The sequence below is a fragment of the Frateuria sp. YIM B11624 genome (genome assembly GCF_049727805.1).
Lineage (GTDB): Bacteria > Pseudomonadota > Gammaproteobacteria > Xanthomonadales > Rhodanobacteraceae > Frateuria_A.
In genome coordinates this window covers 53448-108108 of sequence record NZ_JBCNYA010000007.1, presented here as the reverse complement: position 1 = coordinate 108108, position 54661 = coordinate 53448, and the positions used below count along the sequence as shown (strand labels likewise).

The following is a 54661-nucleotide window of genomic DNA, read 5'->3' as shown; positions in this document are numbered from 1 at the left end:
CGGCGGCCTGTGCTCGGCGCGAACGGGCATGGGAACGGTATTGAAGGACCCCCGGTTCGCCCGGGGGGAGGCCGCTGGCCGAGGCCGAAGAGCCCGTGCAAAGCGCTGTCGGCGCCCGGTCCCGGCGCATCCACGCACCTGCCAGGCAGGCGCCTGCCTGCCCGATGGCGTTCAGGCTCGCGAGCAAGTACCATCCGGAGCTTCGGCATTCGCCGATCCTCGCCCGTGCCTTCCTCCGGGGCCCTGAGCCCTGCGGCGCGGAACCGACGGGAACCTTACAAGCGCTGCGCGGAAACGCTCGGAGAACCCAGGTAATGATGCGTGTTCTTGAATTCATTGTGGCCCTGATCATCGTCGCCGTGCTCGGCGTCGTGGTAGGCGTGATCATGCCCGGGAGCGGCCATGTGGAACGGTCGCTGGTCTTTGGCAAGGACATGCGCCAGGTCTACGACACCCTCGACAATTTCCGCCGCTTCGAGGACTTCTCGTCGCTGCGCCAAGAGGATCCGAGGATCCAGTTCAAGCTCTCGGGCAAGGACTATGGTCCGGGCGCGGAGATCAGCTGGACCAGCGACAACGACAGCATCGGCGAGGGCAAGCTGACCATCGCCAGCGCGGAGCCCGAGTTCTACAAGGTCGACAATACCGTCAACGACGCCAAGATCGTCTGGAACCTGGACAACGGCTGGCGCGGGCAGGACAAGCATTTCACCCTCGACCTGGAGCGCCAGGGCAGCCGCCACCAGCTGACCAAGGTTACCTGGTCGTATGACGTGGCCTACGGCTTCAACCTGGTCAACCGCTACTCCAACCTGTACATCCACGGCGATCCGGACTCCTTCATCCAGTCCAGCCTGGGCAGCCTGCAGAACGTGCTGGCCGCGGTGCCGAACATCGACTACGGCAACCTGGTCCCGTACATCCAGCAGACCAAGCCGACGCCGATGCTGCTGGTCTCGACCCAGATCCAGCGCAACGGCGGCCTGGCCGCCCTCGACGACGCCACCGCCACCGCGGTCAAGCAGATCCAGGACGCCGCCAAGAAGCTGGGCGTGAACGTGGTCGGCCCGCGCGTCATCTTCACCACCAACTACGGCGACCAGACCTACACCTTCGACGTGGCGATGCCGATCGACGCCACCAGCCTGACCGTCGCCGGCCAGAGCCAGGAGTTGACCCCGCCGCAGCCGCCCAAGCTGGGCGAGGAAGAACCGGCCGAGGCCTCCAGTGCGCCGGCCAGCGCCAGCAGCACCGGCGACGCCGCCAAGCCGGCCGGTCCGCAGCCGGGCGACCATGACCGCTGGGGCCGCCTGGTCGTCGACGCCAACGTGCGCGCCACGCTCGCCTTCGGCGAACCCTCGCTGGTGGGCGTGTGGAACGGCACCGCCGCCGGCGTGCCGCAGACGCGCGAGATGCTCAAGGCCTACGCGCAGACCCACGGCTACAAGTTCGACGAGGTGACCAACCGCCTGTACGACATCGAAGTGCAGCCGGAAGCCAAGGACAAGACCGGCGCCGTGACCACCTACGCCAAGTACGAGGTCTACCTGCCGCTGCTGGGCGACGACGTCCCGCAGCAGACCCCGGAACAGGCCGCGGGTATCCCGCAGCCGAGCCTGGAGCCCGCCCCGGCCAGCAGCGCTTCGGCGCCCGCCGCCGCCGGCTCCGCCGCAGCTCCGGCCGAGGCCGCCAGCGCCGGCCAGTAAGCGCGACGCGGTTTGTTTGTCGAGATCCTGCCCGCCTCGCGCGGGCAGGATTTTTTTTTGGGCGTGGTTCCGGGCTGGGCCCTGCCGCAGCTTCGCACCGGTGCGATACAGTGACGGGCCAGCCACTTCGCCACGCCGCATGATCGAAGCCGAACGACTCACCCGCTGCTATGGCCGCCTCATCGCGGTGGATGCGCTGTCCATCCGCGCCGAGCCGGGCCAGGTGCTGGGCCTGCTCGGTCCCAACGGCGCCGGCAAGTCCACCGCGATGCGCATGATCGCGGGCTTCCTCGCACCGACCTCGGGCACCGCGCGCGTCTGCGGCCACGACGTGCAACGCGAGCCGCTCAAGGCCAAGCGCGCGCTGGGCTATCTGCCGGAGGGTGCGCCCAGCTACGGCGAGATGACCGTGCGCGAGTTCCTCACCTTCATCCTGCGCGTGCGTCGGCTGCCGGCGGAGACGGGCTTCCGCCGCTTCGACGAGGTGGTCTCGCACCTGCAACTGGAAGATGTGCTGGAGCAATGCATCGACACGCTGTCCAAGGGCCTGCGCCGGCGCGTGGGCCTGGCGCAGGCGATCCTGCACGATCCGCCGGTGCTGATGCTGGACGAGCCCACCGACGGCCTGGACCCGAACCAGAAGCATGCGGTGCGCCGGCTGATCGACTCGATGGCGCGCGAACGCACGATCCTGATCTCCACCCATCTGCTGGAGGAGGTCCACGCGCTGTGCAACCGCGTGGTGATCATCGCCCGCGGCAAGCTGCTGGCCGATGCCACGCCGGCCGAGCTGGAGGCACGCTCGCGCTACCACGGCGCGGTGTCCTTCAGCGCACCCGGCAGCGGCGTCTCGCAGGAGATGCTCGGCCGCCTGCCGCAGGTGGCGGCGATCGAGGTCGATCCGCTGGACGGGCGCATCACCGTCTTCCCCAAGCCCGGCGCACGCGTGCTGGAGCCGGTCGAGGACCTGCTGCGCCAGCAGGGGCTGGAGGTGTCGGAGATCCAGCTCGAGCGCGGGCGGCTGGACGAGGTGTTCCGCCAGATCACGACGGGGGAAGACGCCTGATGCATCCGATCGCCGCGATCATGCGCCGCGAGCTGCGCAGCTATTTCGTCACCCCGGTCGCGTATGTGTTCCTGGTGATCTTCCTGGTGCTGGCCGGACTGCTCACTTTCTACGCGGGCGACTTCTACGAGCGCGGGCTGGCCGACCTGCAGCCGTTCTTCGTGATGCATCCGTGGCTGTACCTGATCCTGGCGCCGGCGCTGTCGATGCGCATGTGGGCCGAGGAGTCCAAAGCCGGCACGCTGGAGCTGCTGCTCACCCTGCCGGTCACGCTGGTGCAGGCGATGCTCGGCAAGTTCCTCGCCGCCTGGCTGTTCCTGGGGTTGGCGCTGGCGCTGACCTTCCCGATTTGGATCACCGTGAACTATCTCGGCGACCCCGATAACGGCGTGATCTTCGCCGGCTACCTCGGCAGCTGGCTGATGGCCGGCGCATTCCTGGCGATTGGTGCCTGCCTGTCGACGCTGACCCGCAGCCAGGTCGTGGCCTTCATCCTCACCGCGCTGGTGTGCGTGCTGCTGATCCTGGTCGGCCAGCCGCAGGTGCTGGATTTCGTCCAGGGCGCGCTGCCGCGCAAGCTGGTCAACGGCGTGGCGCACCTGTCCATCCTGCGCCACTTCGAGGCGATCGCCCGCGGCGTGCTCGACGTGCGCGACCTGATGTATTTCCTGTTCACCATCTTCGCCTGGCTCACCGCCGGCGTGCTGGTGCTCGACCTGAAGCGGGCCCGCTGACATGCGCCGTCCGCACATCGGCCGCCGCACCGCGCTGGTCGCCGCGCTGGTCGCGCTGACCCTTGCCTTCATCGGCATCACGCTGGCCAGCAGCCGCTGGTTGCAGACCGCGCGCATCGACCTGACCGCCGACCACCTGTACACGCTCACGCCCGGCACGCAGCACATCATCGACGACCTGCACCGGCCGCTGAAACTCACGCTGTATTTCTCCGAGCACGCCACGCGCGACCTGCCGCAGTTGCGCAGCTACGAACAGCGCGTACGCGAGATGCTGCAGGAAATGGTCGCCCGCTCGCGCGGCCGCATCCGCCTGGCGGTGATCGATCCGGTGCCGTATTCGGACGACGAGGCCAGTGCCGAAGGCGGCGGACTGACGCCGATCAACGGCGGCAGCAACGGCGAACGGGTGTTCTTCGGCCTGGTCGGCAACACGCTGCCGGGCGAAGGCAAGGGCGAGGAACGCAGCCTGTCGATTCCGTTCTTCGACCCGGCGCGCGAGACGTTCCTCGAGTACGACATCGCCAAGCTGCTCTACGAGCTCGACCAGCCGAGCAAGCCGCACATCGGCCTGATCAGCTCGCTGCCGCTGGCCGGCAACCCGGCCATCGGCCAGCCGCCGTGGGCGGTGGTGCAGCAGCTGGAGCAACTGTTCGAGGTCAGGACGCTCGATGCCGACACGCTCACCCGCGTGGGCGACGACATCCAGGTGCTGTTGCTGGTCCATCCCAAGCGCCTGCCCGAGGCGGCGGTCTACGCGCTCGACCAGTACGTGCTGCGCGGCGGCCACCTGGTGGTGTTCGTCGACCCGGATGCGGAGCTGGACACCACGCCCTACGTGGACAGCAACGGCGTCACCGACGACCACAACTCGGACCTGCCGCGGCTGTTCGCCGCCTGGGGCGTGGCGTTCGATGCGAAATCGGTGGTGCTCGACCGCTCGCGCGCGCTGCAGATCGAACTGGCCGGCAGCAACCTCAACCATCCGGCCATGCTCGGCCTCGGCTCGCAGGAGCTCAACCACAACGACGTGGTGACCGCCAGCCTGCAGCGCATCAACGTCTCCACCGCCGGCAGCTTCGACCTCACGCCGACCGCGCAGACGCGCCTGCTGCCGCTGATCCAGAGCAGCGCCGAGGCCGAGAAGGTGCCGGCGCAGCGCGTGCTGGAGGCGGCCAGCGATCCGACCACGCTGCTGCAGGGCTACCAGCCGGACAACCAGCACTACGTGATCGCCGCACGGCTGCGCGGCACCTTCGAAAGCGCCTTCCCGCAGCGCGCCGGCACGCCCGGTCACCTGGCGCAGTCGAAACCCGATTCCGAGGTGGTGCTGGTGGCCGACACCGACCTGCTCAGCGACCGCCTGTGGGTGGAAACGCAAAGCTTCCTCGGCCAGCCGATGCTCTCGGTGTTCGCCAACAACGGCGACTTCGTGACCAACCTGGCGGACAACCTCAGTGGTTCGTCCGCGCTGCTGTCGATCCGCGGGCGCTCGGCCTCGCAGCGGCCGTTCACGCGCGTGCGGGCGTTGCAGGCGGCGGCGGACCAGAAGTTCCTGCTCAAGAAGCAGGAACTGGAGCGCGAGCTGGCCGAGACGCGGCAGCGGCTGGACGAGCTGCAGCCGGGCAAGGGCGGGCGTTCCAGCACCGCAGGTGCACAGCAGAAGAGCGAGATCGAGCAGTTCCAGCAACGGCGGCTGGCGATCAACAAGGAGCTGCGCGATGTGCAGCATCAGCTCAATGCCGAGATCGATGCGCTGGGGTTGCGGTTGAAGGTGATCAACATCGTGCTGGTGCCGGCGCTGGTGACCCTGATCGGCCTGCTTTACGGCTGGCGCCGGGTTCGTCAGAGCCGTTCGCGCCGCTGACCGTTACTCCCTCTCCTCTCCGGGGAGAGGGCTGGGGGTGAGGGGCCGGGGCTCGCCTCGGTGTTCGTCGAGCAAGAGCTTTCGGCCGCCTTCGGCGCCCGAGTCACTTTCTCTTGCTTGCCCAAGAGAAAGTAACCAAAGAGAAGGGCACCCCGATGGCGCGCCCTGCGGGCATCCTGCCCTCCGGGTGCGCGGGCGGGTGGCGGGGTTTTTCGACGGGGCTCGAAGCCCCGACGAAAAACTGGCCGGCGTCCTGCCGGCCACCCTTCGGGCTTTTCCGCCACCGCCCGCCGCGCCATAGGGGCCCGGAAGAGCAGCGCGCTTCCTGCGCGCACTTTTCAGAAGAGCGACCGCCAAGAGCAAAGGCCAAAAGCAAAGGCCAAAAGCAAAGGCCAAAAGCAAAGGCCAAAAGCAAAGGCCAAAAGCAAAGGCCGAGAGCAAAGGCGGTGTGTGTGGTCACACGACGAGCGGGCTCCCTCTCCCCTCCGGGGAGAGGGCTGGGGTGAGGGGGCGGGGCTCGCCTCGAACTTGCGACCGGCGCCTGCGTGAGCATCAAGGCGGCAATCTGCCGCAAGCGCCCCAGCACCGCGTCGCGGGGGCTATCCTTGCAGGCTGGTGATCGTGCGGGCCGGTGATGGCGCTGTTGCTCAAATGGATCGTGCCGTGGGAGTTCTCGTGGGTGTTTCTCGCGAGCTTCCTGCTGGCCGCAGTGCTGTACTGGCGGGGGGCGCGCGCGCTTGGCGTGAGCCTCGGCCGGCGCGTGTCGTTCTGGAGCGGCATGGCGATCATCTACCTGTCGCTGCACACCTACCTGGATTACTACGCGGAGCACGAGTTCTTCATGCACCGCATCCAGCAGGTGCTGCTGCACCATCTGGCGCCGCTGCTGGTGGTGGCTTCCTATCCGGCGGGCGTGCTGCGCGCGGGCCTGCCGCTCAGTTGGCGTGTGCGCTGGCTGCGGCCCGCGCGGAAATCGGCCGTCTGGCGGGCGCTGAGCGCGGTGCTGTTCAACCCGGCGCTGGCGACGTTCCTGTTCATCGGCTTCATCCTGGTCTGGCTGATCCCGTCGATGCAGACGCTGGCGATGCTCGACTGGCGCATCTACCGCTTCATGAACTGGACCATGCTCGGCAGCGGCTTCATCTACTGGGCGCTGGTGCTCGACCATCGGCCACGCCCGCCGGGACGGATGACCCCGGGGCTACGCGTGCTCTCGCCGGCGATCACGATGTCGCCGCAGATCCTGGCTGGCGCGATCGTCACGTTCTCGAAAACCGACCTTTACCCGATCTTCGAAATCTGCGGCCGCGCGTTCACCTTCAACGTGCTGACCGGGCAGATGGTCGGCGGCGTGATCACCTGGGTGCCGGCGGCCATGATCGAATCGGTCGGCGCATTGCTGGCGCTGCGCCAGTGGCTGGCGCTGTCGCGGCGCGGGCGGATCCGACGCGAGCATCGCGGGCACCAACGCGCGGTCGTGCGCGACGCGTAGGGTGGGCTTCAGCCCACCGCCTTTCGCCATACTTCCCGATGGTGGGCTGAAGCCCTCCCTACGGGATGCGCGCGGTTACAGCGCGTTCGCGGGCTTGGCAAGGAAACCGGTGGCCAGCGTGCTGCCGTCGGCGAAATGCAGGGTCAGCTGCACGGTCTGGCCGGGCTGCACCGGCTTGCCTGCATCCATCAGCATGAAGTGGTAGCCGCCCGGCGCCAGTGCGACCTGGCCATGCGCGGGCACGGTCAGGCTGTCGACCATGCGCATGCGGCCCATGCCGGTGTCGGTCGAGCTCTGGTGCAGCATCACGCTGCCGTAGGCGGTGCTGCTCGCGCCGTCGAGCACGGCCGGTTGGTCGCCCCCGTTGCGCAGGACGACGTAGCCGCCGGCCGGCAGGTTGGCCGGCATGACGCGGATCCACGCCTCGCTCGCATGCACGTGGTCGGCCTGGGTGGCGTGCGCGGCGCCGGCACAAAGCAGGCCGGCGAGCAGCAGGGACAGTGGGCGGAGCGTCATTTTCCGGTTTCCAGCAGCAGGTAGAGGTCGTGCACGAGGTCGTCCTGCGAGGCGGCGGGCGTGGCCAGCAGGCGCGCGTGGCCCTGGCGGTCGAACAGGTAGATCGCCGAGCTGTGGCTGACCTCGTACTGGCCGTTCGCCTGGGACGGCTCGCGGGTGAACGCCGAGCGGTAGCGCTTGCTGAGTTTTTCCAGCTCGCGTGGCGTGCCGGTCAGACCCACCGCGCGCTTGTCGAAGGCATTGACGTAGGCGTGCATGATCGCCGGCGTATCGCGCGCGGGATCGACGCTCACGAACAGGATGCGCGCATCGTCCGCCTTCGCGCCGATGCGCTGCAGCACCGCATGCAGGTGCGCCAGCGTGAGCGGGCACACGTCCGGGCAGTGCGTGTAGCCGAAGTACAGCAGCACCACCTTGCCGCGGTAGTCCTCGCCCGTCACCGGTTTGCCGAGATCGTCGGTGAGCTGGAAGGCGAGGTCGGGCATGTGGCCGCTGATGTCGGTCAGGCGCCAGGGCAGGGCATCCTCGCGATGGCAGGCGGCCAGCAGCAGGACGGCGCCGAGCAGCAGGAGCAGGCGGGCCAGGCGCGAGGGCTTCATGCAAGAATCCGGGCGATGCATCGCACCAGCATACGCCACGCGGTGGTGCGGGCGCGGCCGACGAGGAGCCTATGCGACAACCTGTCCCTGCCATGACCCGCGCGATGCCCTGGCTGGTCGCCGCTGCCGGCGCCAGCGCGGTGCTGCTCGGCGCGTTCGGCGCGCACGCGTTGCGCGGCGTGCTCGATGCCGGAGGGCGGGAGCTCTGGCATACCGCCTCGCAGTACCACTTCTGGCATGCGCTGGCGCTGGCGGTCGCCTGCCTCGCGCCGACGGGGCGGGCCCGGCGCTGTGCGTTGGCCGCGTTCACCATCGGCATCGTGCTCTTCAGCGGCAGCCTCTATGCGCTGGCGCTGGGCGCGCCGCGCGGGTGCGGGGCGATCACGCCGCTGGGCGGTCTCGCGTTCATCGTGGGCTGGATCGCGCTGGGGCTGGCCTTTCATCACACGGACAAGGCCCCGTCATAGCGGCGTCATGCCCCGGCGCGATGCTGCGTGCATGCGCCGATACCCGCTCCTGCCACGATCCCTGCGCCAGCTCGACGGGCGAGCCGGCTTTGCCGTGACCTTCCTGGCCGCGGCGATGCTGGCCGGGTTCATGGCGCCATCACCGCCGCCCCAACCGCAGAAGCAACTCGTGCGCTGGACCGGCGACGGCCACGACTGGCTGCTGGTGGCCGACCGGCGGTACGACCGCATCCAGGCCTACGATGCGCGCGACGGCCGTCCGCTGGGCACGCTGGACCGCGCTTCCGGACTGGGCGACGTCGACAAGCTGGTGCTCGAGGGCCGCTGGCTGGTGGTGCTGGGCGACGACGGCACGCGGGTGGTACGGCTGCCGGGACTGCGACCGCAATCGATGGCTTCGCGTTGAGCGCCCCGCTCCCGCGCAGGGACATCGCCCACCGGACCGGCTAGCGCCTGTCCGGGTCCGGCTCGTCGTCCACCACCGGCTTGGCCGTGCCGGGCTTCAATCGCCCCGACTTGCGCAGCGCCTCGCGCAGCACGTATTCGATCTGCGCGTTGACGCTGCGCAACTCGTCGTCGGACCAGCGCTGCATGGCTTCGAGCACGCTCGCGCTGATCCGCAACGGGTAGGCTTTTTTCTCCGCGGGCATCGGCTCAGTCGCGCCTGCGGCGCGCGGCGACGGCAACGGCGATGATCAGGATCACCAAGATGACCGGAATGGCGTAGCTCATGGTGTGTCTCCTCAGCCGTACAGCGTGCCGGTGTTGACCACCGGCTGGGTGCCGCGCTCGCCGCACAGCACCACCAGCAGGTTGCTGACCATCGCGGCCCTGCGCTCCTCGTCCAGCTCGACCACGCCGCGGCGGCTCAACTGGTCCAGTGCCATCTCGACCATGCTCACCGCGCCTTCGACGATCTTCGTGCGCGCCGCGATGATGGCGCCGGCCTGCTGGCGCTGCAGCATCGCCTGGGCGATTTCCTGCGCGTAGGCGAGGTGGCTGATGCGCGCCTCGATCACCTGCACGCCGGCCTGTTCCAGCCGCGCCTGGATCTCGTCGCGCAGGTGGTTGTTGATGACCTCGCCATGGCTGCGCAGCGAGGGCTGGCCGTCGTCGTGCGCGTCGTACGGGTAGCTTTGCGCCATCTGGCGCAGCGCCGACTCGCTCTGGATGTGCACGAAGTTCTCGTAGTCCTCCACGCGGAACACCGCCTCGGCCGTGTCGACCACCTGCCAGACCACCACTGCGGCGATCTCGATCGGGTTGCCGTCGTTGTCGTTGACCTTCAGCCGGCCGCTCTCGAAGTTGCGCACGCGCAGCGAGACGCGGCGCTTGCTGTAGAACGGGTTGGTCCAGCGCAGGCCTTCCTCGCGCACGCTGCCGGCGTAACGGCCGAACAACTGCATCACCTGCGCCTCGTTCGGGGCGACCTGGAAGAAGCCCTTGAGCAGGAAACCGGTGAACAGCAACAGCAGGATGCCCGGGATCACGTGCGGCGCCGGCTGCGCCGGATCGGCGCTGACCAGCAGGAACACGCCGATGGCGGCCAGCAGCAGACAAACCCCGATGAAGGGGATGCCGGCGATCGAAAAACCCTTGCGCTCGTTCATGACGCTACCTCCCTGAGAGTGTGGGAAGTAGATATCAAAAACATATCAAATGCAAGTGCCGTCAGCCGCCGCGTCCGCCAAGGTTGCCGCCGCCTGCGTTGCCCGGCGGCGCCGCCGACGGCGGGCCACCGGCCGGGGTGCTCAGGTCCAGGTCCGCCACCGCCTGGCGGATGTGCAGGTTGCCGAACCATTGTGTGGTGGCGGCGAAATGCCAGGGGTCGCCGTCGCCGCTGGCCAGCGCCAGGTGCGTGCTGTCGAAATGCTTCAGGGCCGCGTCGAAACTCTGCCAGCGGCCGTCGACCCAGGCCTGTACCCACTCGTGCGGAATGAACAGGCGCGAGCCGCCGGCGAAGCGGTCGGCATACACCATGCCGCTGACCACCCGCGCCGGAATGCCTTGCGCGCGCGCCATTGCCGCCAGCAGCACGGCGTATTCGGTGCAGTCGCCCTCGCGGCTGTCGACTACTTCCAGTGCGGACGCGTAGCCAACGTCCAGCCCGTGTGCGGTGATGTAGCCGCTGACGAACAGGCGCAGGCGACGCATGCGCTGCAGGTCGTCGCGTGCGCCATGCACGGCCTGCATGGCCAGGCGGCGGATCGCCGGGGCATCGGACTGCAGCCAGGCGTTGGGCTCGCTGTCGGAAGGCTGCGGCGGCGCCTGCCGGCCCGCGTGGGGGCCACCCACGTCGACCATCCAGTCGTCCCCGCCGAGCGCGGTGACCTGCTGCTCGTCGGTGGTGATGAAGGGTTGCCCGACGCCGCCGCTGACATGGATGCGGTAGCGCATCGGCTGGCTGCGCACGTAGGCCGGCAGCAGCCGCGGTGAATCGATGGTGGCGGCGCGCAACATGTCCACCGACTGGTTGGGCGCCATCGCGCAGGCCTGGTCGCAGGCGAGCATCTCCAGCGGCTGGCCGAGCAGGTTCATCAGGCCCTTGCGCGCGATGCCCCGGTCGTCGACCCACAGGTCGAGGGTCTGCCGGCCATGCGCCAGCGCGAGTGTCTGGCGTTGGTGGCTCAGGCGCATCGCGCCGTCAGGCAGGGCCACGGTCTCGTCGCCGAGCACGTCCACCTGCACGTCGATCACCTGCTGGCTCGACGGATCGAATTCCTGCAGGCGATAGCGAGTGCCGGCCGCGTGCCCGGCGGCCACCGTGACCAGGCGCTGGCCCTCGGCGAGCAGGGCGCCGCCGGGCCAGTCCATCAGCGAGGTGCGCGTCTGGCCGCCCACCGTGGTGGTGACCAGGTAACGGCCGGCATCGTCGGGGCGGGCTTCCACCGTGCTGTCCATCGACGACATCCGCGTGCGTGCGGCGAAGCCCAGCGGCTCGCCACCAGGACCCTCCAGGCTGCGACTCATGTTGCCCAGGTGCATAGGCTTGCCTGCGCGGCTGAGGTCCAGCGCCAGCGTCTGCGTGGTGGTGAGGACGCCGTCCTTGCGCTCGCGCTCGATCGCGATATGGCCGACCTTGCGGCCGCCGAGCAGCACGGTCATCCAGTCGGTGTGTACCGGTGCGCCCGCATGTGCGGCACTACAGATGCCCAGCCAAATCGCGGGCAGCAAGCTGAGCAGGGCACGGCGCATGGTCAACCCCGGGGACGGATGACGGGCCCAGTGGAACGGTTGGCGGCGCCGGCGTCAATCCGCAGTGCAGCGTAGCCCTACAATGCGCGGATTCTTCCAGGGAACCCGTCCATGAAGCCTTTCGGCACGCCGCTTTCCGACCACGCTGTGCGCGTCCTCCTACTCGGCTCGGGGGAGCTGGGCAAGGAAGTGGCGATCGAGCTGCAGCGCTTCGGCGTGGAAGTGATCGCGGTCGACCGCTATGCCGATGCGCCCGCGATGCAGGTGGCCCATCGCAGCCACGTGATCGACATGCTCGACGGCGCGGCGCTGCGTGCGCTGATCGCGCGCGAGAAGCCGGATCTGGTGGTGCCGGAGATCGAGGCGATCCACACGCCCACCCTGGTCGAGCTGGAGAAAGAGGGCCTGCGCGTGATCCCGACCGCGCGCGCGGCGTGGCTCACCATGGACCGTGAAGGCATCCGCCGCCTGGCCGCCGAGGAGCTGGGCCTGCCCACTTCGCCCTACCGCTTCTGCGACACGCAGGCGGAGTACCGCGCGGCGGCACAGGCGATCGGCTATCCGTTCGTCATCAAGCCGGTGATGAGCTCCTCGGGCAAGGGACAGAGCACGGTGCGCGATGCCTCGGAGCTGGACGAGGCCTGGGACTACGCGCAGTCCGGCGGGCGCGCGGGGCAGGGGCGGGTGATCGTCGAGGGCTTCATCGACTTCGATTACGAGATCACCCTGCTCACCGTGCGCCACCGCGACGGCACCAGCTTCTGCCTGCCGATCGGCCATCGGCAGGAGCATGGCGACTACCGCGAGTCGTGGCAGCCGCAGCCGATGAGCGAAGCGGCACTGGCCGAGGCGCAGCGCCAGGCCGCGGCGATCACCCAGGGGCTGGGCGGTTGGGGCGTGTTCGGCGTGGAGTTCTTCGTCCGTGGCGATGCGGTGATCTTTTCCGAGGTCAGCCCGCGGCCCCACGACACCGGACTGGTGACGCTCGTCTCGCAGGAGTTGTCGGAATTCGCGCTGCATGCGCGCGCGATCCTGGGCCTGCCGATCCCGCTGATCCGCCAGTGGGGCCCGTCGGCGTCGTGCGCGGTGCTGGTGGAGGGCGAAGGGCGCCATCCGCGCTACCACGGCGTGGCCGAGGCGCTGGCCGAACCGGATACGCAGTTGCGCATCTTCGGCAAGCCGGAGGTGAAAGGGCGCCGGCGCATGGCGGTGACGCTGGCCAGGGACGTCGACATCGAAGCGGCTCGCGCGAAGGCGGTACGTGCGGCAGCGCATTTGAAGGTCGAACTTTAGGTATTTATACGCTTGCCCGATGCAGCTCCCTCTCCCCTGCGGGGAGAGGGCTGGGGTGAGGGGACAAGGCTTGCGGGACACTCCGGGCATGCCCGCCGCAAAGTCATCCGCTCCATCTGAATTTCTGCGAGCCCGGCCCTTCACCCCAACCTTCTCCCCGCAGGGGAGAGGGAGTCAGTCCGCGTATTGAGTTAGGCTCTTCGACGGATTCAACAGGAGAGCAGGCGATGGCACCGGAAGGCTTCGCGCACTGGCTGATCGTGCTGATCGAGACACTGGCGGCGCTGTTCATGCTGGTACTCGCATTGGCGGTGGTGGTCGTGCTCGCCGTGTGGGTGGCGGACCGCAACCAGACCGGCAACGCGGTCTTGCGCAACTTTCCGGTCATCGGTCACTTCCGCTACGGCTTCCTGCGCCTGGGCGAGTTCTTCCGCCAGTACCTGTTCGCCAGCGACCGCGAGGAGCTTCCGTTCAACCGCGCCCAGCGCGTGTGGGTCTACCGCGCCGCGAAGAACGCCGACACCACCATCGGCTTCGGCACCACGCGCGACCTCTCCGCCGAAGGCGTGCCGTTCTTTGTCAACGCGCCGTTCCCGCGGCTGGAAGGCCACCACGTTCCGCCCAAGCCGGTGCGGATCGGCCCGTACGCGCGCGAGCCCTACGATCACGCCGCCTTCTTCAACATCTCGGCGATGAGCTACGGCGCGCTGTCGGCACCGGCCGTGCGCGCGCTTTCGCACGGCGCGGCCAAGGCCGGCATCTGGCTGGATACCGGCGAGGGCGGGCTGGCGCCCTACCACCTGGAAGGCGGCTGCGACATCGTGTTCGAGATCGGCACGGCCAAGTACGGCGTGCGCACGGCCGACGGCCAACTGGACGACGACCGGCTGCGCGCGATCTGCGCGCACCCGCAGGTGAAGATGGTCAGCATCAAGCTCGGCCAGGGCGCCAAGCCCGGCATGGGCGGACTGCTGCCGGGGGTGAAGGTGACGCCGGAGATCGCCGCGATCCGCGGCATTCCGGTCGGCGTGGATTCGCAAAGTCCCAACCGCCACCTGGACATCGCCAACGTGCCGCAACTGCTCGATGCCATCGCGCACGTGCGCGAGGTCAGCGGCAAGCCGACCGGCTTCAAGGCCGTGCTGGGCGGCCCGGGCCTGATCGAGGAGCTGTGCGACGAGGTATGGAAGCGCGGCATCGAGAGCGCGCCGGACTTCATCATCGTCGACGGCTCCGAAGGCGGCACCGGCGCGGCGCCGCAGACGCTGATGGAAGGCATGGGCCTGCCGCTGCACGAGGCCTTGCCGATGCTGGTCGACACGCTGATCGCCAAGGGACTGCGCGAGCGCATCAAGGTGATCTGCTCGGGCAAGCGCATCACCGCCTACGACGTGGCCTGGGCGCTGTCGATGGGTGCCGACTTCGTCAACTCCGCGCGAGGTTTCATGCTGGCGCTGGGCTGCATCCAGTCGCTGCAGTGCAACCGCAACACCTGCCCGACCGGCATCACCACGCAGAATCCCAAGCTGCAGCGCGGCCTGGTGGTCACCGACAAGACCGAGAAGGTCGCCAGCTACGCGCGCAACCTGATGTACGAGGTCGGCATCATCGCGCACAGTTGCGGCGTGGACGATCCGCGCCAGCTCGATCGCACGCACTGCCGGGTGGTGGGCGACGACGGGCTGTCGGTGCCGTTGATCAAGCTGTTTCCCTATCCCGAAGCCGGTTCGGCGCGGCCTCGGGTTTCATCGGCGTAGGGTGGGTTTCAGCCCACCGCCCCTTGCCGCAGCCGTGGAGATGGTGGGCTGAAGCCCACCCTACGTGGCCCTTACGGCTCCAGCGGCACCCAGCCGTCGCGCGTGCGGACCTGCAGCGGGCGGAAGCGCCGCTTGTAGTCCATCTTGGCGTGGCCCTCGATCCAGAAGCCCAGGTACAGCCACGGCAAGCCGCGGCGGCGCGCCAGCTGCACCTGCTGCAGGATCGCGTAGGTGCCCAGGCTGCGCGCGCTCTCGTCCGGGTCGAAGAAGGTATAGACCGCCGACAGCCCGTTGATGCACACGTCGGTCACCGCCACCGCCAGCAGCCGCGCGCCCTGGCGGAATTCCAGGAACAGCGTGGGACTCCACGGCGCGGTGAGGAAGCGGCGGAAATCGCTGGCGTCGGCCTCGTCCATGCCGCCGCCGGAATGGCGGGTGCGCAGGTAACGCTCGTACAGGCCGTGGCGCTCGGCGTTGTAGCCGGCCATGCATTCGACCACGTCCAGGTCGGCGTTGCGCTTGAGGCAGCGCCGCTGGGCGCGATCGGGCGTGAAATGCTCCACGTCGATGCGGCAGGGCGTGCAGGCGCGACACTGCGGGCAGTTGGGGTAGTACAGGTGGCCGCCGGCGCGACGGAAGCCGCGTTCCAGTGCCGGACCATAGAGCTGGTCCAGCCGCGGCGCGGCCGGATCGATCACCAGGTTCTGCGCCGTGCGCTCGGCGTAATAGCCGCAGGCGTGCGGCAGGGTCTGGAAAAGGCGGACGCGTTCGGAGCGCATGGGTCCGATTCTATGACCCAGCGCGCGGCCGGTTGCAAATATTCCGAGAAAGCCCTGATGCGGCCCTGCACAACGCGCGCTCACCGGGGCCGCGCCACGTCGCAGCCTGGCCGCCGGGATGGCGCCCGAAGCTGGGCTCGAACCAACGACCCCTGATCGACAGTCAGTTGCTCGATCGGCGCCCACGGAAGGCGGCGCTAGATCTTGCCCATGTAGCGCAGCATCAGGATCAGGAACGCGGCCGCCAGCGCCAGCAGCACGATGCGCCGCACGCGCGTGGCGACGCTGGCGCGGCGCATCTCCGGCGTGGGATTGCGCGCGAGCGCCAGTTCCTCGCCGTGGCGGACCAACGGCTCGATGCCGATCCCGCGCATCAGCGCACGCGCCTGGGTGTAGTCGTCGGCGCGGTTGACCCACACCTGCGGCCAGCTCTCGCGGTTCTCGTTGCGCTGCGAATAGCTGAAGCGCTGGTAGCTGGGGCGGTTCCAGTTCGAGCGGCCGGTGATCGTCGTCTCGATGCCGTGTTCGGCCAGCAGCGCGACGACGCGGTCGATGTTTTCCTGGCGGGGCGAGGTGTAGAGCGGACGCATGGGGCGAGTCTAATGCCTCACTCGCCGCGCAGGCGGATCAGGCCTTCCTGCGCGGTCGAGGCGACCAGTCGGCCGTCGCGGCTGTAGATCTGCCCGCGTGCGAGGCCGCGGCCGCCCTGCGCGGTCGGGCTGTCGAACGAGTACAGCAGCCACTCGTCCACGCGGAACGGGCGGTGGAACCACAGCGCATGGTCGAGGCTGGCCATCTGCACGTTGTGGGTGAGATAGGAAATGCCGTGCGGCAGCGTGGCGGTGCCGATCAGGTGGAAATCCGAGGCGTAGGCGAGCAGGGCGCGGTGCAGCACCGGCGAATCGCCGATCGGCGCGGTCAGGCGGAACCAGATGTGCTGGATCGGCGGGCGCTTGGCCGGGTGCAGTTCGTCGCGCGGCCAGACCTGGCGGAACTCGAACGGCCCGTCGATGCCCAGCCAGCGCTGCAGTTTCACCGGCAGCTTGGCGAGCTCGTCCGCCGGCAGGTGACGCATCGGCTCGAGGTCTTCGGGCGAGGGCACCTCGGGCATGGCGCTCTGGTGCTCGAAGCCCTTTTCCGGTTCCTGGAAGGAGATCGCGCCATTGAGGATCGGCTGGCCGTGCTGGATCGCGACCACGCGGCGGGCGGAGAAGCTGCCGCCGTCGCGCGCGCGTTCGACCGAGTAGACGATCGGCGCGTCGATGTCGCCGGCGCGCAGGAAGTAGGCGTGCAGCGAGTGGGCCTCGCGCCGGGGATCGACCGTCTGTTGGGCGGCCGAAAGCGCCTGGCCGAGGACCTGGCCGCCGAACACGAAGCGGGTGCCGATGTCGCGGCTCTGGCCGCGGAACAGGTTGTCCTCCAGGCGTTCGAGCTGGAGCAGGTCGACCAGTTCCTTGACGTGTTCTTCCCGCATGGGGTGTCCGTGGTGCGTGGAGGGGGGTGGATTATAGCTGTGCTCCCTCTCCCCTCCGGGGAGAGGGTTGGGGTGAGGGGGCGGGGCTCGCCTCGTAGTTCGTCGAGCAAGAGCTTTCGGTCGCCTTCGGTGCCCGAGTTACTTCTCTTTGCTTGCCCAAAGAGAAGTAACCAAAAGAAAGGGCACCCCGATGGCGCGCCCTGCGGGCATCCTGCCCTCCGGGTGTGCGGGCGGGCGACGGGGTTTTTCGACGGGGCTCGAAGCCCCGACGAAAAACTGGCCGGCGTCCTGCCGGCCACCCTTCGGGCTGATCCGCCACCCACCCGCCGCGCCATAGGGGCCCCGGAAAAGCAGCGCGCTTCCTGCGCGCACTTTTTCAGAAGAGCCAAGGCCAAGAGCCAAGGCCAAGAGCGAAAGGCCAAGAGCGAAAGGCCAAGAGCGAAAGGCCAAGAGCGAAAGGCCAAGAGCGAAAGGCAGGCGCTGGCGGGAGATGTGAATGTGCCGCACACCGGCTCCCTCCCCCCTCCGGGGAGAGGGTTGGGGTGAGGGGCCGGGGCTCGCGGGACCGCCCGGTCAGGCCCTGATGCGCTCCAACCCGCACACCGGAACGATCGCGTCCCACGGAAACAGCGGGCCGGGATCGAGCTTGCGCGGCACCATCACGGCTGGATCGTCGCTGGCCGGCACGCGCGCAATATCCAGATCCTCATGGCCGGCGATGGCGCGCAGGTGGGGGAATTCCCGCCGAAGCTGCGCAAGCAGTTCACGCAATGCCGCGATCTGCACGTCCGGATAGCGCTCGCTCATCGTCTGGTTGCCTGACGCGAACCAGTCCGGATAGCGCCCGCGGTTGACCAGCTCGATGCCGATCGAATCCGCATTGCGTCCCCGCACGTGGTGGGCGATACGCGTGCCTGGCACGTAGCGCTGGATCGCGCCATCGCGGTCGATGTAGTAGTGCCCGCTGTTGCCGGCGCCGCTCTCGTACAGCACCTTCTCGCCGTACTCGCGCGCGGTGGCCAGGTCCGGCAGCTCTGTGCAGTGGATCACCACCAGCGTCACCGCCCCGACCGGCCGTTCGGGCAGGCGGTCGGCGTAGGGCAGCGGCAGGTCGGTGATCGCGGGCATGAAGGGAAGTCTCGCACGGCACCGGCTATCATGCGCGGTCCCATGGCGGTCCGGAGTCCGGGCGATGCGCGGCACGATCCTTCTTTCGCACGGCTCCGATTCCGGTCCGCAGGCCATCAAGGTCAGCGCGCTGGCGGCGCTCGCCGAGGCGCGCGGCTGGCGCACGCAGCGGCCCGACTATCGCGAGGACGACGCGCACGGCCATGCCGGCGCGGTGGCACCACGGCTGGCGCGCCTGAACGCCGCCATCGCCGCCTGCGAGACGCCGCCGCTGCTGGTCGGCTCCAGCATGGGCGCGTTCGTCTCGGGGCTGGCCTCGCTGGAACACCCGGTCGCCGGCCTGTTCCTGCTCGCCGCGCCCGAAGCCATCCCCGGTTTCGACACCGCGCTGGACGTGCGCCAGGACGTGCCAACGATGCTGATCCACGGCTGGCGCGACGAGCTCTGTCCGCTGGACGACATCTACACTTTCGCCAGTCGCCGCCAGTTGCCGCTGCTCATCCTCGACGACGAGCACCGGCTGGCCGCCAGCCTGCCGGCGATCGAACGCCAGTTCGCTGCCTTCCTCGACGCACTGGCATGAGCGCCTTCTTCGCCACCTGTCCGAAGGGCCTGGAATACCTGCTGCGCGACGAGCTGCTCGCGCTTGGCGCCAGCGAGGCGCACGAGGCGCTGGCCGGCGTGCGCTTCGAGGGCACGCTGGAAACCGCCTACCGCGCCTGCCTGTGGTCGCGCCTGGCCAGCCGCATCCTGCTGCCACTGGCCGAGTTCGACGCGGCGGACGACGAGGCGCTGTACGCCGGCGTGCAGTCGATCGACTGGTCGGCGCACCTGGCGCCGCACGGCACGCTGGCGGTCGATGCGCACTCCGCGCAGAGCAAGCTGACGCACAGCCAGTTCATCGCGCAGCGCGCGAAGGACGCGGTGGTCGACCAGTTCCGCCAGCGCGAGGGCGCCCGCCCCGGCGTGGATATCGAGGAACCGGACGTCCGCCTGAACCTGCGCCTGAAGCGCGACCACGCCACGCTTTCGCTCGACCTCGCGGGCACGCCGCTGCACCGGCGCGGCTGGCGCGAGCAGCAGGGCGAGGCGCCGCTGAAGGAAAACCTCGCGGCGGCGATGCTGCTGCGCGCACGCTGGCCGGCGATCCACGCCGAAGGCGGCGCGCTGCTGGACCCGATGTGCGGCTCCGGCACGTTGCTGATCGAAGGCGCGCTGATGGCCGCGGACGTCGCCCCGGGCCTGCGCCGCGAATACTTCGGCTTCCTCGGCTGGAAGCAGCACGACATCGCGTTGTGGCGTGGCCTGCTCGACGACGCCCGCCAGCGTGCCGAGACCGGCCTGCGCAACCTGCGCGCGGCGTTCTTCGGCTCCGACGCCGACCCGCGCATGGTGCAGACGGCCAAGCGCAATGCGCAGGCCGCCGGTGTGGCCGGTTTCCTCACGCTGGAAAAGCACGACATGGCGCACGCCGCGCCGCCGCCCGGGGAGTCGACCGGCCTGGTCATCACCAACCCGCCCTACGGCGAGCGGCTGGGCGATCGCGCACAGATGCCGCAGCTCTATCGCGCGCTGGGCGAGGTCCTGAAATCGCGCTTCACCGGCTGGCGCGCCGCCGTGCTGGCAGGCGATGCGGAACTCGGCCATGCGCTGGGCCTGCACGCGGACAAGCGCTACGCGCTCTACAACGGCGCGCTGGAAACCGTGCTGCTGACCTTCGAGCTTTCACCGCAGGACACCACGCCGCGCGAGCGCAAGCCGCTCTCGCCCGGCGCGCAGATGCTGAAGAACCGGCTGGAAAAGACCGTGCGCCACCAGCGCAAGCGGCTGGCGCGCGAAGGCATCTTCTGCTGGCGTGCCTACGACCAGGACCTGCCCGAGTACGCCGCGGCGATCGACGTCTACGGACGCGAGGGCGACGAGCCCTGGCTGCACGTGCAGGAGTACCGCGCGCCGGCCGACGTGCCGGTCGAGGTGGCCCGCACGCGCCTGCGCGAGATCGTGCGCGTGGCCGGCGAGGTGCTCGGCGTGCCGCGCGAGCGCATCGCGCTGAAGACCCGCGAACGCGGCAAGGGCGGCGCCAAGTACGGCCGCTTCGACCAGCGCGGCGAATTCCACGAGGTGGAGGAGGGTGGCCTGACCTTCCTGGTCAACCTCACCGACTACCTCGACACCGGCCTGTTCCTCGATCACCGGCTGGTGCGCGCCAGGCTGCGCGAGCTGGCGCGGGGCAAGCGCTTCCTCAACCTGTTCGCCTACACCGCCACCGCCAGCGTGTACGCGGCCGCGGGCGGCGCGCGCGACACCACCAGCGTGGACCTGTCCGGCACCTATCTCGAATGGGCGTCGCGCAACCTGGCGCGCAACGGCTTCACCGGCGAGGCGCACCGCCTGGTGCAGGCCGACGCCACCACGTTCCTGCACCAGGACCGCGGCCACTACGGGCTGATCTACGTCGATCCGCCGACCTTCTCCAATTCCAAGCGCGCCGAGGACTTCGACGTGCAGCGCGACCATGCGGCGCTGCTGCTCGCCTGCGCCGACCGCCTGGCCGGCGATGGCGTGATCGTGTTCTCCAACAACTTCCGCCGTTTCAAGCTCGACACGGCGGCGCTGGAAGAGCGCTTCACGATCGAGGACTGGAGCGCGCCAAGTATCCCGTTCGACTTCGCCCGTCGCGCCGACATCCACGGCTGCTGGCTGTTGCGCCTGCGCGCGCAGGCGTCGCCGTGGGAAGACAGCGTCCGGCACCTGCGCGGTCGCCGCTAGCCCTCAGGCGTGCGGAACGCGGGGCGCGGTGATCCGCAGCACCGGCTTGCCTTGCCATGCCTTCAACGGAAAGTAGGCGCGGTGCGTGGCCGGATCGACCGCCACCACGTGCGCGTTCGGGCCAAGCATCCCGCGGCCCAGCGGCTGCAGGCGGCGCCCCTTCACTTCGAACACGGCCACCTCGCCCGATTCGCTGGCCACGTACAACCAGCCGGGCCCGGGATCGAAGGCGAGCACGTCAGGCTCTTCGCCGACGTCGAAGAATGCGGTGACGCGGCGGCTGCGCAGGTCCAGCACCAGCAAGGTCGCGTTGTCTTCGCACCCGATGAAGGCCAGCCGCGCGGGCGCATCGATATAGAGGCCGTGGTTACCCCTGGCGCCCGGCAGGACGATGCGCGCAACGACCTTGTCGGTCGCCGGGTCGATCTCGGCCAGCACGCCGCGCGTCTGCACGTTGGCGAAGACGTGCCCGGACACCGGGTCGTATTGCGTGTTGCCCACCTCGCCACCGAGCGCAATGGTGGCGATGCGCCGGTTGCTGCGCACGTCGATCACCGTGTCGCTGCCGCCTTGCTCGTTGGAAACATAGAGCTTGTGCGCCTTCGGCGCGTAGGCCATGCCGTCAGGGTAGTCGCCGGTCGGCATCCGGGCGACGATCTTCAGGCTCGCGGCGTCGATCGCCACCACTTCGTCCGTGCCGGTGGCCGAAGCGTAGATGCGGTCCAGCTCCGGGATCGCCAGCACGCCGTGCACCCGGCTCACGCCGGGAATGTCGGCGACCACGCGCCGGTGAAGCGTATCGAACACGGTGACCACGCCGTCGCCGAGATGGGCCAGGAACAGGTGGTGGCGGACCGGCTCCAGGCTGGCGTAGTCCCAGCGCGTGGCGCGGCCGGTCAGCGCCGCGTCGGCCACGGTGGCGAGCGGCAGCGGCGGATGCGCCTGGCCGCAGGCGGCGGAAGCGGCGCCGAGCAGCACGATGGCGAGCCCGACCACGGCAGGCGGACACCGAAACGTTGCGGGCAGCATGGCCTCACCCTCCGGGCTTCACGCCAGCGTAGGATGCGCGGCTTATAACACTGCCGCCGTGCATCCGCCGCAGGCAGGCGGCGTCCGGTAGCAGGCTTGGAACGCGATGGCTTGCCTGGCGTCTCCGATCGCAACTCCACCGAGCCGGACCTGTGCCGAATGAACGAGCGGGCCCCCACGGAAGCCGAAACGCCGACGCCGGTGTCGCTGCGCGAAGCCTTCCGCGTGTGGGCCAGGATCGGCCTGCTCAGCTTCGGCGGGCCGGCCGGCCAGATCGCGCTGATGCATCGCGAGCTGGTCGACACGCGGCGGTGGATCAGTGACGCACGCTTCCTGCACGCGCTCAACTACTGCATGTTGCTGCCGGGACCCGAAGCGACGCAGTTGGCGATCTACATCGCCTGGATGCTGCACCGGACCGTCGGCGGCCTGCTCGCCGGCGTGCTGTTCGTGCTGCCGGGTTTCGTCACCATCCTGGCGCTGAGCATCGTCTACGCGTTGTACGGCGAGGTCCCGCTGGTCTTCGCGATCTTCATCGGGTTGAAGGCGGCCGTGTTGGCGGTGGTGGTCGAGGCGGTCGTCCGCATCGGTCGCAAGGCGCTGAAGAACCGCATGATGGTGGCGGTCGCCGGGTTGGCCTTCGTCGCGATCTACTTCTTCCGCGTGCCGTTCCCGCTGATCGTGCTCGGCGCGGGATTGTGGGGCCTGTGCGGTCGCTGGTGGTCGCCGCGCAGCTTCCCGGAACCGGCGTCCTCCGCGGCCGATGCCTCGTCCGATTTCCTCATCGATCGCCTGCTGGGCCAGGGACGGCTGACGCATACGCGGCCTTCGGGCGCGCGCGCATGGCGCGTGATGCTGGTGTGGCTGGCGATCTGGTGGATCCCCGTGCTGGGCGTGATCGCCGCGTTCGGCCGGCACAGCGTGCTGGCGCGCGAGGGACTGTTCTTCAGCCAGACCGCGGTGGTCACCTTCGGTGGCGCCTATGCGGTGCTGGCCTACATCGCGCAGCGGGCCGTGGTCGGCTTCCACTGGATCACCCCGGGACAGATGCTCGATGGCCTGGCGCTGGCCGAGACCACGCCCGGGCCGCTGATCATGGTGGTCCAGTTCGTCGCCTTCCTTGGCGCCTACTACCACCAGAGCGGCCTGTCGCCGCTGGCGGCCGGCGTGGCCGGATCGGTGCTGACGACCTGGGTGACCTTCGCACCGTGCTTCCTGTGGATCTTCCTGGGCGCGCCGTACATCGAGGCCCTGCGCAGCAATCGCGCACTGCATGCGGCGCTCTCGGCGATCACCGCCGCCGTGGTGGGCGTGGTGCTGAACCTGTCGGTGTGGTTCACCCTGCACACCGTGTTTGCCCGCATCGACGAGCGCCACTACGGCTGGTTGCGGCTGGAAAGCCCCGCCTGGGGCACGTTGCAGTGGGCTCCGGCGTTGATCGCAGCGGGTGCGATGCTGGCCATGCTGCGCTTCAAGGTGGGCATGGGGTGGATCCTGCTGGGAAGCGGGCTCGTCGCGCTGGTCTGGCGCTGGCTTGCCGGGGCGCTCTAGCCGGGCGTGGCATTCCGCCGGAGGGCCACGCAAACTGTCGGCCCAATGGATGACCAGGAAACGCATGCCTGATCCGAGCCTGCACCTGCGCCTGGGGCGTCCGCAGGACGCGCACGCCATCAGCGTGCTCGCGCGGCGCGTGGTGCGCCGCTGGATCCTGCCCGACCAATCGCAGGAAGCCGGCCGGGCGCTGCTGGAGCGGCTGGGCACGCGGGTCCTGCGCGAACGCATGCTGGCCGGCCAGCGTTTCCACCTGGCCTGGTTGGGCGACGTGCTCGTCGGCATCGCGGCGATGCGCGATGACTGCCATCTGGTGCATTTCTTCGTCGCCACGCGCTACCAGGGCCGCGGCATCGCCAGCCGGCTGTGGCAGCGGGCGATGCGCGACGCGGTGCGCCGCGCCGGCACGCGCCGCTTCACCCTCAACGCCACGCGCTGCGCGCTGCCGGTGTACCGGCACTTCGGTTTCGTCGCGACCGACGCGGAGCGGCCTTCGCCCAATGGCATCCTGAGCACGCCGATGGTGCTGGAGGCGCCGGCGGGCATAATCGACCGACCCTAGCGACCACCACAGGACCGTCATGCCCGGCCAGCAGAACGAAGTCACCTTCCGCTTCCTCGCCCAGCCCACCGATGTCAACTTCGGAGGCAAGGTGCACGGCGGCATGGCGATGAAATGGATCGACCAGGCCGGCTACGCCTGCGCGGTGGGCTGGAGCGGCGCGTACTGCGTGACAGTGTCGGTCAGCGGCATCCAGTTCATCGCGCCGATCCTGATCGGCGACCTGGTGAGCGTACGCGCGCGGCTGATCCACACCGGCACCAGCAGCATGCACCTGGCGGTGGACGTGCTGGCGCAGGACCTGCGCACGGGCGAACAGCGCCTGGCTACCAGCTGCGTGATGGTCTTCGTCGCGCTGGACAGCCCCGACGGCAACCCCACGCCGGTGCCTCGCTGGGAGCCGCGCGACGACGAGGACCGCCGGCTGCAGGACTACGCGCGGCGGCTGATGGAACTGTCCAAGACGATGGAGCAGCAGGTCGCGGTGCTCAGGCCGGCGGCGGCGCCCCTTGCCTGACGCGTGCCTGATGGCTACGCCGTAGGCGCCCGCCACAGCCGCCGCTCCAGCCATTGCGGACAGGTCAGCGGACTCAGCAGGCGCTCCGCCGGGACGCTGGCCAGCAGGCGCACCAGCAGCCACGCGGCCAGCAGCAGCACCAGCGCGTTCGCCAGCGGCGGTTGGCCCGACTCCAGCCAGGCGAACACGCCCGCCGCCACCGCGAACTTCACGATGAACCCGTGCACCAGGTAGGCCTGCAGGCTGCGCGCGCCTGCCGCGGTGGCGGCGAAGGCCCGACGCGGCACCAGCGCGAGGAAGGCCGCGCTGCCGACGATGCCGGCGCCAAGGCGCAGCAGCCGCCACAACATGCCGGCGGCATCGTCCACGCCCAGGGCGGAGTAGCCGTTGCTGCCGTAGAGCCAGCGCGGATCGGGCACGGCGGTCGCCGCCCAGCCCATCGCGAGCAGCACCGCCACGGCCAGCGCGCAGGCCAGCGGCCCGCGCAGGCGCTCACGCCACGCCGGCGAATACAGGTGGCCGATCAGGAAGAACGGGAAGAACGAGGCGATGCGCGAGAGCGACATGCGGTAGCCCACGTCGTCCGCCGAGCCGGCGACCAGCGCGAACAGGCAGGCCAGCACCAGCGGATGGCGCAATCGCATGAACAGCGGCAGCAGCAGGCGCCAGGCCGCCAGGCTCGGCAGGTACCAGAGCAGCCAGTACGGCGTGGTGATGCCCACCGGCCCGGGATCGGGCCAGCCGGGCATGCGTGCCGCCAGCGCATACAGCGCCTGGAACAGCAGGTAGGGCAGCAGCAACTGGAACGCGATCCGCTTGAGCAGCTTCAGGTCCACCTCGACCCGCGCCACGGCACCGGACAGGACGGCGAAGGCCGGCATGTGGAACAGGTACAGGAAGCGGTACAGCGCATCGATCGATGCGACGCCGCGCAACGGTTCCAGGCAGTGGCCGAACACCACCAGCGTGATCAGCGCCAGGCGCGCGTTGTCCTTCCAGGAGTCGCGTGCGGAGGGGGCGGGCGGAGCGCGCGTGGGGACGGCATCGACAGTCGTGAGGCGGGGAAATCCGTACATCCGTTGCAGGCTAGCAACGGCTTGGTGCACGGGACGTCCCCGCCGGCCACCCTGTTCACCGTGCGTTGCATTGCCGCTTCACGCCGCGCCTGCGGCCGGGCAGGACGGTGCGACCCGTTCGATCCATCCGGCGAACGCGCCCATGAAGCGCTGCAGCGATGCGCGCGCGGTGTCGTCCACAAGCGCGCCCTGCGCATCGAAGTGATCCGCCGCGCGGGCCATGAACAGCGCGGGCGAGGGCATTACCAGCGCGCCGCAGGTGTGCAGCACCTGGCGCAGCGAGGCCTGCGCCAGCCGCGTGCCCCAGGGGCCGCTGCTCGCGCCGAGCACCGCCACCGGGCGCTCGGCCAGCACTTCGCCCTGCGGGCTTTCGCGCGAGAGCCAGTCCAGCGCGTTCTTCAAGACGCCGGGCAGTGCGTGGTTGTACTCCGGCGTGGCGATCACCAGCCCGTCGGCCGCGGCGATGGCGATGCGCAGCGCGCGCACGCCGGGCGGACCCTCGGGTTCGGCCTGTTCGAGATCCTCGTCGAACAGCGGCACCGTTGCCAGCGCGTCGTAGACCTCGGCTTCGACGCCTGCCGGTGCAAGCGATGCGGCGGCCTGCAGCAGGCTGCGGTTCCAGGAGGCGCGGCGCAGGCTGCCGGCGAGGCAGAGGACGCGCAAGGGGCGATGGGCCATGGAAGTTCTCCGGTAGGTCAAAGGTCGATGAGCAACAGCACGGCACTGGCCAGCAGCAGCGCGCCCATGGCGGCATCGATACGCCGGCGCGAGCGCGGCCGCGCCATGTGTTCGGCCAGCAGCCGTCCGGCGAGGCTCCACAGCAGCAGGCAGCCCGACGGGATGGCGATGAACAGCAGGGCGAGCGGCAGGTAGCCGGACAGGCTGGTGGCCGGCCAGGCGGCCACCAGCGTGAGCACCATCACCCACCCCTTGGGATTGAGGAACTGGAAACCGAACAGCCCCAGCGCACCGGCCGGCAAGGCGGCACCGGCGCGCTTCGGCGACGCGCGGCGCGTGCCGGCGCCGAGCAGGCACAGCCCCAGCCAGGCCATGTAGACCGCACCAGCGGCACCCAGTCCGGTGCGCAGCGTGGCGTGCGTGGCCAGCATCGCGCCGGCACCGGCCGCGGCGACCGCGAACAGGGCCAGTCCGCCGAGCACGATGCCGCCGATGGCGGCGGCCGCACCGCGCACGCCGCCGCGTCCGGATTCGCGCAACACGACGAGGTTGTTCGGCCCGGGCGTGATCGCCGCGGCGAACAGCAGGCCGGCAGAAGCAAGCAGGTCGTGCATGGCGTTCCGTAGCGTCGCTGCCACCCCGGCAGCGGAGCCAGCATGGCGCCGGGCGGTGGACGGCGGTGCGTGGCTTATGGTCTAGAATTCCGACCATGGACCTGCCCCTGAACGCCCTGCGCGCCTTTGCCCTGGTCTACCAGCACCGCGGCGTGCGCGCCGCCGCGCGCGAGCTGGGCATGGCCCATTCCTCGGTGAGCCGGCACCTGGGTGAGCTGGCGCGCTGGCTGGGCGTGCCCTTGATGCATGCCGGTGCGGGCCGGGCGGGACTGGCCTTCACGCCGCAGGGCGAGGCGTTGGGAAAGGCCGTCAGCGCGGGACTGGGCGAGATCGAGCGGGCGGTGGCGACCCTCCGCGAGGCGCGGCCGGCGCACGCGGTGGCGCTCTCGACCACGCCCTCCTTCGCGATCCGCTGGCTGCTGCCGCGCCTGCCGGCGTTCGAGAAGGCGCACCCGAAGATCGAACTCTCGGTGCTGGTCGACCAGAAGCTGGAAGGCTTCGCCGACGGCCGCGTGGACCTGGCCGTGCGCATGGGGCGCGGCCCGTGGCCGGAACTGCACTGCGAGCCATTGATGGACGACGCGCTGTATCCGGTGATGAGTCCGGCCTACTGGCAGGATCACGGCCGTCCCTCGCGGCCGGCCCAGTTGGCCGGGCTGCGTCTGCTGCACGACCGCGATCCGCAGGCGGCATGGGAGTCGTGGCGCCGCGCGCACGGACCGACCGGTCTTTCGCTGCAGGGTGGCGCGCGCTATGCAGCCTCCGACCTGGTGCTGCGTGCCGCGCAACTGGGGCAGGGCGTGGCGCTGGCGCGCCATCGGCTGGTCGCCGACGAACTGGCGGCAGGCATCCTGGTGCGTCCGTTCGGTGCGCTGGAGGTACCACTCGCATCGGCCTACTGGATCGTGCGTGCCGACGGCACGCGTCCGCGTCCGGCCCTTGCCGCGGTGATCGACTGGCTGCGCTGGCAGGCGGCCGCCCGCTAGCCGGCGGTCACGGGACAGCCGAACGCCGGCGCTGCCACAGCAGCACCGGCAGGCCCATCGCCACCAGCACGCCGGCCCACATCAGCGACTCGATGCCGGTGCCGGCCAGCGCCCACAGCGCATACGCCAGCGCACCGGCGGCGACCAACCGGCGCCACGGGCGCGCGGCCGGCTCGACGCGCCACCAGGCCAGCACGCTCACCACGTAGGGAAGCAGCGTGGTGGCAGTCGAAAGCAGGATCGAGAAGGTGAACAGCGCCACCAGCGTGCGGCTGTAGTTGGCCATGATCAATGCGCTGGCCAGGCTGCTGCCGACCAACAGGCCGAAGGCCGGCGTGCCGCGCGCGTCGAGGCGGGCGAAGTGCGCGGGAAACAGGCCATCCTGCGCCGCCGCCAGCGGCGTCTGCGCCTGCAGCAGCACCCAGCCGTTGAGCGCGCCGAAGCAGGAAACGGTGGCGACCGCGGCGAGCGCGATGCCGGCCATCGGTCCCCATACGTGCGCCGCGGCATCGACCATCGGTGCGGCCGAGCGGCCGAGCTGGTCCGCCGGCAGCAGCCCGATCACCACCGTGCAGGCGAGCATCGTGGCCAGGCCCGCGACCAGCATGCCGATCACGGTGGCGCGCGGCACCGTGCGCTCCGGGTCGCGCACCACGCCGGTCGGCACGGTGGCCGCCTCGAAGCCGAGCATGGCCCACAGCGTGAGCGCCGCGACCGAACTGGCCACGCCCAGCAGCGGCACGCCGCTGGGGTTGAACGGGCGGTAGCCGCCGGCCTGCACCCAGCCCAGCCCGATGAGGCCGAACAGCACCAGCGGCACCAGCTTGAGCAGGGTGGTCAGCATCTGCATGCGCGCGGCCTCGCGCACGCCGGCCAGGTTCACCGCGGTGCAAATCCACAACGCGCCCAATGCGCAGGCGGCCGAGCGCAGCGGCGTGGCGGCGGCCGCGGGCCAGAGCGCGCCGAGGCTGCCGGCGAACGCCACCGCGATCGCGGCGTTCGCGCTCCAGGTGCAGACCCAGTAGCTCCAGGCGACCACGAAACCCACCCTGTCGCCGAACGCTCGCCGGGCGTAGCCGTAGGCGCCGCCGTGGTTGCGGATCGCGCGCGCCAGCCAGGCGTAGACCAGCGCCAGCAGCAGCGCGCCGGCCAGGGTCGGCGCCCAGCCCAGCAGGCTCGCCGCGCCGTAGGGCGCGAGGGCGGCCGGCAGCAGGAACACGCCCGAGCCGATCATGTTGCCGACCACCAGGGCGACCAGCGCCAGTTGGCCGAGTGGCCTGGAATGGTTGCTCATGCCTGTTCCCCTTCAGGCGATGCCGATCCGCTGCTTCTCCCGCAGGCAAGGGAGCGAGCGCGAGGCGCAGCGCTCACGCGTGCTCGCGATAGGCGCGGCGCAGCAGTTCGTGGAAATGGTGGACGGCGTTCTCGCGCAGCGGATTGAGCCGGCCGCTCTCGTAGGAGCCCGAGGCGAGCCCGCGCTGCACGTCCTCGCAGATGGTCACGTCCTCGTCCTGCACCTCGTCGCTGAAGGCGATGTCGCGCTCGCGGCGGGCGCGCGCTTCGTCGCTGGCGCCGGGTCCTCCTTCATGAGGCGCGTAATAGAAGTCGAACTCGACGCGGCAGCGGTCCACGCCCAGCGGCAGCACGCGGTTGGTCTGCAACCGGCCGGGCAGGATGTTGAGCATCGTGTTCGGATAGAGGAAGTAGTACAGCGCCTCGCCGCTGCCGTAGAGCTCGTCCGCGCTCTCCAGCGGGCTGAACTGGTAGGAATACCAGCGCGCCGTCTCGGTAACGTAGCTGCGGTAGTCCAGCACGCTGTTGAGGCCCGGGTGGATGTGCGGCACGTGGTAGCCCTCCAGGTAGTTGTCCACGTACACCTTCCAGTTGCAGGCCACCTCCCAGCTCGCGCGATGGTGGAACTCGAAGCCGGCCAGCGAGCGGCCTTCGCGCAGGCGTGCGTCGATGCCCTCGACGAACTCGCCGAACGGCGGCGCCTCGCCGGTGGCGACGAACACCAGGCCCTGCCATACCTGCACGCGCACTTCCGGCAGGCGGATCGTCGACGGATCGAAATCCGGCGTGCGGCCCATTTCCGGCGCACCGCGCAACACGCCGTCCAGGCCGTAGGTCCAGCCGTGGTAGCGGCAGCGCAGCGCGGTCGCGCCCTTGCCGTCGCAACTGGCGACTGGGCCGGCGCGGTGGCGGCAGACGTTGTGGAAGGCGCGGATCGTGGTGGCGTCGCTGCGCACGACCAGCAGCGGCAGGCCGGCGATGGTGGTGACCAGGTGGTCGCCCACGCCGGCCAGCTGCGACTGGTGGCAGACCAGTTGCCAGCTCCGCGCGAACACCGCCTTGGCATCCAGCGCCGGCATGCGCGGGTCGGTGTAGCAGCGCGCCGACAGCGCCATCGCATGATCGAGCGGCTGGGCGGCGAGGAGGTCGGGCGTGAGCAGCTCGGTCATGGCGGTACCGGTGGCGGTCGGGACGCGGGGCGCGTCCCAACCTACACCATCAACGCGCGCCGTAGAGCGCCTTGACGTCCTTCAGCAACGCGGCCTGGCTGTCCGGGCGGGCGTAGAACATGTGGCCGCCGGGGTAGCTCTTCACCTGCACGCGGGTCGGATCGCCCATCGCCGGCATCTGGTCGACGATCAGCACCGAGGCCATGAACGGACAGGACAGGTCGTCCCAGCCATGCGCGATCAGCACGCGCAGGCCCGGGTCGTTGGCGACCGATTCGCGCAGTTGCGAGACCGAACCCTCGACCGCGTCGTCGTCCTCGTGCCAGAGCTTGTTCACCTCGTAGCTCAGCGCGTTGTAGCGACCGGAGTATTTCCAGCCGACGGTGCGGGTGACGAAGTCGACCATCGCGGTGGTGGTCGGCGCGATGATGCCGTTCAAGATCGGATCGCCGGTGCGCTGGCGCGGCGCGTAGGGGAACGGGTCCCAGGCGGTGACGTTGGAGTCGTAGCGGCTGCCCAGCTTGCCCTCGGCGCGGTAGACCTCGCGCAGGTAGGCCTGGGTTTCCAGGCGGCCGCCGGAACGGCGCACGAACAGCGGATCGAGCCCGGTCAGTTCGGTCACCTTCCGGATCACCCGCTCGGTCGCCTGCGGATCGGATCGGCCGCGCATCAGGTCGGTGGCGTACTCGCCGCGGGTGTACTCGACCACCTGCGCCATCGCCTCGGGCGTGAGCCTGTGCTCGCGCTCCAGGTGCGCCGCGGCGATCGAGGGCAGGGTCAGCATCCACGGCAGCGGCGAGACGTTCTCGTCGTTGGAGGCGGCCGGGTCGAGGTAGGGCGAGACCAGCACCACGCCCTTCATCGCCACGCCGAGCTGGGTCTGCAGGTAGTCGGTGATGCGCGGGCCGCGGAAGCCGCCGTAGCTTTCCCCGACCAGGTACTTGGGCGACTGCAGGCGGCCGTTCCTGACCAGCCAGTCGTAGACGATCCGCGAGAGGTATTTGATGTCGCTGTCGGTGCTGTAGAACAGCTCGGTGGCCTTCTTGTCGTCCACCAGTGCGCGGCTGAAGCCGGTGCCGACCGGGTCGATGAACACCAGGTCGGTGAAGGGCAGCCAGCTGCCGGGGTTGTCGTGCAGGGTGGCCGGGTCGGATGGGTTATTGCCCTCGACGCCGAAGTTCACCCGCTTGGGACCGATCGCGCCGAGGTTGAGGTAGACCGAGGACGCGCCCGGGCCGCCGTTGAGCGCGAAGGTCACCGGTCGGTCGCCGCCACCCATGGTGTAGGCGGTGTAAACCACTTCGGCGACGGTGTTGCCCTTCTCGTCGCGCACCGGCAGCGAGCCGACGGTGACGGTGTACTTGAGCGTACGGCCGTCGATCTGCGCGCTCTGCTGCACGTGTGCGTCGGCGGGGAAGGGCGGCAGGTGGAAGTCGCCGTGGCTGGCTTCGGCGGCAGGCTTGTCGGCGGCGAAGGCGGGAGCGGCGGCCAGACCGGCCAGCAGCGAAGCCGCCAGCAGGCTGGCTTGCAGGATCTTGCGCACGATGGTTCCCCAGGGACGAAAGTCCCAGCCTAGCGGCTGGCCAGCGGCCGGGACTGTGCCCAAAGGCATGGGCCAGAGGCGCCGCCTTCAGGCAGGCAGCGCGACCAGCTGGTCCTGCACCTGGTTGATCGCATCGCGGATGCGCTTGCTGAATATCGAGTCATCGTGGTGGATCAGCACCAGCCGCTCGGTGGCGCGGGTCATCGCCACGTAGAGCAGGCGCGCCTCCTCGACCTCGTCCTTGCCTTCCTTGGGCAGCGAGCCGAGCCCCGGGATGATCACGAACGGGAACTCCAGGCCCTTGCTCGAGTGCATGGTGACCAGCTTGACCGTGTCGCCCACGGCGAACAGCGCACCCTTGCCGCGGCCCTCGGCCAGCCGCGCCGGGATGCCCTGGCGCTCCAGCGCCTCGGCCAGCTTCTCGCCTTCCCACTGGTTGCGGAAGATCACCGCCATGTCGGACCACGGCCGGCCGTGCGCGTGCTCGTCGCTCAACTGGGCGATCAGCACGGTGAGCTGGGCAGGTGCGGTGTCGACGCGGATCAGCTCCGGCACCGCGCCTCGGCGGCCGGCGCTCTCGGGGGCGACCAGCGGCACGCCGTCGCCGTCATCCGCGCGCTCGATCAGCAGTTCGTTGGCGAAGCCGCGTGCCACCGCCAGGATCTCCAGCGTGTTGCGGTAGTTGAGCTTGAGGATGGTCGTGCGGCCCTGCGCCTGGATCCCCAGGCTCTTCCAGCTCACCTTGCGCCGGTCGGCCTTGCCGTAGATGTTCTGTGCATCGTCGTAGAGCACCAGCAGGGAGTTGGTCGCCGGGTCGACCATCTGCACGATCAGCTTGTACCAGTCCGGCTCGAAGTCGTGGCCCTCGTCGACCAGCACCGCGCCGTATTGGAAGCGCGGGATCTGGCCCCGGTCGACGCCGTCGATCACCCGCTCGACCATCTGCTCGAAGAAGCCGTCGGATCCCTTCGGCGGCAGTGCCACGTGGTAGGCGGTGAGCATCTTGTGGCACCACTTGTGGAAGTTGTAGACCTGCACCTTGTCGGCCAGGCCGCGTTCGCCGATGAGTTGTTCCAGCCGCGCGGCCAGCGTCTTGTTGTAGCAGAGCACCAGGATCGGCCGGTTCATCGCGCGCGCCAGCTGCATGGCGCGGAAGCCCAGGATCATCGTCTTACCGGAACCGGCCACGCCGTGGATGATCCGGTGCTCGTCGCCGAGCGAGCGCGCCAGTTGTTCCTGCTGGGCGTCCATCACCTTGACCAGTTCGGGGATCTGCAGCGGGCGCACCGCCGCGTCGGTCGGGCCGAACAGGCCGAACTGGCCGCTGCCCGGCTCCACCCGCAGCTCGGGGAACAGGTGCCAGCGCACGCGGTCGATCTGCGGCAGCGTCAGCGCGACCGGGAAGGCGTGCGGGAACATCGCCCACAGCCGCTCCTGGAAATCCTCCGACTCGACCGACTCGTAGAATTCGTCGCGGCAGATCGCCAGGTGCGGCGGGATCACCGCATCCAGCCCACCGTCTTCGAACTGCTTGCGGCTGATGTTGGCCAGCACCACGCCCCAGGCCCACGGCATGATGATCTTGCCGGCATGCCGATGCCCGGCCGGGAAGCGCAGCGCCGGGTCGCGCTCCAGCACCACGCCGATTTCCAGCGCATAGGCGCGCGCCTGCAGCAGCGGGTGGTTCTCCTTCACCAGGCCACGCTCGGTGACCAAGGTGAACTGGGTGCTGTCGGCGTGCTGGATGGTCTCGGCCTTCCAGTCCTTCACCTCCAGCACCAGCAGGCCGCGGCGCGGGTGGAACACCACGAAGTCCGGGTGGCGCTGCTTCAGCCCGACCGGCACGTCGTACCAGAGCAGGTAGTCGTCCTCGAGCTTCTGCTCCAGCCGCTCGGAGAAGCGCTTCTCGCCCGCGGTCATGCGCGGCAGGCAGCTGTTGCGGGTCGGGATGAGGGTGGCCATGCGGCATCCGTCGGGTTTTTGCGTGGAAAGTAACGGACTTGCGTGCGGTGTCAACGCTAAAGTCGGCCCATCCAGCGCCGATATCACGGGCGACGACCAGGCAAGAGCCGCCATCGCGGCCGAGGCCTTCACACACGGCAGGAGCCGGTCGTCGACGGTCGGGCGCGGGGAGAGCCCAGCATGCCCATGCATATCGAAACGCTTTCGCTGATCAGCGCCATCCAGTCGCTGGCCCTGGCCGTGCTGCTGTGGGCGGGCACCCACGGCCGTCCCGGCGCGGCGCGCACCAGCCTGAAGCTGCGCGCCGGCGCGCTGGCGGTGGAAGCGGCCGGGTGGGGCATGCTGGCGGCGCAGGCGTGGCTGCATCCGGCGCAACTGTTGCTCGGCGGCAACGCGTTGAACCTGCTGGCGCAGGGCATGGCGGTGGTCGCCCTGCGCATGCTGCTGGGCGAACCGCTGCGCTGGCGCGTCGCGCTGGCCATCGGCGTGGCCGGCTGGCTGGGCGTGGGCTGGTTCGGCGTGGTCGATCCGGACTACCGGCTGCGCGTGCTGTGGGGTTCGGCCGCGATCATGGCGGACATTGGCCTGCGCATGCAGGCGCTGCTTCACGGCGGGCTGCGGCGCAGCTCGCGGGCGCGCGTGGCGCTGCTGGCGATGTGCTCGCTCTCCGCGCTGCTGCTGCTGTGGCGCAACGGCCAGTTGTGGTTCGACCTGAATCCGCCGGCGGACATCATCCAGCCCGACACCGTCAACTACCTGTACGTGTTGCTCTCGGGCATGCAGCCCATGTTCCTGAGCATCGGTTTTCTTCTGCTCTACAGCGAGACGCTGCAACGCGAACTGCACCTGCTGGCGCGGGTCGATTCGCTGACCGGCGTGAAGAACCGCCTGGCGCTGACCGAGACGGCCACGCAACTGCTGTCCCAGGCCGGCCGCGTGGGACGGCCGCTGGGCGTGCTGATGATCGATGCCGACCACTTCAAGAGCGTCAACGACCGCTTCGGCCATGGCGGCGGAGACAAGGTGCTGCTGGCGCTGGTCGGCAGCATCCGCGGCACGCTGCGCGCGAGCAACGTGATCGGCCGCATCGGCGGCGAGGAATTCGTGGTGCTGGCGCCCGACACCGGCCTGGAACAGGCGCTGGTGCTGGCCGAGCGCATCCGCGAGACGGTCGAGACCACGCCGTTGCTGGTCGACGGGCATCTGCTGCAGCTGACCGTGTCGATCGGCGCGGTGGTGGCCGCGCCCGGCGAGCACGACGTCAAGGGCCTGCTGCAGCGGGCCGATGCGGCGCTCTACGCCGCCAAGCGCGCGGGACGCAATCGCGTGATGGCGGCGGACCCGGAGCTGGTCCGGCGCGCGCTTTCCGTTTCGTAGGTCCGTAGGGTGGGCTTCGGCCCACCGCTCCGGTACGGCGATGGTGGGCTGAAGCCCACCCTGCGGGCGCCTGCGCGCTCAGCCTTCGAGCGCGGCGTCCAGCGAGATCTCCGCCCGCAGCACCTTGGACACCGGACAGCCCTGCTTGGTCTCCTGCGCGATGCGGCTGAAAGTGTCGGCATCGGCGCCGGGCACGCGCGCGCGGCAGGTCAGCGCGATGGTGGTGATGGCGAAACCTTCGCCCTGCTTGTCCAGCGTCACCTGCGTGCGGGTGTCGATCTTCTCCGCCGTCAGCCCGGCATTGCCCAGGCCCAGCGAGAGCGCCATCGAGAAGCAGCCGGCCAGCGCGGCGCCGATCAGTTCCTCCGGGTTGGTGCCGGGGCCGTCCTCGAAGCGCGACTTGAAACCGAACGGCGCTTCGCGCAGCACGCCGGTCTCGGTGGAGATCGTGCCGCGGCCGTCCTTCAGGCCGCCGGACCAGGTGGCGGAGGCGGATTTCTTCATGGCGGGTCTCCCGTGCGTCGAGTGGACGGGGCAGTGTGGCAAGCGCGCCATGCAGGCGGTGCGAACGCCGTCCCGCGGCCGCTTCACGCGCGTTTTGCCCGCGCGGACCGTATCCTCACGGCTTTCCCCCGACGGCCCCAGGCATGAGCTTCGACATCCGCCACAACGCCGCCGCCCGCCGTTTCGAGACCGTGGTGGACGGCCAGCACTGCGAACTGGACTACCGCCTCGACGGCCAGGTGATGACCATCACCCACACCGGCGTACCGGTGCCGGTGGAAGGGCGCGGGATCGCTTCGGCGATGACCCAGGCGGCGATGGAAACCGCGCGCGCCGAAGGCTGGCGCGTGGTTCCCGCCTGCTCCTACGCGGCGGCCTGGCTGCGCCGGCACCCGGAGTTCGCCGACCTGCGCGCCTGATCCACACCGGCCCGCCGTTGTGCCCGCTGACAGGTGTGGGCACACTGCAGCGGGCAAGCCGATCGCAGGAGGCCCGATGAGCGACTCCCATACCCACGGCAAGCGGCGGCGCCACCATCACGGCCCGTGGCACGCGCTGCGCGCGCGTCCGTCGCTGGCGATCGGCGGCGGACTGCTGGTGGTGACGGCGGTCGCCGCATGGGCGCTGGGCATGCATCCGGCGCCGTCCTTCCTGCTCGGTTTCGATCTCGGCGCGCTGGTCTTCGTCGGCATCCAGTTGCGCGAGTTCAGCCAGGCCACGCCGGTCAGCATGCGCGAGAAGGCGCGCCGCCAGGACGCCGGCCGCTGGGGCATCCTGTGGAGCGGCGTGGCGTTTTCCACGGTGGTGCTGGTGGCGCTGGGCACCGAGCTGCAGGCGGGCAAGACCGGCGGCCTGCTGGCGATCGTGGTGGCCGCGGCCAGCATCATGCTGAGCTGGGCCTTCCTCAACACGCTGTTCGCGCTGCATTACGCGCACGGCTACTACGGCAACTACGGCAAACCGCACGAAGGCCTGGACTTCCCCGGCGACGAGGAGCCCGACTACTGGGACTTCGCCTACTTCGCGGTGGTGGTCGGCATGACCTTCCAGGTGTCCGACGTGCAGGTGACCAGCCGCTACCTGCGGCGGATGGTGCTGATCCACGGCGTGATCGCGTTCTTCTTCAACGTGTTCATCATCGCGGTGAGCGTGAATGTCGTGGCGGGGCAGAGCTCGTAGCCGGCGTCAGTCCCTGAAGTTGTCGAACTGCAGCGGCAGCTCGGTCGGCGACTTGCGCAGCACGGCCATCGCCAGTTGCAGGTCGTCGCGCTTCTTGCCCGTCACGCGCAGCTTGTCGCCGTTGATCTGCGCCTCGACCTTGAGCTTGGCCGCCTTCAGCTCGGCGATGAGCTTCTTGGCGATCGGCTGTTCGATGCCCTGCTTGACGGTGATCTTCTGCCGCGCGCCGGCGAGGTTCACTTCCGGCTCGGCCACGTCCAGCGCGCGGATGTCTATCTTCCGGCTGGTCAGCCGCCCACGCAGGATGTCCAGCATCTGCTGCAGCTGGAAATCGCTCGGCGCGCGCTGGGTGATCATGTAGCCGTCCAGCTCGAAGGCGGCGTCGGTGCCCTTGAAGTCGAAGCGGTTGGCCAGCTCGCGGTTGGCCTGGTCGACCGCGTTGGTCAGTTCGTGCTTGTCCACTTCGGAGACGACGTCGAAGGAGGGCATGGCGGGTACCTGCAGGATGGGAGAGCGGAAAGTGTAAGCGCTCGGCGATAATGCGCGATCCACTCCGTCCGCGATGCGATGAAAACCGACGTACTCGTCATCGGCGCCGGCGCCGCCGGCCTCATGTGCGCGATCGCCGCCGGCCGGCGCGGTCGGCGCGTGCTGGTGCTCGACCACGCCAACAAGCCGGGCAAGAAGATCCTGATGTCCGGCGGCGGACGCTGCAATTTCACCAACCTCGGCGTGACGCCGGCCAACTACCTGTCGGCCAACCCGCATTTCGCCAAGTCCGCGCTGGCGCGCTACACGCCGGCGGATTTCATCGCGCTGGTGGAGAAGCACCGCATCGCCTTCCACGAGAAGGAGCTCGGCCAGCTGTTCTGCGATGACTCCTCCAAGCAGGTCGTGCGCATGCTGCTGGACGAATGCGCGGCGGCCGGCGTGCGCGTGGAGACGAGCTGCGCCGTGACGCGCGTGCGCCATGGCGAAGCCGGCTTCAGCGTGGCCACCGCGCGCGGCGAGGTACATGCGCAGGCGCTGGTGATCGCCACGGGAGGCCTGTCGATCCCGAGCATGGGCGCCACCGGCTTCGGCTACGAGCTGGCCCGGCAGTTCGGCCACGAGGTGCAGCCCACGCGCGCCGGCCTGGTGCCGCTGACCTTGAGCGGCAAGCATCAGGAGCGCTACGCGGACCTTGCCGGCGTGGCGTTGCCGGCCGAGGCGCGCAGCGGGCGGCAATCGTTCCGCGCGGGCCTGCTGTTCACCCACCGCGGCGTCAGCGGGCCGTCGATCCTGCAGATCTCCTCCTACTGGCAGCCGGGCGAGGAGCTGCGGCTGGACCTGCTGCCCGATCGCGATGCGGCCGACTGGCTGCCGGCCCAGCGCGTGGCGCGGCCGGCCGCGGAACTGAAGACCGTGCTGGCCGACCTGTTGCCGAAGCGGCTGGCGCAGCGCCTGTGCGAGCTCGACTTCGGCAACCGCCCGATGCGCCAGTACCGCGAGGCGGAACTGGCCGCGATCGGCGCGCGCCTCCACGACTGGCCGCTGGTCGCCAGCGGCACCGAGGGCTACCGCACGGCCGAAGTGACGCTCGGCGGCGTCGACACCGACGGGCTCTCTTCCAGCACGATGCAGTCCAAGCTCGTACCGGGGCTGTATTTCATCGGCGAGGTGGTCGACGTGACCGGCTGGCTGGGCGGTTACAACTTCCAGTGGGCATGGGCGTCCGGACACGCGGCCGGCGAAGTGGTGTGAGAAAGGCGAGGGAACGGTCTTTTGCGCGCCTTCAACAACGCGGATGTTCCATTACCCGGTCGCTTCAAAGGAGAACCTTCATGAACGTCGGATTCCTCGGCCTGGGCGCCATGGGCAGCGCCATGGCCAGCAACCTGCTCGCCGCGGGCCACGCGCTGACCGTGTGGAACCGCTCCGAAGGCCCCACCGAACCGCTCGCCTCGCTCGGCGCCAGGGTCGCGCGCACGCCCGGGCGGGCGGTGCAGGGCCAGGTGGTGCACAGCATGCTGGCCAATGACCAGGCCGTGCGCGAGGTGTTCCTGGAAGGCGGCGTGCTGGACGAGATGGACCGCGGCACCGTGCACGTCAACCACGCGACCATCTCGGTGGCGCTCGCGCGCGAGCTGGCCCAGGCGCATGCGCAGCGGGGACTGGGCTACGTTGCCGCGCCGGTGTTCGGACGGCCGGACATGGCCGCGGCGGCCAAGCTCAACATCGTCGTGGCCGGGCATCCTGCCGTGGTCGAGTCCGTGCGCCCGCTGCTGGAGGTGCTCGGCAGCCGGCTGTGGCCGGTGGGCGAGGCGCCCGAGCGCGCCAACGTGGTCAAGCTGGCCGGCAACTTCATGCTGGCGTCGGCGATCGAGAGCATGGCCGAGGCCACTGCGCTCACCCGCGCGCACGGCGTGTCCGCCGCCGACTTCCTGGAGATCATGACCAGCACGCTGTTCGCCGCGCCGGCCTACCAGGGCTACGGCCGCCTGATCGCCGAGGAGCGTTACGCGCCGCCCGGCTTCGCGCTGCCGCTGGGCCTGAAGGACGTCAACCTCGCGCTCGCCGCGGGCGAGGCAGCGCGGGTGCCGCTACCGTTTGCCGGCGTCGTGCGCGATGCGCTGATCGAGGCGCTGGCAGGCGGCGGCGAAGAGCTGGACTGGGCGGCGCTGGCGCAGGTCGCTGCGCGGCGCGCGCACCTGGATGACGGGAAGCCGTAAGGTGGGCTTCAGCCCACCGCTTTGATCTTTCTTCAGAGCCGGTGGGCTGAAGCCCACCCTACGCGTTCTTCGGGCGCTGCTGCAGCCAGCGGTCCAACTGGTTGGCGAAGGCCTGCCGGTCGCGCGCGTGGAACGCCGACGGGCCGCCCGTGTCCACGCCTGCGCCGCGCAGTTCGTCCATGAAATTGCGCATCGACAGGCGCTGCGCGATGGTCTCGCGCGTGTAGAGCTCGCCGCGCGGGTGCAGCGCCAGCGCGCCCTTGTCGATCGCCTGCGCGGCCAGCGGGATGTCCTGCGTCACCACCAGGTCGCCCGCGGCCAAACGCTGCACGATCTCGTTGTCGGCGACGTCGAAGCCGCCGGCGACCTGGATCGCACGCACCCAGCGCGTGGACGGCGTGCGCAGCATCTGGTTCGCCACCAGCGTGACCATCACCTGCGCGCGCTCGGCGGCGCGGAACAGGATCTCCTTGATCGGTCCGGGGCAGGCGTCGGCATCGACCCAGATCTGCGGCGTGCCGCTCACGCGCCGTTCCAGCGCAGCAGGCCGTCGACCACGGTGTGCGCGCGGCCGCCGACCCAGATCGCATCCGGCTCGATGCGCGCCAGCAGCCTGGCGTCATGGCCCATCTCGCGGCCCTGGCTGATCGCGTAGCCGCGCGAGAGCGCACCCTCGGGCTCCGCGTGGGCGATGTAGGCGGCGATCAAGCCGTTGGCGGCGCCCGAGGCCGGGTCCTCCACGATGCCCACGCCGGCGGGGAAGGCGCGGACCACCAGTTGGTAGTCGCCCGAACCGCTGCGCGCGAAGGCGCACAGGCCCATGCTGTCGGTCGCCCGCGCCAGTGCGCCGATCGCGCTGTGGTCGGGCAGCCAGCCGCGCAGGCTGGCCTCGTCGGCGACCTCGGCCAGCCACCAGCGCCGGCCGCCGTCGACCAGCGCCGGCGGCAGCGCGCCCAGCTCGACGCCGGCGAGCGTGGCCGCCAGCAGCGGGTGTGCGTCGCGGCCGGTGGCGACCACGCGCTCGCCGGGCGACTTCAGCAGCAGATCGCGTTCCTCGCCCTCGCCCTCGACGCGGATCGGCAGCACGCCGGCGCCGCATTCCTGCCACAGCAGGCCATCGACCGGCTGCGCCAATCCGCAGGCCAGCGCGGCGTGCGCGCTGCCCACGCTGGGATGGCCGGCGAACGGGATCTCGCGCTGCGGCGTGAAGATGCGTACGCGGTAGCTCGCCTGCGGCGTCGACGGCGGCAGCAGGAAGGTGGTTTCCACCAGTGCGGTCCAGCGCGCGAAGCGCTGCATCTGCGCGTCGCTCCAGCCGCGCGCGTCGGTCACCACGCCGAGGTGGTTGCCGCCGCCGCAAGTAGCGGCAAAGACGTCCAGATGGAGGTAGCGGGTCGGGGTCATGCGGGTCCGTGGGGAGCGGGCGGATAAAGGCGCGCATGATACGCCGTGATGTCGCAGGCGTCGTAAGCGCGGTCGACAAGCCGCAGGGCCGGCGCCAAGATGGACGATCCGCCATCCCCGAGGAAGCCCGCGCGACCATGCTTACCCTGGCCATCATCGCGATCACCTGCGTCGTCTCGTTCCTGGCCTTCAACAAGCCCAAGCTGATGGACGACCTGATCCTGTGGCCGCCGGCGATCCAGCGCCACCGCGAATACCACCGCCTGGTGACCTACGGGTTGGTGCACGCCGACTTCGGCCACCTGCTGTTCAACATGCTGACGCTGTTTTTCTTCGGGCGGGCGATCGAGAGCTTCTACGCCATGGAACTCGGCAGGCTGGGCTTTCTGCTGTTCTACATAGGTGGTCTGGTGGTCTCCATCCTGCCGACGTACCTCAAGAACCGGCGCAATCCGAACTATCACAGCCTCGGCGCTTCCGGTGCCGTGTCCGCGGTGCTGTTCGCCTACATCCTGTTCGCGCCGTGGAACCGCATCATCGTGTTCATCCTGCCGATGCCGGCGATCCTGTACGCGGTGCTCTATGTCGGCTACTCGATCTACATGGACCGCGTCGGCCGCGACAACATCAACCACAGTGCGCACCTGTGGGGCGCAGCCTATGGCGTGGTCTTCACCTTGGCGATAGAGCCGCGGGTGTTCACTCACTTCCTCGCACTGCTCATGAATCCGCGCATGTAGGAGGGCCATGCCCACGCCGCAAGGCCACCCGGGGCCGTTTTCGATCGTCCTCAACCGCCGTTCCGGCAGCGCTGACGCCGAGGCGACCGAACGGGACATCCGCACCGCGCTCGACGACGCGGGGCACCCGTACCGGTTGTTCCGTGCGCGCCGCCCGCGCGAACTGGGCGGGCTGGCCCGCGAGGCGGTGGAGGCGGCGCGCGCACAGGACGGGACAGTGGTGGTGGCCGGCGGTGACGGCACCATCAACGCCGTGGTGCAGGCGGTGCTTCCCAGCGGTTTGCCGCTGGGCGTGCTGCCGCAGGGCACCTTCAACTTCGTCGGCCGCTGCCACGGCCTGCCCGAGGGTGACGCCGGTGCCGGCGTGCGCGGCCTGCTCGATGCACGCGAGGTGCCGGTACAGGTCGGCATGGTCAACCAGCGCGTGTTCCTGGTGAACGCCAGCCTGGGCCTGTACCCCGACCTGCTGGAACGGCGCGAGCGCGACAAGCGCCGCTTCGGCCGGCACCGGCTGGTTGCGCTGCTTTCGGGCCTGCGCGCGCTGCTGGGCAACTACCCGGACCTGCGGCTGTCGCTGCGCGAGGACGGCCGGGCGCAACTTCGCCGCAGCACCACGCTGGTGGTGGCAAACAACCGACTGCAACTGGAAAGCATCGGTATTCCCGAAGCGGAGGCCGTCGATCGCGGCCGGCTGGTCGGCATCGTGCTGCCGCCGCTGGCGCGCTGGCGGATGATCCTGGCGGCCGTGCGCGGCCTGTCCGGGCACCTGGGCGACGTCGAGAAAGTCGACAGCTTCGCCTTCGCCGAACTGGACGCGGCCTTGCCGCATCGCCGCCACATCAAGCTGGCGATCGATGGCGAGATCGGGCGGCTGTCACTACCACTGCGCTTCCGGGTCGCACCGCAGCCGCTGCGGCTGCTGGTGCCCGGCCGGCGGGAGGCATCGTGAGCGTGCTGCTGCACATGTCCGATTCGCACTTCGGCACCGAGCGGGCGCCGGTGCTGGCCGCGCTGCGCGCGCTGGTGCAGGACGTCCGGCCGGAGCTGGTAGTGCTCTCCGGGGACCTGACCCAGCGCGCGCGCCGGGCGCAGTTCGCCGCGGCGCGCGCGTTCGTCCGGGGCCTGCCGTCACCGCACCTGGCCATCCCCGGCAACCACGACATCCCGCTGTTCGCGCTGGGCACCCGCCTGGTGGCGCCGTACGCGCATTACCGGGCCGCCTTCGGCGATGAACTGGAACCGTCATGGTCGTCCGCGGACTGGCTGGTGCTCGGCGTCAACACCACGCGCTGGTGGCGCCACAAGCAGGGCGAGGTGTCGGCCGCGCAGGTCGACCGGGTCGCCGCGCGCCTGCGCGATGCCGCGCCCGGCCAACTGCGCGTCGTGGTGGTGCACCAGCCGATGGCGGTGATCCGCGCGTCCGACCAGCGCAACCTGCTGCGCGGCCACGCCCAGGCGGCCGGGGCATGGGCCCTCGCCGGTGCGCAGGTGGTGCTGGGCGGCCATATCCATCTGCCCTACGTGCGCCCCTTGCCGGCGCCGGCCGGACGGCCGTTGTGGGTGGTGCAGGCAGGCACCGCGGTGTCGCGCCGCGTACGCGGCGACACCGCAAACTCGGTGAACCTGCTGCATCGCGAGGGAGCGGACCGCTGCACCGTCGAACGCTGGGACTATGACGCCGTACGTGACGCATTCGGCTGCCGTGAGCGGCACGTGCTGCAACTGCGCCGGCCACCCGCATCCTGAATCGGCCGGGGTTTCATGCCGCGATCGCGCATGACAGCGGAAGACGCTCGCGCAATACTGGACGCGCAGGTCTTTCCGCCGCGTGCGTGGAGCATGCCGACGCGGGCAAGGCTGCATCGACCACCCGCAGGAGTGATGACGCATGGCAACGACCCGCAAGTCGGCCGCGAAGAAATCCACGGCAAAGAAGGCAGCCTCTGGCACCGCGACCAAGAAGAGCGCCGCCCGCAAGAAGACCGGCATCAAGACCCCGGTGAACCGCACCGCCGCCCGCCCGGCCGCGAAGAAGGCCGTCGGGAAGCGCCCGGCCACAAAGAAGGCAGCGCCGAAGAAGGCGGTTGCAAAGAAGGTCGCGCCGAAGAAAGCGGCGGTGAAAAAGGCCGCACCGAAGAAGGCGGCAGTGAAGAAGGCCGCGCCGAAAAAAGCGGCGATGAAGAAGACCGCGCCGAAAAAGGCCGCTGCCAGGAAGGCGGCGCCGAAAAAGGCGGCCCCCAGGAAGGCGCCTGCAAGGAAAGCCGCCCCGAAGAAGGCGGCCACCCGCAAGGCCGCTCCCGCGGCAGCCACGAAGATGGCGAACAAGCCGGCGGTGAAGAAGGCTGCGTCCGCCGGCAAGCCGAACCGGCCCGCCACCCGGCCCGTCGCCAGCAAGGGCGCCGCACCCGCCAATCCACCGGCGACCCGGCATATCAGCCCGGAAGAAGCGGTCGCCCACATCCAGGCCCTGCTCGACGCCAAGCATGAACGGGACCGCGCGGCGAACCACTCCGCGAACGCGCAGCCGCACGGCGATTCGGCCGTACATACGCGCAACAGTCCGCAGCTGCCCAGCGATGCGCCCAAGACCACCATTCCGGTGATCGCCGGCCAGCGCGGCCCCAAGGTCTGACCGTCCCTGCGCCGGAGCCGCGCCCGTGCCGGAAGGCCGGGCGCGACGCTCAGGGCGCATTCAAACCGCCGAGACTAGCGTGCGTTCCATGGCCTCACTCATGGAGGTGCGCCCATGAAACGTCTGCTTGCAGGACTGGCGCTGGCGCTCGGCACGGCCGCGCTGTCGGGTTGCTACTACGACCCCGGCTACAGCTACGTGCGCAGCAACGGTTACCAGGGCGACGCCTACTACGGCGAAGGTCCGTCGGTGATCTACGAGCCGGACTACTACGGTTACGGCGGCTACTACGGTCCCGGCTGGGGCTACGGCTGCTGTTACGCACCGGGCGTGAGCGTCGGCGTGAGTGGCGTCTGGTACCGCGATTCGCATCATTACCGCGGGCGCGACTGGAGCCGCGAGCGCTACCGTGACGGTGGCGGACGCCACGACTGGCGGGGCCGCGGCGATCGCGATCGTGGCCATGACCGCGGCGACTGGCGCGGCCGGCGCGACCACGACCACCACTGATCAGGCCGATTCCCCGCGCGGCTCGTGCGCGGGACGCGCGCTTGGCACAATCGCGGCATGCCTCCACCCCGTTTCCGTGGGCGCGCCGTGCGCCTGGCCATCGCCGCGCTGTGCCTGCTGCTCGGCGGCTGCGCCAGCCTTCGCTATTACGCCCACGTGGCGCACGGGCAGGCATCGCTGCTGGTGCACCGCCGGCCGATCGCCGAGGTGGTACGCGATCCGTCCATCGATCCAGACCTCGCCCGGCGCCTGCGGCTGGCCGCGCAAGCCCGGCAGTTCGCATCCTCGGAACTGGGCTTGCCGCGCAACCGCAGCTACACCAGCTACGTCGACCTGCATCGGCCCTACGTGGCGTGGAACGTGTTCGCCACGCTGCCCTATTCGGTCGACGCGGTGCCTCAATGCTTCCCCATCGCCGGCTGCGTGGCCTATCGCGGCTATTTCGACCAGGCCCGCGCGCAGGCCCGCGCGGCGCAACTGAAGGCGCAGGGCGACGACGTGTGGATCGGCCCGGTGCCGGCCTATTCGACGCTCGGCTGGTTCGCCGATCCGATCGTCTCCAGCATGCTGCGCTGGGACGACGACGAACTGGCCGGCACGATCTTCCACGAGCTCGCGCACCAGCAGCTCTACGTGAAGGACGACACCGCCTTCAACGAATCCTTCGCCAGCTTCGTCGAGCGGCAGGGCCTGCGCGAGTGGCGCAGGGCGCGCGAGCTGCCGCCGCCCGATCCGCGCGCGCAGGCGATGGAACGCGGCTTCACCATGCTGGTGCTGGATCTGCGCGAGCGGCTCAGGCAGTCGTATGCCTCCAGCCACGACACGGCGGTGCTGGCGCGCGGCAAGCGGGCGCAGATCGAGGCGTTCCGCCGGCGCTACGCCCGTTGGCGGGACACGCAGTGGCCCGGCGACCATCGCTACGACGCGTGGGTCGCGGCGCCGGTCAACAACGCGCGCCTGTTGCCATTCGGGCTGTACGACCGCTGGACCGGCGCGTTTGCCGTGCTGTACGACCGCGCCGGGCATCGCTGGCCGGCGTTCTACGCGCAGGTTCGCGCCCTGGCCGACGAGCCGAAGGCGCAGCGGGACCGTGCGCTGGATGCCCTGGCCGCCAACCCCGGCATAAGCGCCCGGTAAGCCGCCGGTACGAGCATCGGCGGGTCCGCCACGGAGCGCCGCCATGAACGCCACCTTCCGACGGGTTTTCGCCGCATCGCTCGGCCTGTGTACTGCCGTGCTGGCCGCATCGGCGCCGCATGCCGGCTATCGCGTGCTGCACCGCTACGCGCCCGGCGGCGACGAGGGCTGGGATTACCTCGCGGTCGACGCCGCTGCGCGCCGCGTGTACGTCAGCCACGGCGACGAGGTGGTGGTGCTCGATGCCGACAGCGGGACGACCGTGGGCCGCATCGGCCATCTGGACGGCGTGCACGGCATCGCGCTGGCGCCGGCCCTGCATCGCGGCTGGATCAGCAACGGCCGCAGCGGCAAGGTGACGGCGTTCGACACCCGCACGCTCAAAGCCACCGCCACGCTCGAAGCCAGCGGCGGCAACCCTGACGCGATCCTGTACGACCCGGCCAGCCGGCGCGTCTTCACCTTCAACGGCCGCAGCGCCAATGCCACCGCCTTCGACGCGGCCAGCGGCAAGCCGCTGGCGACGATCGCGCTGCCGGGCAAGCCGGAGTTCGCCGTCACCGACGGCGCCGGACGTGTCTGGGTGAACATCGAGGACAAGAGCGAGCTGGCAGAACTCGATCCGAAGACAGCGAAACTTCTGGCGACCTGGTCGCTGGCGCCGTGCGAGTCGCCCACCGGGCTCGCACTGGATGCCACGCACCGACGCCTGTTCTCGGTCTGCCAGAACCGCACCATGACGGTGCTCGATGCCGACGACGGCCATCGCGTGGCCAGCGTCGCGATCGGCAACGGGCCGGACGGCGCCGCGTTCGATCCCCGGCGCGGCATCGTGTACAGCGCCAACGGCCAGGATGGCACGCTGACGGTGGTGCACGAGGACGACCCGGACCATTACCGCGTACTCGCCACCGTACCCACCCAGGCCAGCGCCCGCACGCTCGCCCTGGATCCGCGCACCGGCCACCTGTTCCTGTCGGCGGCGCAGTTCGCGGTGCACACGGAGCAGGGCGGCCCGCACCACCATCCGTCCGTGCTGCCGGGGAGCTTCACCGTGCTGGAAGTCGGACGCGAGCCTTGAGCCGACTCGCCGCATCTGGGTCTGCACGGCGATAATGCACGTCCCGATCCGGTGCACCGGATCCAGCCAGGCACGTGCATGATCGTCCAGTCCCTGCTCGACACCGACCTGTACAAGTTCTCGATGATGCAGGTGGTGCTGCACCACTATCCGGCGGCGCAGGTCGAGTACCGCTTCAAGTGCCGCAATCCGGGGATCGACCTGGTGCCGTACATCGGCGAGATCCGTGCCGAGCTGGACGCCTTGTGCCGCCTGCGCTTCACGCCCGAGGAGCTCGACTACCTGCGCGGCTGGCGCTACATCAAGAGCGACTTCGTCGACTTCCTGGGGCTGTTCCAGCTCAACGCCAAGTACGTCGACATCGCGCCGTCGACGACCGCCGAGGGCGAGATCGAGATCCGCATCGTCGGCCCGTGGCTGCACACCATCCTGTTCGAGGTGCCGCTGCTGGCGATCGTCAACGAGGTGTACTTCCGCAACACGCAGGCCGATCTGGACCTGACCCAGGGACGTAAGCGCCTGCAGGCGAAGATCGCGATGCTGCACGGCGACCCGGACTACGCCGATTGCCGCATCGCCGACTACGGCACGCGCCGGCGCTTCTCGCGCGCCTGGCACGAGGAGGTGGTGCGCACCCTGCGCGACGGCCTGGGCGACCAACTGGCCGGCACCAGCAACGTGTGGCTGGCGTGGAAGCTCGGCCTCACCCCGCTGGGCACGCTGGCGCACGAGTACCTGCAGGCGCACCAGGCGCTCGGCCCGCGGCTGCGCGACTCGCAGCGCGTGGCGCTGGAGACCTGGGCGAAGGAATACCGCGGCGACCTCGGCATCGCGCTGTCGGACGTCTACGGCCTGGACGCTTTCCTGCGCGACTTCGACATGTACTTCTGCAAGCTGTTCGACGGCACGCGGCACGATTCGGGCGACCCGTTCGCCTGGGGCGAGAAGGTGCTGGCGCACTACCAGGCCAATCGCGTCAATCCGCGCAGCAAGATCCTGGTGTTCAGCGACGCGCTCGACCTGCCGCGGGTGATGCAGCTCTACCGCCACTTCCGCGGGCGCTGCCAGCTGGCCTTCGGCGTCGGCACCAACCTCACCAACGACGTCGGGCCGACGCCGCTGCAGATCGTGATCAAGATGGTCCGCTGCAACGGCCAGCCGGTGGCCAAGCTCAGCGATTCGCCGGGCAAGAACATGTGCGACGACCCGGCCTACGTGGCCTACCTGCGGCAGGTGTTCGACATCCCGCCAGAGGCCTGAGGCCGCTTACAGGCCCGGGTACCGGCGCCGCGTGCGTACGCGCGCCGGCCGGCGCGGCGCCTCGCGGCAGGCCGCGTAGCCCAGCAGCACGAGGGTGGCTAGGGAGACCAGGGCGGAAACGATGAGCTGCATCACGGCAGCGTCTCCTCCCGGGGACACGTGGGGAAATGGCCATCGCTCATGTGCATATGCCCCCGCCGGCGTAGACTGCCCGCCACGCTAACGGGAGCCCATGCATGAGCAGCGTCTACGACTTCTCCGCCCGCGACATCGACGGCAGGGAACGCTCGCTTTCCGAATGGCAGGGACGCTGGCTGCTGGTCGTCAACGTCGCCTCCAAGTGCGGCTTCACGCCGCAATACACGGGGCTGCAGGCGCTGTGGCAAGCGTGGCGCGACCGCGGGCTGACCGTGCTCGGCTTTCCCTGTGACCAGTTCGGCCACCAGGAGCCGGGCAGCGAGGCGGACATCCGCCAGTTCTGCAGCCTCAACTACGAGGTGGACTTCCCGCTGTTCGCCAAGATCGAGGTCAACGGCAAGGATGCCCATCCGCTGTATCGCTGGCTCAAGCGCGAGGGCAAGGGCGTGCTCGGCAGCGAGGCGATCAAGTGGAACTTCACCAAGTTCCTGGTCGGGCCGGACGGGCAGGTGGTCAAGCGCTACGCGCCGACCGACACGCCGGAGAAGATCGGCGCGGACCTCGCGACGCGCGTCGCCGGGTGATTGGCGCCCTACGGGGTCTTCTCGTTTAGCTCTGCCAGCCACACGGCGATCGCGTCCACGTCGGCGCTGGCCGGCATCCCTTTCGGCGGCGCATAGTCGTTGAGCAGGATCGCGAAGGCCAGGTGCTCGCCCGCGGCGCTGGTCACATAGCCGGCCAGGCCGTTCACGTAGGTCATGCTGCCGGTCTTGGCATGCACGTTGCCCGCGGCGGGCGTACCGCGCATGCGCCCGGCCAGCGTGCCGTCGACGCCGGCGACCGGCAGCATGTCGTGCAACGCACCGGCGTCGGGATCGTTGGCGAGGAAGGCGAGCAGGCGCACCAGCGCGGCGGGCGTGGTGAGATCGCGCCGCGACAGCCCGGTGCCTTCGCCGATCAGGCTGGTCGAAGGCGGGATGCCGATGCGGTCGAGCAACTGGCGCAACGCGCGGATGCCCCAGTCGGCGGCGTCGAGGAAACCGGCCGGCGCCGTGGCATCGGCCGTTGCCGTGGCGTGGGCGCGCGTGCCGGCGAGCTGCAGCAGGTTCTGCAGGTAGAGGTTCTGCGAGCGCTTGAGGCCTTCGCGCAGGATCGTCGTGAGGGGCGGCGAACGCACTTCGGCCAGCACGCCGGCGCCGGCGCGCAGCTCGGTGTCCTGCTGCGGCCAACGCGCCACCCGCAGGCGACCGTCGACCGCGATGCCGCGCCGCTTCAAGGCTTGTAGCAACGCGGCGCCAGCAGCCTGCGCAGGATCGGCCATCGCCAGGCGGAAGCCGCGCGGAGACGACTGCACGGGAACGGAACCGAAGGCGTGCAGCAGCGCGTCTCCCGGCGCGCGGTAGAGGTTGATGTCGTCGGCGCTGCCGGCAGGCGAAGTGAACAGATGCCCTGCCACGGGCATCGCGGCGTGCGGTGGCTCGAAGGTGAGCTGCGCGGGCCGGCCTGCTTCCGCGGCCGGCGCCACGGTGAGCCGCAACTGGTTCTCGTCCACGCTCAAGGCCGAGGCCGGCGCGGCAAAGCCCGCCAATAGATCGGTAGCCTCCCAGCCGTCGCCGACCGGCGGTCCGGCGAAATAGGTGGCATCGGCCACCAGGCCGCCACGCACGCGGCGCACGCCGCGGCCGGCAAGCTGCGCGGCCAGCGCGTCGGCCCAGTCGGCAGTGGACGGATCGGCACCGAGCGAGGGATCGCCCATGCCGTAGAGCACCAGCGGGCCATCCACGCGCCCACGCCTGTCAGGCTGGGAACCGAGCACGCGGGTGGGAATGCGATAGCTGGCATCCAGCCCGTTGAGCACCAGCGCCGCCGTGTACAGCTTGGCGGTGGAGGCCGGCTGGAACAGCTTGTCGGCGTCGTGCGCATAGAGCGTGCGGCCGCTGTCCAGCGAGACCACCGCGATGCCCCAGCGCGCCGCCGCGAAGCGCGGTTGCGCGATGTGCGCGTCGATCGCCGCGCGCATGGCGGCCAGGTCCATCGCCCAGGCGTGCAGCGGCAGCAGGGCGAGCGCGAGCAGGGGGAACAGCCGGAGCGGCGTGCGGGGCATCCTCATGCACGCAAGTATCGCAACCGCGATGCCGCCGTGCAGGTCGACGGCCCCTCTACGGCGACCTGCTAAGCTGGCCCATTCCCTGCCAGCAGAGATCGACATGCAGATCGCAGACAACACCGTCGCCTCCTTCCATTACACGCTGACCGACGACGAGGGCCGCGTGATCGACAGTTCCGAGGGACGCGAGCCGCTGACCTACCTGCACGGCACGGGGCAGATCGTGCCGGGGCTGGAGAAGATGATGGCCGGCCGCCAGGCGGGCGACCAGTTCAAGGTCGACGTGGTGCCGGAGGAAGGCTACGGCGTGCGCCACGCCGAGCTGATGCAGGAAGTGCCGCGCGAGGCGTTCCAGGGCGTGGAGGACATCCAGCCGGGCATGCAGTTCCAGGGCCGCGGCCCGCAGGGCGTGATCAACGTGACCGTGGTGCGCGTGGACGAGGACAAGGTACACATCGACGGCAACCATCCGCTGGCCGGGCAGACGCTGCACTTCAACGTCGAGGTGACCGGCGTGCGTCCGGCCAGCGCCGAGGAGCTGGTGCACGGGCACGTGCACGGGCCGGGCGGACATCACCACTGAGGTCATGACGGCGCGGGGAGGGCGATCGCCTTCCCCGCACGGCTTCCCGGCGTCTTCCCGGGCTCAGTACCAGTCGAGCAGCGACACGCCCAGGCCCAGGTACGTGGCGTTGTGGTTGTAGTCGATCAGGCTCTCGCCGTAGCCCTTGAACACTTCCATGTAGCCGCGCAGGTTGCCGGCCAGCGGGAAGCTCCAGGTGAACCGCGCCGAGCCGTGGCTGCGGCTGCCGCCGCGGAAGGAATGGCGCAGCATCATGCCGAATTCCTGCCCGTTCCACTCGTGCACGATCTGCACTTCGCCGCGGCCCATGTAGTCGCTGATGTCCGGGTTGTTGTCGTCGACGCCGCCCTCGGGGATGCGCCACCACGGGCGCAGCATCACCGTCCAGTCGCCGCGCTCGAAGCCGACGTTGCCGATCACGCGGTTCCAGCTGCGCGAGAGCGGGTTGGATTGTCCGTTGGACTGGTGGTTGATGCCGATGCCGAGCAGGCGGCCGTCCCAGCCGAGCACGTCGTAGTGCGTGTCGAACACCAGCATCGCCTCGGGTTCGTAGTTGGTCTCGCGGAACGGGCGGGAGATGTGGTCGTTGTAGACCTGCCAGCGCGAGGACTGGGTATAGCCCAGCCACAGGTCGCCGGCGTTGCCGAACACGCCCTGCCAGAGCTTGGTCTTGAAGCTGATCTGGAACTTCGCCTCGACGTTCTCCAGCCGCTCCGGGTTGGTCACCGTGTTGAGCGGATTGGGGCTTTGCGGACGCTCGTTCTGGTTGCTGGTGGCGAATACCGGTAGCAGGAACACCGGCTTGTAGCCGCGTACGTTGTAGGTGCCGAGCTTGGCTTCGGGCGCCAGTTCCCAACGGCTGTCCAGCAACGACAGCGGTGCGGCCACCTCGGGATTCTCCTGTGCAGACGCCTGGCCGGGATTGCGGTCGTGGGCGAACAGGCTGGGCTGCGTGGCGCTCTCGCTTTCGCGCTTCTTCGCCACCGGCAGGTTGACCCGCCCGGTGGCGTGGTCGTAGCAGGCCAGCCGTTGGGCATCGCTCTCGATCGCGGTGCAGGCGCGGATATCCATCGGGTCGGGGTTCTGCGCGTGCGCGGCGCAGGCCCACAGCCCGCCGAGCAGGGCGAGCGTGGCGGTCGGCAGTGGCTTCATCGAGGCTTCGTTCCGTGGCGTAAAGGCGCGAGTCTAGCCAGCCGCGCCCGAACCGGCGGTGACGGCCAAAAAAAAGCCGGCCGCGGGGGCCGGCGAGGGGAGTGTCGAGCAAAAGCTCAATGCGATTTCCAGCTGTCGTACTCGCGCTGGGTGATGCGGCCGTCACGGTTCTTGTCGGCGTAGTCGAAGTCGTTGGCCAGCGGCGGATAGCTGACCGCCTGGTCCGCGCTGATCGACTTCTTGCCGTTGGCGAGCTGGCTGAAGTCGGGCGCCGGGCCGGTGTCGGGCGCCGGTGCCATCGAGGATTTGAACTCGACGTTGGCTCCCGCGTTGGCGTTGCCTTGCATGTTCATGCCGCCGTTCATGTCCTGGCTGCCATTCATGCCGCCCTGTTGGTGGTCCATCGGCGGCGGCGCGCTGGTGGCCGGCGGCGGCATGGATTGCATGCCCGAACTGGTCGCCGGGGCCGGCGGCGTGTCGGCCGGGTTCGGCGGCGGTGGCGGCGTCGGCGGCATGTTCGACTGCGGCGAGCCCGCCGGCGGAGGCGGCATCGGCGTGGTCGGCGGCGGAGGAGGCGCGGTGTCGGTCGGGTTCGACGGCGGCGTCGGCGGACTGGGCGGGGTGGGCACGTCCTGCGCCAGCAGGGCGCCGGAAAGCAGCAGCGAGCCGGCGGCGAGGGCGGACAGCAGTGGCTTGCGGGATTTCATCGGCGGGACTCCATGCCAGAATGCGGGGACGCGGACGGAAGCAATCGATGGGGCTGCCGCGCTCCGGCACGCTAGCAAACGATTTGTAAACGCCGCCTCATCTTGGACAACAGGGTTCCGTGAAGCCGTCGACGTCGTTGCCGTCCGTTCCACCCGTCCCGTCGGCGCCGTTGGGCCTAGCCCAGGCACGCCGCCTGCACCTGGCCGCGCAAGGCCTGCTGCGGCCGCTCGGTCGCCGCCCGCGTCCGGCCGACGTGGTGGCCGCGATCGAGCGCATGCGCCTGCTGCAGATCGACTCCATCCACGTGGTCGCGCGCAGCCCCTACCTGGTGCTGCACGCGCGCCTGGGCGACTACGACGGCGGCTGGCTGGACCAGGCGCTGGTGCAGGGCCGCATCGCCGAGTGCTGGGCGCACGAGGCCTGCTTCGTGCCGGCCGCCGACCTGCCGCTGCACCGCGCCTGGCGCGAGCGTGGCGCCCATTGGGCGCATCGCCACGCCGCGCGCATGCACCGCGAACACCGCACGGAGATGGACGAGTTGCTCGAGCGCATCCGCACGCAGGGCCCGGTGCGCGCGGCCGATTTCCCGCGCGCCGATCGCGGGGTGAGCGGCTGGTGGGAATGGAAGCCGGAGAAGCGTTGGCTGGAGGCCTGGTTCGCGCTGGGCGAGCTGATGGTGCCGCGGCGCGAGCGCTTCCAGCGCGTGTACGACCTGGCCGATCGCGTGCTCGCTACGCTCGAGCCGCCGTTCGCGCCGAGCGCGCTCGACCCGGCCGCACTGCGCCGGCGGTTCATCCTGGACAGCGTGCGGGCGCTGGGCATCACCCAGGCGCGCTGGATCGCCGACTACTACCGGCTCAAGCCCGCGGTGGACGAAACCGAGCTGGCGCCGCTGCTCGCCGCCGGCGAACTGCTCGCCGTGCCGGTGCGGGGCTGGGACGCGCCCGGTTACGTCCATCGCGAACATGCGCCGCTGCTGGACAAGCTGCGGGCCGGCCAGTTGCGCGCCACCCACACGGCACTGCTTTCGCCGTTCGATCCGCTGGTCTGGGACCGCGCCCGCGCGCAGGCCATGTTCGATTTCGAGTACACGATCGAGTGCTACACGCCCGCGCCCAAGCGCCGCTACGGCTACTACGTGCTGCCCATCCTGCACCGTGGCAGCCTGGTCGGACGGCTGGACGCCAAGGCGCACCGCGGCGAGGGCGTGTTCGAGATCAAGGCGCTGTTCCTGGAGCCGGGCCAGGATCCTTCGCCACGCCTGGTGGCCGATGTGGCCGACGCGATCGCCCGCACCGCGCACTGGCACGGCACGCCGACGGTGCGGTTGGAGCGCAGCGAACCGGCGGCGTTCGGGCGCGCGCTGCGCGCCCACTGGAAGGCTGCCGGCGCGAGCGGCTAGTGTCCGGCCTGGCTGCTCGCCGCGGCCGGGGCCGAGTCGCAGGATTTCCCGTGCAGGGCCTGGCGCAACTGGCTGGCCAGCGAGTTGCAGCGTGCCGCGAGCGTCGGACGCGTCGCCGAATCCTGCGAATCGCGCAGCAGGCTCGTGCGCATCGCTTCGTAGCGGCCCTGGAGCTGGTCGGGCTTGTAGATCGCCGCGGCGCGGTGGCAGGCCA

General features: G+C 69.9%; 57 protein-coding genes (1 of these 57 running past the window's edge). 31 read left to right on the top strand and 26 right to left on the bottom strand.

Annotated features, from left to right (window positions below):
* Positions 1 to 314: 314 nt before the first annotated feature.
* The 5 genes from AAIL17_RS05430 (at position 315) to AAIL17_RS05410 (ending at position 6865) form a co-directional block, all read left to right on the top strand.
* Positions 315 to 1706 carry a polyketide cyclase gene (locus AAIL17_RS05430; RefSeq protein ID WP_424681804.1) on the top strand — a complete coding sequence of 464 codons (1392 nt, stop codon included), beginning with the start codon at positions 315 to 317 and terminating at the stop codon, positions 1704 to 1706.
* Between the two features lie 139 nt (positions 1707 to 1845).
* Positions 1846 to 2772 carry an ABC transporter ATP-binding protein gene (locus tag AAIL17_RS05425; RefSeq protein WP_424681803.1) on the top strand — a complete coding sequence of 309 codons (927 nt, stop codon included), beginning with the start codon at positions 1846 to 1848 and terminating at the stop codon, positions 2770 to 2772.
* A complete protein-coding gene (locus AAIL17_RS05420) occupies positions 2772 to 3506 on the top strand; it encodes an ABC transporter permease subunit (RefSeq protein WP_091333893.1) in 735 nt (244 codons plus the stop codon). Before AAIL17_RS05425 ends, AAIL17_RS05420 begins: the two co-directional genes overlap by 1 nt.
* A gap of 1 nt (position 3507) precedes the next feature.
* Positions 3508 to 5373, top strand: coding sequence for a Gldg family protein (locus tag AAIL17_RS05415; RefSeq protein ID WP_424681802.1), 1866 nt, complete (start codon positions 3508 to 3510; stop codon positions 5371 to 5373).
* A gap of 631 nt (positions 5374 to 6004) precedes the next feature.
* On the top strand, positions 6005 to 6865 hold the full coding sequence (locus AAIL17_RS05410; protein WP_424681801.1) for a cytochrome c oxidase assembly protein: 861 nt from the start codon (positions 6005 to 6007) through the stop codon (positions 6863 to 6865).
* A 75-nt stretch (positions 6866 to 6940) separates the two neighbouring features.
* On the opposite strand, the gene AAIL17_RS05405 is transcribed toward AAIL17_RS05410, so the two are convergent.
* Positions 6941 to 7381, bottom strand: a complete 441-nt coding sequence (locus AAIL17_RS05405; protein ID WP_424681800.1) for a copper chaperone PCu(A)C — start codon at positions 7379 to 7381, stop codon at positions 6941 to 6943.
* Positions 7378 to 7980: an SCO family protein gene (locus AAIL17_RS05400; protein ID WP_424681799.1), complete on the bottom strand. Its 603-nt coding sequence runs from the start codon at positions 7978 to 7980 to the stop codon at positions 7378 to 7380. The genes AAIL17_RS05405 and AAIL17_RS05400 overlap by 4 nt, the downstream gene beginning before the upstream one ends.
* 71 nt (positions 7981 to 8051) lie before the next feature.
* Between AAIL17_RS05400 and AAIL17_RS05395 the strand changes: the two genes are divergently transcribed.
* On the top strand, positions 8052 to 8447 hold the full coding sequence (locus AAIL17_RS05395) for a DUF423 domain-containing protein (RefSeq protein ID WP_424681798.1): 396 nt from the start codon (positions 8052 to 8054) through the stop codon (positions 8445 to 8447).
* Positions 8448 to 8478: 31 nt separating this feature from the next.
* Complete coding sequence (locus AAIL17_RS05390) at positions 8479 to 8853, top strand: hypothetical protein (protein ID WP_424681797.1); 375 nt, start codon at positions 8479 to 8481, stop codon at positions 8851 to 8853.
* Positions 8854 to 8893: 40 nt separating this feature from the next.
* Here the strand turns inward: AAIL17_RS05390 and AAIL17_RS05385 are convergent, their stop codons facing one another.
* The 3 genes from AAIL17_RS05385 to AAIL17_RS05375 form a co-directional block, all read right to left on the bottom strand.
* Positions 8894 to 9097: an Arc family DNA binding domain-containing protein gene (locus tag AAIL17_RS05385; protein ID WP_424681796.1), complete on the bottom strand. Its 204-nt coding sequence runs from the start codon at positions 9095 to 9097 to the stop codon at positions 8894 to 8896.
* Positions 9098 to 9190: 93 nt separating this feature from the next.
* A complete protein-coding gene (locus AAIL17_RS05380) occupies positions 9191 to 10057 on the bottom strand; it encodes an SPFH domain-containing protein (protein WP_424681795.1) in 867 nt (288 codons plus the stop codon).
* Between the two features lie 61 nt (positions 10058 to 10118).
* A complete protein-coding gene (locus AAIL17_RS05375) occupies positions 10119 to 11642 on the bottom strand; it encodes a transglutaminase-like domain-containing protein (protein WP_424681794.1) in 1524 nt (507 codons plus the stop codon).
* 111 nt (positions 11643 to 11753) lie between these two features.
* Between AAIL17_RS05375 and purT the strand changes: the two genes are divergently transcribed.
* Complete coding sequence (purT, locus tag AAIL17_RS05370; protein ID WP_424681793.1) at positions 11754 to 12935, top strand: formate-dependent phosphoribosylglycinamide formyltransferase; 1182 nt, start codon at positions 11754 to 11756, stop codon at positions 12933 to 12935.
* Positions 12936 to 13162: 227 nt separating this feature from the next.
* Complete coding sequence (locus AAIL17_RS05365; protein ID WP_424681792.1) at positions 13163 to 14692, top strand: FMN-binding glutamate synthase family protein; 1530 nt, start codon at positions 13163 to 13165, stop codon at positions 14690 to 14692.
* Positions 14693 to 14763: 71 nt separating this feature from the next.
* On the opposite strand, the gene AAIL17_RS05360 is transcribed toward AAIL17_RS05365, so the two are convergent.
* The 4 genes from AAIL17_RS05360 to AAIL17_RS05345 all read right to left on the bottom strand — a co-directional run bounded on the left by AAIL17_RS05360 (position 14764) and on the right by AAIL17_RS05345 (position 18073).
* Entirely contained in the window at positions 14764 to 15471 is a 708-nt protein-coding gene (locus AAIL17_RS05360) for an arginyltransferase (RefSeq protein WP_424681791.1), read from the bottom strand.
* A 197-nt stretch (positions 15472 to 15668) separates the two neighbouring features.
* Entirely contained in the window at positions 15669 to 16061 is a 393-nt protein-coding gene (locus AAIL17_RS05355; RefSeq protein WP_424681790.1) for a hypothetical protein, read from the bottom strand.
* A gap of 17 nt (positions 16062 to 16078) precedes the next feature.
* Positions 16079 to 16945, bottom strand: a complete 867-nt coding sequence (gene tesB, locus AAIL17_RS05350; protein ID WP_424681789.1) for an acyl-CoA thioesterase II — start codon at positions 16943 to 16945, stop codon at positions 16079 to 16081.
* 573 nt (positions 16946 to 17518) lie between these two features.
* Positions 17519 to 18073, bottom strand: coding sequence for an N-acetylmuramoyl-L-alanine amidase (locus tag AAIL17_RS05345; RefSeq protein ID WP_424681788.1), 555 nt, complete (start codon positions 18071 to 18073; stop codon positions 17519 to 17521).
* Positions 18074 to 18137: 64 nt separating this feature from the next.
* Here AAIL17_RS05345 and AAIL17_RS05340 point away from each other — a divergent pair, with 64 nt between their 5' ends.
* Positions 18138 to 18656, top strand: coding sequence for an alpha/beta hydrolase (locus AAIL17_RS05340; protein WP_424681787.1), 519 nt, complete (start codon positions 18138 to 18140; stop codon positions 18654 to 18656).
* Positions 18653 to 20842: a bifunctional 23S rRNA (guanine(2069)-N(7))-methyltransferase RlmK/23S rRNA (guanine(2445)-N(2))-methyltransferase RlmL gene (gene rlmKL, locus AAIL17_RS05335; RefSeq protein WP_424681786.1), complete on the top strand. Its 2190-nt coding sequence runs from the start codon at positions 18653 to 18655 to the stop codon at positions 20840 to 20842. The genes AAIL17_RS05340 and rlmKL overlap by 4 nt, the downstream gene beginning before the upstream one ends.
* 3 nt (positions 20843 to 20845) lie before the next feature.
* On the opposite strand, the gene AAIL17_RS05330 is transcribed toward rlmKL, so the two are convergent.
* The gene (locus AAIL17_RS05330; RefSeq protein ID WP_424681785.1) at positions 20846 to 21838 is read right to left on the bottom strand and encodes a YncE family protein; all 993 of its coding nucleotides are present in this window, start codon (positions 21836 to 21838) and stop codon (positions 20846 to 20848) included.
* A gap of 192 nt (positions 21839 to 22030) precedes the next feature.
* On the opposite strand from AAIL17_RS05330, the gene chrA reads away from it, so the two are divergent.
* The 3 genes from chrA to AAIL17_RS05315 all read left to right on the top strand — a co-directional run bounded on the left by chrA (position 22031) and on the right by AAIL17_RS05315 (position 24501).
* Positions 22031 to 23422, top strand: a complete 1392-nt coding sequence (gene chrA, locus AAIL17_RS05325; protein ID WP_424681784.1) for a chromate efflux transporter — start codon at positions 22031 to 22033, stop codon at positions 23420 to 23422.
* 64 nt (positions 23423 to 23486) lie between these two features.
* Positions 23487 to 23984, top strand: coding sequence for a GNAT family N-acetyltransferase (locus AAIL17_RS05320; RefSeq protein ID WP_424681783.1), 498 nt, complete (start codon positions 23487 to 23489; stop codon positions 23982 to 23984).
* Between the two features lie 19 nt (positions 23985 to 24003).
* Positions 24004 to 24501, top strand: coding sequence for an acyl-CoA thioesterase (locus AAIL17_RS05315; RefSeq protein WP_424681782.1), 498 nt, complete (start codon positions 24004 to 24006; stop codon positions 24499 to 24501).
* A 14-nt stretch (positions 24502 to 24515) separates the two neighbouring features.
* Here AAIL17_RS05315 and AAIL17_RS05310 read toward each other — a convergent pair whose 3' ends face one another.
* The 3 genes from AAIL17_RS05310 to AAIL17_RS05300 form a co-directional block, all read right to left on the bottom strand.
* Positions 24516 to 25577: an acyltransferase family protein gene (locus AAIL17_RS05310; RefSeq protein WP_424681781.1), complete on the bottom strand. Its 1062-nt coding sequence runs from the start codon at positions 25575 to 25577 to the stop codon at positions 24516 to 24518.
* A gap of 78 nt (positions 25578 to 25655) precedes the next feature.
* Positions 25656 to 26255: an NADPH-dependent FMN reductase gene (locus AAIL17_RS05305; protein ID WP_424681780.1), complete on the bottom strand. Its 600-nt coding sequence runs from the start codon at positions 26253 to 26255 to the stop codon at positions 25656 to 25658.
* Positions 26256 to 26272: 17 nt separating this feature from the next.
* Positions 26273 to 26869, bottom strand: coding sequence for a LysE family translocator (locus AAIL17_RS05300; RefSeq protein ID WP_424681779.1), 597 nt, complete (start codon positions 26867 to 26869; stop codon positions 26273 to 26275).
* Between the two features lie 95 nt (positions 26870 to 26964).
* Here AAIL17_RS05300 and AAIL17_RS05295 point away from each other — a divergent pair, with 95 nt between their 5' ends.
* Positions 26965 to 27855 carry a LysR substrate-binding domain-containing protein gene (locus AAIL17_RS05295; protein ID WP_424681778.1) on the top strand — a complete coding sequence of 297 codons (891 nt, stop codon included), beginning with the start codon at positions 26965 to 26967 and terminating at the stop codon, positions 27853 to 27855.
* Positions 27856 to 27862: 7 nt separating this feature from the next.
* Here the strand turns inward: AAIL17_RS05295 and AAIL17_RS05290 are convergent, their stop codons facing one another.
* The 4 genes from AAIL17_RS05290 to AAIL17_RS05275 form a co-directional block, all read right to left on the bottom strand.
* A complete protein-coding gene (locus AAIL17_RS05290; RefSeq protein WP_424681777.1) occupies positions 27863 to 29149 on the bottom strand; it encodes an amino acid permease in 1287 nt (428 codons plus the stop codon).
* 73 nt (positions 29150 to 29222) lie between these two features.
* Positions 29223 to 30317, bottom strand: coding sequence for an aromatic ring-hydroxylating oxygenase subunit alpha (locus AAIL17_RS05285; protein ID WP_424681776.1), 1095 nt, complete (start codon positions 30315 to 30317; stop codon positions 29223 to 29225).
* Positions 30318 to 30366: 49 nt separating this feature from the next.
* The gene (locus tag AAIL17_RS05280) at positions 30367 to 31860 is read right to left on the bottom strand and encodes a S10 family peptidase (RefSeq protein ID WP_424681775.1); all 1494 of its coding nucleotides are present in this window, start codon (positions 31858 to 31860) and stop codon (positions 30367 to 30369) included.
* A gap of 87 nt (positions 31861 to 31947) precedes the next feature.
* A complete protein-coding gene (locus AAIL17_RS05275) occupies positions 31948 to 33822 on the bottom strand; it encodes a 3'-5' exonuclease (protein ID WP_424681774.1) in 1875 nt (624 codons plus the stop codon).
* A 180-nt stretch (positions 33823 to 34002) separates the two neighbouring features.
* Between AAIL17_RS05275 and AAIL17_RS05270 the strand changes: the two genes are divergently transcribed.
* Positions 34003 to 35199, top strand: a complete 1197-nt coding sequence (locus AAIL17_RS05270) for a diguanylate cyclase (RefSeq protein WP_424681773.1) — start codon at positions 34003 to 34005, stop codon at positions 35197 to 35199.
* A 78-nt stretch (positions 35200 to 35277) separates the two neighbouring features.
* Here the strand turns inward: AAIL17_RS05270 and AAIL17_RS05265 are convergent, their stop codons facing one another.
* Entirely contained in the window at positions 35278 to 35703 is a 426-nt protein-coding gene (locus AAIL17_RS05265; RefSeq protein WP_424681772.1) for an OsmC family protein, read from the bottom strand.
* Between the two features lie 143 nt (positions 35704 to 35846).
* On the opposite strand from AAIL17_RS05265, the gene AAIL17_RS05260 reads away from it, so the two are divergent.
* Positions 35847 to 36122 carry a GNAT family N-acetyltransferase gene (locus AAIL17_RS05260; RefSeq protein WP_424681771.1) on the top strand — a complete coding sequence of 92 codons (276 nt, stop codon included), beginning with the start codon at positions 35847 to 35849 and terminating at the stop codon, positions 36120 to 36122.
* Positions 36123 to 36198: 76 nt separating this feature from the next.
* Positions 36199 to 36882 carry a DUF1345 domain-containing protein gene (locus AAIL17_RS05255; protein ID WP_424681770.1) on the top strand — a complete coding sequence of 228 codons (684 nt, stop codon included), beginning with the start codon at positions 36199 to 36201 and terminating at the stop codon, positions 36880 to 36882.
* Between the two features lie 6 nt (positions 36883 to 36888).
* On the opposite strand, the gene AAIL17_RS05250 is transcribed toward AAIL17_RS05255, so the two are convergent.
* Positions 36889 to 37371, bottom strand: coding sequence for a YajQ family cyclic di-GMP-binding protein (locus AAIL17_RS05250; protein WP_424681769.1), 483 nt, complete (start codon positions 37369 to 37371; stop codon positions 36889 to 36891).
* 78 nt (positions 37372 to 37449) lie between these two features.
* On the opposite strand from AAIL17_RS05250, the gene AAIL17_RS05245 reads away from it, so the two are divergent.
* Complete coding sequence (locus AAIL17_RS05245; protein ID WP_424681768.1) at positions 37450 to 38625, top strand: NAD(P)/FAD-dependent oxidoreductase; 1176 nt, start codon at positions 37450 to 37452, stop codon at positions 38623 to 38625.
* An 80-nt stretch (positions 38626 to 38705) separates the two neighbouring features.
* Positions 38706 to 39593, top strand: a complete 888-nt coding sequence (locus tag AAIL17_RS05240) for an NAD(P)-dependent oxidoreductase (protein WP_424681767.1) — start codon at positions 38706 to 38708, stop codon at positions 39591 to 39593.
* 58 nt (positions 39594 to 39651) lie between these two features.
* Here the strand turns inward: AAIL17_RS05240 and AAIL17_RS05235 are convergent, their stop codons facing one another.
* On the bottom strand, positions 39652 to 40119 hold the full coding sequence (locus AAIL17_RS05235) for a YaiI/YqxD family protein (RefSeq protein WP_424681766.1): 468 nt from the start codon (positions 40117 to 40119) through the stop codon (positions 39652 to 39654).
* Positions 40116 to 40997 (bottom strand): PhzF family phenazine biosynthesis protein, encoded by an 882-nt coding sequence (locus tag AAIL17_RS05230; protein ID WP_424681765.1) that lies wholly within the window; start codon positions 40995 to 40997, stop codon positions 40116 to 40118. The genes AAIL17_RS05235 and AAIL17_RS05230 overlap by 4 nt, the downstream gene beginning before the upstream one ends.
* A gap of 137 nt (positions 40998 to 41134) precedes the next feature.
* On the opposite strand from AAIL17_RS05230, the gene AAIL17_RS05225 reads away from it, so the two are divergent.
* From AAIL17_RS05225 to pncB, 8 genes are all read left to right on the top strand, one after another.
* The gene (locus tag AAIL17_RS05225; protein WP_424681764.1) at positions 41135 to 41737 is read left to right on the top strand and encodes a rhomboid family intramembrane serine protease; all 603 of its coding nucleotides are present in this window, start codon (positions 41135 to 41137) and stop codon (positions 41735 to 41737) included.
* 7 nt (positions 41738 to 41744) lie between these two features.
* On the top strand, positions 41745 to 42686 hold the full coding sequence (locus AAIL17_RS05220; RefSeq protein WP_424681763.1) for a diacylglycerol/lipid kinase family protein: 942 nt from the start codon (positions 41745 to 41747) through the stop codon (positions 42684 to 42686).
* Entirely contained in the window at positions 42683 to 43483 is an 801-nt protein-coding gene (locus AAIL17_RS05215; RefSeq protein ID WP_424681762.1) for a metallophosphoesterase family protein, read from the top strand. Before AAIL17_RS05220 ends, AAIL17_RS05215 begins: the two co-directional genes overlap by 4 nt.
* A gap of 142 nt (positions 43484 to 43625) precedes the next feature.
* Positions 43626 to 44369 (top strand): hypothetical protein, encoded by a 744-nt coding sequence (locus AAIL17_RS05210; protein ID WP_424681761.1) that lies wholly within the window; start codon positions 43626 to 43628, stop codon positions 44367 to 44369.
* Between the two features lie 114 nt (positions 44370 to 44483).
* Positions 44484 to 44879 carry a hypothetical protein gene (locus AAIL17_RS05205; RefSeq protein ID WP_424681760.1) on the top strand — a complete coding sequence of 132 codons (396 nt, stop codon included), beginning with the start codon at positions 44484 to 44486 and terminating at the stop codon, positions 44877 to 44879.
* Between the two features lie 57 nt (positions 44880 to 44936).
* Positions 44937 to 46016, top strand: a complete 1080-nt coding sequence (locus AAIL17_RS05200; protein ID WP_424681759.1) for an aminopeptidase — start codon at positions 44937 to 44939, stop codon at positions 46014 to 46016.
* Between the two features lie 43 nt (positions 46017 to 46059).
* Entirely contained in the window at positions 46060 to 47097 is a 1038-nt protein-coding gene (locus tag AAIL17_RS05195; protein ID WP_424681758.1) for a YncE family protein, read from the top strand.
* Positions 47098 to 47175: 78 nt separating this feature from the next.
* Positions 47176 to 48357 carry a nicotinate phosphoribosyltransferase gene (gene pncB, locus AAIL17_RS05190; RefSeq protein ID WP_424681757.1) on the top strand — a complete coding sequence of 394 codons (1182 nt, stop codon included), beginning with the start codon at positions 47176 to 47178 and terminating at the stop codon, positions 48355 to 48357.
* Positions 48358 to 48363: 6 nt separating this feature from the next.
* Here the strand turns inward: pncB and AAIL17_RS05185 are convergent, their stop codons facing one another.
* Positions 48364 to 48492, bottom strand: a complete 129-nt coding sequence (locus AAIL17_RS05185; RefSeq protein WP_424681756.1) for a hypothetical protein — start codon at positions 48490 to 48492, stop codon at positions 48364 to 48366.
* 101 nt (positions 48493 to 48593) lie between these two features.
* Here AAIL17_RS05185 and AAIL17_RS05180 point away from each other — a divergent pair, with 101 nt between their 5' ends.
* Entirely contained in the window at positions 48594 to 49079 is a 486-nt protein-coding gene (locus tag AAIL17_RS05180; protein WP_424681755.1) for a glutathione peroxidase, read from the top strand.
* An 8-nt stretch (positions 49080 to 49087) separates the two neighbouring features.
* On the opposite strand, the gene dacB is transcribed toward AAIL17_RS05180, so the two are convergent.
* Positions 49088 to 50605 carry a D-alanyl-D-alanine carboxypeptidase/D-alanyl-D-alanine endopeptidase gene (gene dacB, locus AAIL17_RS05175; protein ID WP_424681754.1) on the bottom strand — a complete coding sequence of 506 codons (1518 nt, stop codon included), beginning with the start codon at positions 50603 to 50605 and terminating at the stop codon, positions 49088 to 49090.
* A 97-nt stretch (positions 50606 to 50702) separates the two neighbouring features.
* Here dacB and AAIL17_RS05170 point away from each other — a divergent pair, with 97 nt between their 5' ends.
* Positions 50703 to 51185 carry an FKBP-type peptidyl-prolyl cis-trans isomerase gene (locus AAIL17_RS05170; protein WP_424681753.1) on the top strand — a complete coding sequence of 161 codons (483 nt, stop codon included), beginning with the start codon at positions 50703 to 50705 and terminating at the stop codon, positions 51183 to 51185.
* Between the two features lie 63 nt (positions 51186 to 51248).
* Here the strand turns inward: AAIL17_RS05170 and AAIL17_RS05165 are convergent, their stop codons facing one another.
* The gene (locus AAIL17_RS05165) at positions 51249 to 52337 is read right to left on the bottom strand and encodes a phospholipase A (protein WP_424681752.1); all 1089 of its coding nucleotides are present in this window, start codon (positions 52335 to 52337) and stop codon (positions 51249 to 51251) included.
* A 116-nt stretch (positions 52338 to 52453) separates the two neighbouring features.
* On the bottom strand, positions 52454 to 53044 hold the full coding sequence (locus tag AAIL17_RS05160; protein ID WP_424681751.1) for a hypothetical protein: 591 nt from the start codon (positions 53042 to 53044) through the stop codon (positions 52454 to 52456).
* 119 nt (positions 53045 to 53163) lie between these two features.
* Here AAIL17_RS05160 and AAIL17_RS05155 point away from each other — a divergent pair, with 119 nt between their 5' ends.
* Positions 53164 to 54447: a winged helix-turn-helix domain-containing protein gene (locus tag AAIL17_RS05155; protein WP_424681750.1), complete on the top strand. Its 1284-nt coding sequence runs from the start codon at positions 53164 to 53166 to the stop codon at positions 54445 to 54447.
* On the opposite strand, the gene AAIL17_RS05150 is transcribed toward AAIL17_RS05155, so the two are convergent.
* Positions 54444 to 54661, bottom strand: the end of a protein-coding gene (locus tag AAIL17_RS05150; protein WP_424681749.1) for a hypothetical protein. Its footprint extends 274 nt past the window's final position; only the last 218 of its 492 coding nucleotides appear in the window; the start codon falls outside the window, past its right edge; the stop codon is at positions 54444 to 54446. The two genes, AAIL17_RS05155 and AAIL17_RS05150, sit on opposite strands and share 4 nt — an antisense overlap.

Coding starts and splice junctions, on each gene's coding strand:
- chrA (WP_424681784.1), top strand. CDS start 22,031: ATGAACGAGCGGGCCCCCACGGAAGCCGAAACGCCGACGCCGGTGTCG.
- AAIL17_RS05240 (WP_424681767.1), top strand. CDS start 38,706: ATGAACGTCGGATTCCTCGGCCTGGGCGCCATGGGCAGCGCCATGGCC.
- tesB (WP_424681789.1), bottom strand. CDS start 16,945: ATGCGGGAAGAACACGTCAAGGAACTGGTCGACCTGCTCCAGCTCGAA.
- AAIL17_RS05430 (WP_424681804.1), top strand. CDS start 315: ATGATGCGTGTTCTTGAATTCATTGTGGCCCTGATCATCGTCGCCGTG.
- AAIL17_RS05340 (WP_424681787.1), top strand. CDS start 18,138: ATGCGCGGCACGATCCTTCTTTCGCACGGCTCCGATTCCGGTCCGCAG.
- AAIL17_RS05205 (WP_424681760.1), top strand. CDS start 44,484: ATGAAACGTCTGCTTGCAGGACTGGCGCTGGCGCTCGGCACGGCCGCG.
- AAIL17_RS05305 (WP_424681780.1), bottom strand. CDS start 26,255: ATGGCCCATCGCCCCTTGCGCGTCCTCTGCCTCGCCGGCAGCCTGCGC.
- dacB (WP_424681754.1), bottom strand. CDS start 50,605: ATGAGGATGCCCCGCACGCCGCTCCGGCTGTTCCCCCTGCTCGCGCTC.
- AAIL17_RS05355 (WP_424681790.1), bottom strand. CDS start 16,061: ATGCGTCCGCTCTACACCTCGCCCCGCCAGGAAAACATCGACCGCGTC.
- AAIL17_RS05180 (WP_424681755.1), top strand. CDS start 48,594: ATGAGCAGCGTCTACGACTTCTCCGCCCGCGACATCGACGGCAGGGAA.
- AAIL17_RS05320 (WP_424681783.1), top strand. CDS start 23,487: ATGCCTGATCCGAGCCTGCACCTGCGCCTGGGGCGTCCGCAGGACGCG.
- purT (WP_424681793.1), top strand. CDS start 11,754: ATGAAGCCTTTCGGCACGCCGCTTTCCGACCACGCTGTGCGCGTCCTC.
- AAIL17_RS05380 (WP_424681795.1), bottom strand. CDS start 10,057: ATGAACGAGCGCAAGGGTTTTTCGATCGCCGGCATCCCCTTCATCGGG.
- AAIL17_RS05220 (WP_424681763.1), top strand. CDS start 41,745: ATGCCCACGCCGCAAGGCCACCCGGGGCCGTTTTCGATCGTCCTCAAC.
- AAIL17_RS05400 (WP_424681799.1), bottom strand. CDS start 7,980: ATGAAGCCCTCGCGCCTGGCCCGCCTGCTCCTGCTGCTCGGCGCCGTC.
- AAIL17_RS05200 (WP_424681759.1), top strand. CDS start 44,937: ATGCCTCCACCCCGTTTCCGTGGGCGCGCCGTGCGCCTGGCCATCGCC.
- AAIL17_RS05360 (WP_424681791.1), bottom strand. CDS start 15,471: ATGCGCTCCGAACGCGTCCGCCTTTTCCAGACCCTGCCGCACGCCTGC.
- AAIL17_RS05165 (WP_424681752.1), bottom strand. CDS start 52,337: ATGAAGCCACTGCCGACCGCCACGCTCGCCCTGCTCGGCGGGCTGTGG.
- AAIL17_RS05405 (WP_424681800.1), bottom strand. CDS start 7,381: ATGACGCTCCGCCCACTGTCCCTGCTGCTCGCCGGCCTGCTTTGTGCC.
- AAIL17_RS05285 (WP_424681776.1), bottom strand. CDS start 30,317: ATGACCGAGCTGCTCACGCCCGACCTCCTCGCCGCCCAGCCGCTCGAT.
- AAIL17_RS05390 (WP_424681797.1), top strand. CDS start 8,479: ATGCGCCGATACCCGCTCCTGCCACGATCCCTGCGCCAGCTCGACGGG.
- AAIL17_RS05255 (WP_424681770.1), top strand. CDS start 36,199: ATGAGCGACTCCCATACCCACGGCAAGCGGCGGCGCCACCATCACGGC.
- AAIL17_RS05245 (WP_424681768.1), top strand. CDS start 37,450: ATGAAAACCGACGTACTCGTCATCGGCGCCGGCGCCGCCGGCCTCATG.
- AAIL17_RS05170 (WP_424681753.1), top strand. CDS start 50,703: ATGCAGATCGCAGACAACACCGTCGCCTCCTTCCATTACACGCTGACC.
- AAIL17_RS05195 (WP_424681758.1), top strand. CDS start 46,060: ATGAACGCCACCTTCCGACGGGTTTTCGCCGCATCGCTCGGCCTGTGT.
- AAIL17_RS05375 (WP_424681794.1), bottom strand. CDS start 11,642: ATGCGCCGTGCCCTGCTCAGCTTGCTGCCCGCGATTTGGCTGGGCATC.
- AAIL17_RS05310 (WP_424681781.1), bottom strand. CDS start 25,577: ATGTACGGATTTCCCCGCCTCACGACTGTCGATGCCGTCCCCACGCGC.
- AAIL17_RS05260 (WP_424681771.1), top strand. CDS start 35,847: ATGAGCTTCGACATCCGCCACAACGCCGCCGCCCGCCGTTTCGAGACC.
- AAIL17_RS05230 (WP_424681765.1), bottom strand. CDS start 40,997: ATGACCCCGACCCGCTACCTCCATCTGGACGTCTTTGCCGCTACTTGC.
- rlmKL (WP_424681786.1), top strand. CDS start 18,653: ATGAGCGCCTTCTTCGCCACCTGTCCGAAGGGCCTGGAATACCTGCTG.
- AAIL17_RS05365 (WP_424681792.1), top strand. CDS start 13,163: ATGGCACCGGAAGGCTTCGCGCACTGGCTGATCGTGCTGATCGAGACA.
- AAIL17_RS05315 (WP_424681782.1), top strand. CDS start 24,004: ATGCCCGGCCAGCAGAACGAAGTCACCTTCCGCTTCCTCGCCCAGCCC.
- AAIL17_RS05225 (WP_424681764.1), top strand. CDS start 41,135: ATGCTTACCCTGGCCATCATCGCGATCACCTGCGTCGTCTCGTTCCTG.
- AAIL17_RS05160 (WP_424681751.1), bottom strand. CDS start 53,044: ATGAAATCCCGCAAGCCACTGCTGTCCGCCCTCGCCGCCGGCTCGCTG.
- AAIL17_RS05290 (WP_424681777.1), bottom strand. CDS start 29,149: ATGAGCAACCATTCCAGGCCACTCGGCCAACTGGCGCTGGTCGCCCTG.
- AAIL17_RS05300 (WP_424681779.1), bottom strand. CDS start 26,869: ATGCACGACCTGCTTGCTTCTGCCGGCCTGCTGTTCGCCGCGGCGATC.
- pncB (WP_424681757.1), top strand. CDS start 47,176: ATGATCGTCCAGTCCCTGCTCGACACCGACCTGTACAAGTTCTCGATG.
- AAIL17_RS05275 (WP_424681774.1), bottom strand. CDS start 33,822: ATGGCCACCCTCATCCCGACCCGCAACAGCTGCCTGCCGCGCATGACC.
- AAIL17_RS05295 (WP_424681778.1), top strand. CDS start 26,965: ATGGACCTGCCCCTGAACGCCCTGCGCGCCTTTGCCCTGGTCTACCAG.
- AAIL17_RS05250 (WP_424681769.1), bottom strand. CDS start 37,371: ATGCCCTCCTTCGACGTCGTCTCCGAAGTGGACAAGCACGAACTGACC.
- AAIL17_RS05345 (WP_424681788.1), bottom strand. CDS start 18,073: ATGCCCGCGATCACCGACCTGCCGCTGCCCTACGCCGACCGCCTGCCC.
- AAIL17_RS05425 (WP_424681803.1), top strand. CDS start 1,846: ATGATCGAAGCCGAACGACTCACCCGCTGCTATGGCCGCCTCATCGCG.
- AAIL17_RS05265 (WP_424681772.1), bottom strand. CDS start 35,703: ATGAAGAAATCCGCCTCCGCCACCTGGTCCGGCGGCCTGAAGGACGGC.
- AAIL17_RS05395 (WP_424681798.1), top strand. CDS start 8,052: ATGCGACAACCTGTCCCTGCCATGACCCGCGCGATGCCCTGGCTGGTC.
- AAIL17_RS05415 (WP_424681802.1), top strand. CDS start 3,508: ATGCGCCGTCCGCACATCGGCCGCCGCACCGCGCTGGTCGCCGCGCTG.
- AAIL17_RS05420 (WP_091333893.1), top strand. CDS start 2,772: ATGCATCCGATCGCCGCGATCATGCGCCGCGAGCTGCGCAGCTATTTC.
- AAIL17_RS05210 (WP_424681761.1), top strand. CDS start 43,626: ATGGCAACGACCCGCAAGTCGGCCGCGAAGAAATCCACGGCAAAGAAG.
- AAIL17_RS05385 (WP_424681796.1), bottom strand. CDS start 9,097: ATGCCCGCGGAGAAAAAAGCCTACCCGTTGCGGATCAGCGCGAGCGTG.
- AAIL17_RS05270 (WP_424681773.1), top strand. CDS start 34,003: ATGCCCATGCATATCGAAACGCTTTCGCTGATCAGCGCCATCCAGTCG.